Source organism: Sporosarcina sp. FSL K6-6792, assembly GCF_038004885.1.
Taxonomy (GTDB): domain Bacteria; phylum Bacillota; class Bacilli; order Bacillales_A; family Planococcaceae; genus Sporosarcina; species Sporosarcina psychrophila.
Genome location: NZ_JBBOSA010000001.1, coordinates 1,672,470 through 1,730,140, shown reverse-complemented (window position 1 = coordinate 1,730,140; position 57,671 = coordinate 1,672,470). Strand labels below are relative to the sequence as shown.

Below are 57,671 nucleotides of genomic sequence, written 5' to 3'. Positions count from 1 at the left end.
TACCCCGCCAAGAATCATTGCTGATAGTTCTGACCGTGTTGCCTTCATACTAATTGCCGTAATCCATACAACAATTAGCAGGATAGTTGTCAGGAGTAAACTAAATAACACAATATAGAAATAGTCCATCGTCAATTCATTTGTGTAAAACGTTCGGAATGCTAAAAAGGGAGACATTAAATAAAGGGCCGCTGTTGAAATTGATTTAATATCAAAGCCTATAAATTTTTGTCCTATGTAGCCAATTGAGAAGATGATAAATACTGGTAAAATAATTAATAGTAAATTCATTAGGGTTCAGCTCCAACGTTTTGACCTGCTACTAGCATAGCAGAATCTGGACTAGTCAACTATAATGATAGACAAACAAAGTAATGTAGCGAAGTCCAGTGAATTTACATTACCTACACGGTGCTTTTTGCCGTGAAAAAAGGGAGGTTTTTAGTGTGAATGAAATTGTTTCATTCAAGGAAGTATCATTCAGTAAGGGGGACAAGGTAATCTTGCAGGCCATTAATTGGTCCGTCCACCAAAATGAGCATTGGGGAATACTTGGTTTGAATGGTTCAGGGAAAACTTCCCTACTAACTATCATGTCGGGATTCCATTTCCCTTCAACTGGGGAAGTTAGCGTACTGGGCAATCTGTTTGGGAAGACCAATTTGCCGGAACTCCGTAAAAAAATAGGTTTTGTCAGTAGTTCATTGGAGCGCTTTGCCGAGTATTTCAATAACGAAAAGATTGAAAGAGTCGTAGTAAGCGGACAGTTTGCTAGTTTCGGTATTTATGAGCAAGTGAAAAAAGAAGAATGGGAGAAAGCGGATTCTTTACTCGAGAGTCTGCAGTTGACGTATTTGAAAGGAAAGCCCTATCGGCTACTCTCAGAAGGGGAAAAAAGAAAAGTCATCATCGCCCGTGCGTTAATGAGTGAGCCTAAAATACTTGTGTTGGACGAACCATGCTCCGGATTGGATATTCTTTCGCGTGAGCGGTTCCTCCAATCACTGGATGGAATTATGAAGGATGAATGTCATATCGTTTATGTAACCCACCATATCGAAGAGCTTGTCCAAGGGATATCACATGTTCTCCTTCTGAAGGATGGAAAAGTCATCGCCGCAGGACCCAAAGAACAAGTAGTTAGCGATGAGTTGCTAAGTGACACATTTGGAATTCCCGTCCATGTGCATTGGAAGGAAAGTAGGCCATGGTTGGAAATAAGGAGCTAGTATTCGTTCACAAAAAAGTACTCTTTGATAAGGCATTGATTTACTTCTTGCTATACAATTATAGGATAGCGTTTCATCTAATTAGTAATGGAGTGAATGATTTTTATGATGAAGAATGAAAAATCTACAAAAACGTTTAAAAAACGTAATTATAAACCATGGATTATTGCACTTTCTGTTATACTCATCGGTGCAATTGGCGTCTTGTCTGGAATGCGAGGAGTTAAAGATTTTGATGCATTCGATCTAACAATCCTGCCTTTGATGAATGCAATTTTCAACAGTTTTACATTTGTATTCCTAGTGTGTGCTCTTATCGCTATTCTTAAAAGGAATATCACTGTTCATCGCCGTTTTATCTATGCGGCCTTTGTTACAACATTTCTCTTCTTAATTACGTATGTCTCTTACCATTATCTAGCACCATCCACGCCCTACGGCGGAGAAGGCTTTATGGCCGGATTCTATTACTTCATTCTAATCACACATATTATTCTTGCAGCAGCTATCGTCCCGCTTGCACTGACGAGTGTAGCACGCGCATGGAATATGGAGAATGAGCGTCATAAGAAAATTGCGCGATGGACAATGCCGATTTGGTTATACGTTAGCTTTACAGGTGTTTTGGTGTATATACTTATTTCACCTTATTATTAAGTGAGTTGCTGGAATTAGTAAAAATGTATGGACAAACACACTTAAATTAACATCATAGTAGCACATGAATTAGCACTGCCTTTTGGTGGTGTTTTTTTATGTGGAAATTTAGTCAGTGGAATTGAAATACAGGAGAGTGTATTTTAAAGGTCTTTTATTTTGAATTAATGGAACCTTCTGTATAATTAAACGTACTGATAGTAGAGCGTTCTTTTTATGATGAAGGATGCCTTTGATAAAAAGGAGGGTTTTGAGTAATGCCTTAAGAAATGCCTTGAAACTAAGGGAAGTAATTAAATCCAATTATTCACAAATGGCTTTTCAGTGTAAATACAAATGAAAGAGGTCATACATATGAAAAAATGGAGATACATCGGTATTTTTCTTATCGTTATTGCTATTCTCGCAGCATGTTCAAAGAAGGAGACGCCCGAAGATAGGCTTTCGGCTTATATCAAATTATGGAACGATGCTGAGTTTACAAAAATGTATGATGAATATATAAGTGAAGCTTCAAAAGATGCTTTTGGTTCAAGTGAATATATTGACCGAACGACGAAACTTTATAAAGATTTAACTATCACTGATGTAAAAGTTGTTTTTACTAAGACGGATGAAGATAAGAACTATAAACCTGAGGATCAACCGGAGTTTCCTGTACATATAACAATGGAAACCGTTGCAGGACCAGTGGAGTTCGAGAAAAAAGTAATTATGACATATAGTAAATCAAGTGAAGATGAAAATTGGTTTGTCGAATGGGATCCATCTTTCATTCTCCCAGATTTAACGAAGGCAGATAAAGTAGGCATTTCTACTATTTCTTCAAAGCGCGGTGAAATCTTTGATCGGAATGCACTGCCTTTGGCTATAAACGGAAAAGGCTACGAAGCAGGAATCGTACCAGAAAAGTTCAATGAAGAAAGAGATGCAGAAAAACTCGCAACAATACTTAGCGTAACGCCGGAATTTATTAACAAACAACTCACTCAAAGTTGGGTCAAGCCAGATCAATTTGTTCCTATTAAAAAAGTGGCATCAACCCAAGATATGATTATAGAAAAAATGATCGAAGTGCCAGGGGTTACCTATACACAAGTAGAAATGCGAGAATATCCATATGGCGAGTCACTCTCACATCTTACGGGCTATATCAGTCGTATTAATGCTGACGAGTTAGAGAAAGTCAAAGCTCAGGGGTATGGAGAAAACGATTCTATCGGTAAACGTGGACTGGAACAGCTACTTGAAGAACAGCTCCGTGGTCAGGACGGGATTCGAATATATATTGAGAAAACGAAACAAGAAGCAGAGAGAATTACGATAGCTGAGAAAACTGCGGCAGATGGTAATTCAGTCACATTAACAATTGATGCGGAACTTCAGCAGAGGACATTTAATGCGATGAATGGTGAGGTAGGAACGGCGGCAGCAGTGGATCCCAAAACGGGAGAAATGCTTGTGTTGACAAGTTCACCAGCTTTCGATCCAAATGAATTTATGATTGGCGTGGGTTCATCACGCTACCAAGAACTGACTGATGATCCTTTACAACCACTATTAAATCGATTCGCAGCGACATATGCTCCGGGGTCGGCAATAAAACCGATTACAGCGGCAATTGGATTAGAGGCAGGAACGATTGATCCTAGTAAAGGGTATACAATTGAAGGGAAGAGGTGGAAAAAAGATGAATCATGGGGCAATTTTGGTGTCACAAGAGTTTATACTCCACCGAATCCAATCGACTTAAAAAAAGCACTTGCTTACTCGGATAATATCTATTTTGCAAAGGAAGCACTCGAAATGGGGAAAGATACCTTAACTGAAGGTCTAAAAAGATTCGGTTTTGGAGCAGATATTCCCTTTAGTTATCCACTCCGAACTTCTCAAATATCGAATGACGGAACAATCGGGACAGAAGCACAACTTGTGGATACCTCTTATGGACAAGGTCAAATGTTAATGAACATCGCGCACTTAGCTTCGAGTTATGCTCCAATCTTAAATGACGGAAAGATGTTCAAGATGGTTTTATTCGAAGATGAACCAAAAGGTGAAGTATGGGTAGAGGGGCTAATTTCAGCTGACAACGCTGCAATCCTTCGGGCAGACTTACGTGAAGTTGTGGTAAATGGTTCTGCTAAAGATGCAAATATCCCTGCTGTTAAACTTTCTGGGAAGACAGGCACTACAGAATTAAAGTCATCACAGGAAAAAGGCGGCAAGGAAAATGGATTCTTCGTCGGGTATCAAACAGATGAAACATCTTATATTTTGGCTATGATGATTGAAAGTATAGAAGATAAAGGTGGAAGCAGCTATGTAGTAAAAAAGGTTGCACAAGTCATGGGGAACTAATAGCTTGTGCAAGCATGGTTTGGGTGTCTAGTTCACTGAAAAAACGCAAGTACAGCGAATGATGCTTTTCATAGTATATATGTTGAACGAATGATTCTATATAATCTCCAGCGAAGGCATCTACTGGGGTAGCCGAAGCAATAAGGCTGACAGTGATTTATTGTGGGAGGCATCCCCTAGCGCTAAGCGTTGTTGGTAGGATTCTTTAATTTAACCTATATAGTTGGAAAATTCCTTATTTTATCGATTAAAATGATGACTTGCTCGATTTCTAGATTGTCAGGTGATGTAGCTTGATTTTAACCAATCATGTTTTAACTATTATATTAGGAGCGCGATTTGGTACATTTCTATGAACAATTTTTTGAAAGTGTAGAAAAAAGTTAGTTCAATATTTGTTTGTTGTTTCATGAAAATGGTAAAATAAAAGTATCACGTGATAGTTTGGAGGCGAGTCTATTGGGAAGGATAAACTAAGAATTGGGGAATTAGCCGACATTGCAGGAGTATCTAAACGGACAATCGATTATTATACAAACTTGAATCTTTTAAAACCATCACGTTCCGATACTGGCTATCGTCTTTTTGACCTTTCTGATGTTGTGCAGTTAGATAAGATTTCACATTTAAAGGAAAAAGGTTTCTCACTTGAAGAAATTAATGAGAAGCTGGCTTTTCCGGATACTAGTGAGCTGGTGCTGGAGAAAGCACTTTTAGTAAAAAGTAATCTTCAGGAACTTTTGGTTTTATTAAAAAGAGCTGAACGGGAAAACTCTTCAATTAAGGAGAGCATCACCCATGATACTCTGCCAGTAATACAAGCTTTATTACAATTACTTGTCTAATTTTACACGCGAAAGTAGTAAACAATCATTTCAGGAGGTGGAGGCTTTGCTTAATGTAAGGTTGACATAGTGGAAATATTAAATTTAGTATTAGTCGCAGTACTAATTGCTTTAACAGCTTTCTTTGTAGCAACAGAATTTGCATTAGTGAAAGTTAGAAGTACAAAAATTGATCAGCTAGTTGCGGAAGGACGAAAAGGTGCGATATCTGCAAAGCACGTCACCACTCATTTGGACGAGTACCTCTCTGCCTGCCAATTAGGAATTACAATTACTGCTTTAGGGCTTGGTTGGCTCGGTGAACCAACAGTCGAGACAATGCTACATCCACTGTTCGAAAAATTCGATGTAGATCCATCTGTTTCCCAGATACTTTCCTTTGTAATCGCCTTTGTCTTCATCACTTTCCTACACGTTGTAGTGGGGGAACTTGCTCCGAAGACAATAGCAATCCAAAAAGCAGAAGCATTGACATTGCTTTTTTCTAAACCAATAATGTGGTTCTATAAATTAATGTTTCCCTTTATCTTTGTGTTGAATGGATCAGCTCGTTTGCTTATAGGTCTATTCGGCTTTAAATCAGCATCGGAACACGAAGTTGCTCATACTGAAGAAGAGTTACGGCTCATTTTGTCAGACAGTTTTAAAAGCGGAGAAATTAATCAGTCCGAACTGAACTATGTTAACAAAATGTTCGAATTTGACAACCGAATTGCAAAAGAGATTATGGTGCCACGGACTGAAATGGTAACGTTCTCCTCGGATGTTTCTTTCGATGAAGTAGCATATACAATCCAAGAGGAAAGATATACACGTTATCCCATTTACGAGGGGGATATAGATAATATCATAGGCTTTATCAACAGTAAGGATTTGCTATACTTTACTCTCGGAGATCGCTCGGCCTTAGAGTCATTCTCCATTAAAGACTTGTTGCATCCGATACCGGTGGTAATCGAAACATTGCCCATTGATGAAGTTCTAAAAAGAATGCAAAACGAACGGTCCCAATTATCGCTTGTAATCGATGAATATGGCGGTACGGCTGGAATGGTAACAATCGAAGACATCCTTGAAGAAATTGTCGGGGATATACACGATGAATTTGATGCAGATGAGATCGCGGAAATCACAAGAATTGCAGAAGACCATTATATCGTCAGCGGTAAAGTATTGATAGAAGAAATCAATGATTTACTTGGAACATCATTGGAAAATGAAACTGTGGATATGATTGGCGGATGGTGCTTGTCGCAGAATTACGAACTTGAAGAAGACGAAGTGATTGAGAAAGACGGCTTCCTTTTTATAATCAAAGAACTAGACGGGCATCAAATACGCTATATAGAAATCCGGAAAAACGAATAGACTATTCATTCAAAACAAAAGGACCTAAAAAGGTCCTTTTGTTTTGAAAAAATTTAGTTGAAGTTCTCTTAAGGGTTAGTTGACCATAAACCAGCAGATTTAACTAGGATCCGCGGGTGCAGTTTCAATTGTGCAACCATTACTTCAGCAAGATCTTCAGGCTGCATCACTTTATCCGGGTTGCCGTCTGTCAAGTTTTCACTGAAAGCCAAATCTGTAGCGACTGTGCTCGGTGTCAATGCGCTGACACGGATATTATGTTTTCTCACTTCAAGCATAAGCGATTCCGTAAGTCCGAGAACACCGAATTTTGATGCACTGTATGCGCTTGTAACTGGTGCTCCTTTTTGACCGGCAGTTGAGGAAATATTAATGATGTCGCCTGATTCTCTTTCAATCATTTCTGGTAGAACAGCTCGTGTGACGTAATAGACGCCCATCAAGTTAACATCGATTATATTTTTGAATTCTTCTGGTGAAAGTTCAAGGAACTTGCCGAATTTACCGATGCCTGCATTGTTAATGAGGATATCGATGGGACCAAGCTCTGATTTGATATGTTCGACTGCAGCAATGACTGATTCATTATCCGACACATCGGCAGTTGCCATCGTCACTTCGACACCGTATTCGCTAAGTTCTTTTGCTACTTTCTCAAGGTTTTCGGCTGTTTTTCCGATAAGTCCTACATTGATGCCTTCTTGAGCAAAAGCAATGGCTGTCGCGCGGCCGATACCTCTGCCTGCACCAGTAATTATAGCGTTTTTACCTTTTATGATTTGCATACATAACACTCCCTCTATGAAAGTTTCTACATAGAGCAGTATAACAAATGCAGCGCGAATTAGTGTCCGCGGCGATTATAAGAAACGTTTTGGAGGAACTGAGGTGTGAAAAAAAGTGGCATCATTAGCAGATGCCAACCGCAAATAGTTACCTACAAACGGTTTTTATCCAAGTTTATACTGCTTTCACAACAAAAATGATTGATATATATGTTGAACAAATGAATACGGCGTATGCGCTTTACAAGGGCTTTTGGGCGGCCACTGAAAAAGTCCCGATACTTAGCACAATTAGAATTCCTGCCAATACCGCTTCGACGCTTTGTGGATGCCTCCCGCGATAAGCCAGAAAGAAGACCAGGGAGGGATTGAACTGCATCCCTCCTTCAGTCTTATCGCTCCGGCTACCACGAAGTCGCGCCTTCGCTGGATGGTCTATTTGAGATAGCGCATTTCATAAGCTGTGATAAAATCCGTAACCTAGATTGTGGATTTCTTGACTATAATTATATATGTTGAATCCGGTATATATACTGAGCGAAGGCGCCTTAACGGGGGAGCCAACCGAACAACGAAGAGTTCGGTTTGTATAATTTCTGCGTTCTTTGCAGAAATTATACAGTTAATGCCAAGAGGTTATTCCAGATAGGTTAAAGAATACCTCATCTGGCTTAGGGCGAGAGGCATCCCCAAAGCGCCAAGCGATCTACAACCCACAACCCGAATAACAGCTCTTGCATTATTGAGCGCCAAAGTAAATTCAGTGGGATTCTTTAATTCAGTATAAATAGCTCTTTTATACTTCCAATGGGAAATTTGAACTCATCATTATGGGCTCATTAGATAGATCCATGGCTCTTCATTTCAATAAATCATCTTTTTGATTTGATACTTGACTACCATTCCTATTCCAAAGTTCAGATATCGTGACAAATTCATATCCCTGCTTCTTAAGTGCAGGTAGAATTTCTTCGAGTGCTTGCACGGTTTGGGAGCGATCACCGCCCGCATCGTGAAATAAAACGACATCACCTGGTTTAGCCCCTGATAATACGGTTGTTACAATTTTATTTACCCCTGGTCTTTGCCAATCCTTTGTATCTTGATGCCATGACCACATAACCACCTTAAACCCATTCTCTACAGCAATATTAATAACACGATCATTATAACTTCCACCTACGGGCCGATATAACGTTGGATAAGTACCGGTAATGTCATAAATGACCTCATTCGTTTTTATTAATTCATTTTCTAGTACTTCTGCAGTTTTTGAATAGGGGTGGGTATACGTATGATTAGCTATTTCATGGCCTTCATCTTCTTCTCTAAGGATAATAGCTGGAAATTTTTTAGCGTGCTCTCCAATAACGAAAAAAGTTGCCTTCGCATCGTATTTAGCAAGTACATTTAAGATTTGTGGTGTATAAGTAGGGTGTGGACCATCGTCAAATGTAAGAGCAATGACTTTCTCTGTTGTTTTGATATCCCACAGCACATACCCTTTATCCTCGTAATAAGGCCTATCTTTCTCTGTTGCAAAAGAAACATAAGCAATTGAAAAAAACATAACACTAATAATACCTATTTTTAATCCCCAATGCTTCACGCATTATCCCTCCTTGCCTTGCTATTTTGGCAGAGGATTTTTTCTGTTTATGTCCTCGCAAATAGTATTTGTCAAAGACGAAGGATTATACGGTTATTGTTTTGTACTTTATCACGTTTGTTGATTAACCACTGTTTCACATAAGGTGCCAATAAGAAAAGCATCCAAGTCTACATTTGCACTTGATCATTTTCGACTCGCTTTGGCTGAAATGTTCATAAAACCTTTACCGCGTACTACAATGGCGACCAAAAGACATTACTAAATATGTTGAATTAAAGAATCCCTTCGAATCTGCTGTGATGCTCAATAATGAGAGAGTTGTAATTCGGGGTGTGGATTGTAGAACGCTTGGCGCTTTGTGTATGACTTTGCCGCGCCTGCGCTAGGTTATTCATAAACGAGAGAAATGTGATTTTGAGATGTATATGGTGAGATTGTAAGATGATTACTAGTTAATACTACTTATAGTCAAGAAAGACTTACTCCAACTTGCAGATTTCATCACAGATAACGAAATGCGCTTTCTCAAATAGACCATCCAGCGAAGGCGCGACTTCGTGGTAGCCGGAGCGATAAGACTGAAAGGGGTCTCCTTTCTGGCTTATCGCGGGAGGCATCCACAAAGCGTCGAAGTGGTATTAGTGGGAATCCTAAACCATTCCAAGTACTAATGCTTTTTCAGTGGCCTCCCAAAAGCCCTTGTAAAGCGTATACGCCGTATTCATTTGTTCAACATATATAAACATAATAATGTTCTTCCAATAATACTAACGGCTCTGATTATCAATAATCGAAAGATGATGTCGAACTTAATTGTCCTCACAAAATGAAGGGATTCTCATATAGGTTTAAAATAGAAAATGAAAACATCTTATTGCCTATTATATTTAATAGGCGGAACGAGCTATTTTTTAATGGAGGTAGCTTTAAAATAGTTATGTTTATTTGAAACCGCTTACAAAAAATGCTGAAATACAGTTGACTTTGCTTCAAACAGCCCTTAATATATCTATTAACGACTATTAAGCGACAGTTAATAATTTTGAAAATACTTCAATCTGGGGGAATATAGATGGATCAACAAAATGAGAGAAAAATCGGTTTTTGGATGGCGTTACTTCCTTTAGTCGTAATGATTGTTGTCATGATATTTACGGTTGTTAAATTAGAACAAGGTCCCCATATTCCATTGATAATTGGAACATCGACTGCAGCTATTGTAGCTTGGCGAGCTGGATTTACTTGGAAGGAAATTGAGGAAATGATGTATAAAGGTATTCGATTGGCTCTTCCGGCTGTCGTTATCATTATTTTGGTAGGGCTGACAATTGGAGCGTGGATGGGCGGCGGAATTGTTGCAACGATGATTTACTATGGTTTGCAAATCATTACACCAGCTTGGTTTCTCGTGACAATTTGTCTTATTTGTTCAATTGTATCTTTGGCAATTGGTAGCTCATGGTCGACAATGGGAACAATCGGCGTAGCGGGAATGGGAATCGGTTTAAGTATGGGGATTCCAGCAGGTATGATTGCAGGAGCAATAATATCAGGAGCCTACTTTGGGGATAAAATGTCACCGCTTTCAGATACTACGAATTTAGCAGCAGGGTTAACAGGGACGGATTTGTTTGATCATATCAAGCATATGTTTTACACGACGATTCCTGGCTTAGCGATTGCTCTTGGCGTCTATGCCTTTTTAGGAAATCGTTTTGCAGCAAACAATATTGAAGTAGAAGAAATTGCGCAAACAGCACAAGTGTTAAAAGAAAGCTTTGTCATTTCACCGTGGTTGATGCTTGTACCATTGGCCGTTGTTGTACTTGTTGCTGTAAAAGTACCTGCTATACCTGCTCTTGTAATAGGAATTGTGCTTGGATTCCTATCACAAATTTTTGTACAGGGCGGTACGCTTATTGCAGGCATTGAGGCTTTGCAAAGCGGATTCACAATTGCCACAGGGAATGTAATGGTAGATGCTTTGTTTAACGGTGGCGGATTGGATTCGATGATGTTTACGGTATCTATGACTATTGTCGCCATGACATTTGGCGGGATTCTAGAGTTTTCGGGCATGCTTATGTCATTAATGAATCAACTGCTTAAAGTTGTTAAATCTTCCGCGTCGTTAATTATCTCGACAATCGGAGCTTGTTTCTTAACAAACGCATCTTGTTCAGAGCAATATATCTCTATCGTCGTTCCATCACGGATGTTCAGTAAAGCGTATCAGAATATGGGCTTGCATTCGAAAAACTTATCACGTGCACTTGAAGACGGTGGAACGCTGACTTCGGTTTTCATCCCATGGAATACATGCGGTGTATTCATTTTTGGAACATTGGGAGTAAGTGTTGTACAATACGGTCCATATGCCATATTGAATTTAGTTGTTCCTTTGATATCCATTATTTATGCATTAACAGGCTTTTCGATTGTGAAGTTGACTGAACAAGAAAAGGAAAAACTTGCAGTAGATGAATTAAAAAAAGAAAAAGTAAACGAAGAGGTAAATTTGGCTTAAAAACAAAAGCGCAAGCGCTGGAGTCTAGACGAGAAAGAATGGAAAGTTCACATCTATCAAGTGAACTTTCCATTCTTTTTAAAAATAAGGGTGAAAGTTAAATTCATATAAAGCGCGAGGTCTTCCTTGTCGGTAGGTCATTTCTTCACCAATGATCGTCGCATACTTATAGTCGACGAGTTTTTTTAATGTACGTTCTGCGGTTCTTCGTGAGACATCTAAATATAATGCCAAATCATTTGCAGTAAATTGTTTCGTTTGACGCATCAGACTATATTGCATCAATTTAGAGATATTTGCTGGACTGAGCTTGGTTTTTTCGGCCATCTCCACAAGGGCAGGTTCAGTGATTTTCATCTCAACGGTTACTTCCGATTGTGGAAACGGACCATGCAATCTTTTGTTTGTATCTAACATATAAAAACAATGACCATCACTTAGTTGTATAAGATTGAGTGCGAAATTCGCGTTTTCAGTTGCATCAATGATTGATTCGCCACAGCCGAATGCCATTTTCGCTTTGGTAGCAAGTGATTGGAACGTAGAAAGAAATTCCTTGTTTTTTATAGCGGATTCGATGTTTCCCATTGAAGTGTACAGGGTGAAATCACCGTCATGTACACTCCAACGAGCCTGCATAATGGATGCTATTTTCGCAATGGATGTCTCTACGTTTGGTAGCGAAGAAATTGATTTTACAATTCCGACTGCAATCTGTGCGGAGTTACTTTTTTGTAACAATGCTTGCTGTTTTGCCTGTTCAATACTCCGGAGAATCGTACTTTCAGGGTCAATCATCTTACATGCAGGAATGTTTTGCTGCTGTAGCTGTTCAAAAACAGCATGGACACTTGTAATCGCCATATCTGTTTTACCTTGTAAAGAAAGAGTTTGATGATAGGACGTTATGGTAGTGATTTTTTCATCATCTTTTAGCAAGTGAACAAAAGGCAACTCCACACCTCGACCTAAATCATTGAGTACGTGTTCAATATAGGATTGCTCACGCACGTCGATGGATACGCGACTCAATTCCTGCTGGTTCTGTGTAGATAAATGAAGCAATGTAATGGCCAATGCTGTTTCATCTTGTTGCAGGTAAACGGCTGGGATCGGTAGGTTTTCAAGTAGCTTTTTGGAATAAAAGTAAGGCAGGGAACCTGAAAACAAAAGGGCATCACACGGTTTAAGTGTCTGCAGTAAACTCGGTGCCTCACTGGGTTCAGCGTAGCGATACCAGTTAAGTTCAATATCTTTTCGATTGTTGACAAGTTGTTCTGTACGTTGGCAAAAATCAGTTGACCCGATAACTGCGATTTTAATCTTCACGATGAACCCCCAATGATTAGCGACTATTTAACGACAATGATACAATAAAAAATAGAGTTTGCCAAGAGAGAGGATTTTGACTTATGAAAATAGCTGAAATTGAAATTTATGCGATTCACTTACCACTTTATGAACCCTTTATTATTAGTTACGCCACTTATGATTATATGCCATCCATCATTGTCAAAATCACAACGGATACCGGTTTAGTCGGCTATGGAGAAGGTGTTGCCGATGAACATGTAACGGGTGAGAGTTGGAAAGGGACTTTTGAAATCTTGAAAAATACCCTGGCACCGAAGTTAATAGGTGAAAATCCTATGAATATGGAGCGAATTCATGAACTGATGGATGCTGAAATTTACGGAGTACCAACAGCAAAAGCTGCAATTGACATAGCATGCTATGATGTTGCAGGAAAAGCACTTGGTGTCCCTGTCTATAATCTTCTTGGAGGAAGATACCACGAAGAGTTTCCGATTACGCATGTATTAAGCATCGCCGCTCCGGAAGCAATGGCGAATGAAGCAGAAGAACGTGTAGCCGCTGGATACCGTTCGATGAAAATGAAAGTCGGCACCAATGTAACGGACGATGTATTACGCATTCAAGCGGTACGTGAGCGTGTAGGCGAGGATATTGCGATTCGTGTCGATGTTAACCAAGGTTGGGTAAATAGCGCCAATACATTACAAGGTCTTCAAAAGCTACAGGACTGTTCGCTCGATTGGTTGGAGCAGCCTGTGCGAGCTGATGATATAGATGGTATGGTCGAGGTGAAATCTAAGTCTTCTACTCCAATAATGATTGACGAAGGTTTACGTGGCGTGCGTGACATGAGAGAAATCATTGCGAAGCGTGCTGCTGATAAAGTGAACATTAAATTGATGAAATGTGGCGGGATATATCCAGCGACAAAGCTTGCCCATATGGCCGAAATGGCGGGGATTGAGTGTCAGATTGGTTCGATGGTGGAGTCATCTATCGGATCAGCAGCAGGATTCCACGTCGCATTCTCGAAAAAAATAATTACAAGTGTGGAATTAACAGGACCGCTTAAGTTCAGCAAAGACGTTGGAAATTTACATTATGACGTTCCATTTATCCGTTTGAGTGGCAAGCCGGGATTAGGAATCGACATTGATGAGCAAGTGTTGCAGGAACTGACTGTGTTCTCAGAGAAGGTAAGCGGATGAGGGAAAAGCATTTGTTGAAAAACGGGCGTGAAATTACTATAAAACCCTTAGAAGCAGATCAGCTCGACGAAATTCTTATCCTTCAGCGGAAAGTGATTGAATCATTATCTACAGGTTCTTTTTTACAGCCGTTGACAGAAGAAGAGTTTAGCTATATTTTAAACGGCAAAGGACTCATGATTGGTGCCTATTATCATGAACAACTGATTGCATTTCGGGCAATGCTTGAACCAGAACTGGATGAAGAGCATCTAGGGAAAGATGCGGGACTACCAAGAAGTGAATGGCCGCTTGTGCTCTATTCCGAAATCTCGAATGTCGATCCGGACTTCCAAGGCAATGGCTTACAAGTGTTGTTGGGGAAAGTTCTAATGAAGGAAGTAGATTCACAGCAATTTCGCTATATTTGTACAACTGTTGCACCGTTTAATATTGCTAGTCTAAAAGATAAATTTGCACATGGTATGCAAATTGTAGCATTAAAACTGAAATATGGTGATTTACTCAGATATATTTTGATGAAAGATTTAACAGGCCCTTTAATAGAACAGGATACCTTGGACTGTTGCTTTGTTTTGATGGCGGATACAAAACAACAACAAAAGTACCTGTATGATGGTTGGAAGGGGACAGGCATTGAACAAGTGGATAACCAATGGGTTGTTCGTTTTGAAAAGTGATCTTGATAGAAAAAAACCTTACTTTACAAGATACATGTAAAGTAAGGTTTTTTTAGATGGGATTAAATTGTAATTAGATGTTAATACCTATGTCATTATATTTTATTATTACAACTATACTACTAGTTTCATATAAGCTATACTAATGAATGGATTTAATATGCGGGAGGTAAAACTTAAATGAAATTTTCAGTTGGTAAAAAATTATGGAGCGGGTTCTTATCTGTTCTTGTCTTTATGATAATAGTGGGGGCAATGGGTTTTTGGTCGCTAACTAAAGTGAATAGCGAGTACCGATCTATCCTAGACGAACAGGTAACAAAAGTGGTGTTGTTTGAAAAACTATTATCTGCACAGTATGCAACTTCGACCGATTTTCGGGGCTACTTATTGTTTGGAAATGAATTGTTTTTAAAGAATAAAGAAAAGTCAATCGAAACATTTGATTTGTACTGGGGAATCCTAGACAAATTGCCACAGACAGACGCCGAACGTGTGTTATTTAACGAACTAAAAGACTCACGTGTAAATTATGTAGAAACTTTAGAGTCGGCCATTAGTGAACTTAATAATTCCAGTGAAGAAAAGGCGCTCAGTATTGCATCTGATGCATCTGTCTTTGAGGATATAATTGTAACGGAAATCAATGACCAAATTAATGATCAAAATGCAAAGACGGACGAAATAAATCTAGAAATTGAAAAACTTATTAAGCAAACACGTATTTTGACAGTGGGGCTAATTGCCCTAGCGATTCTGTTGAGTATTGCTATTGCTGTTGTGATCAGCCGTAGTATTGCACGTCCAGTCGGGAAAATGACAGCAGCGTTAACAGAAATTGCGGATGGTAACTTAGCAATAGAACCGGTTATAATTCGCAATAAAGATGAGATAGGTGAGATGGCGACGGCATTTAACAGTATGAGCAAAGACCTTCGCGCTATCATTACGAATGCAAATGAATCTGCAGTTCAGCTTGCCGTCCAGGCGGAAGAATTATCTGCGAGTTCGGAAGAGAGTTTAGCAGCATCTGAAATGGTTGCCGAAATTTCGGAGAAAAACTTATTCGGAAGCGAATCGCAAGTTGCGATTGTAAATGAGACGGTTTTAGCTATGGGAGAAGTGGTAACGAGCATCAACCGAATTACGGAAGATAATGAAGCAATGCTTCTGTCATCTGAAGACGTTGCCCAATTGGTTGAAGAGGGAGCAGCCCTTATGGAAGATGTTAACGGCCAAATGACGGTCATTAGTTCAGCAATTGGACAGTCGGCTGAGATAATGAATGGCATGGCTAATTATTCGGAAGAAATCCGGAGAGTAACGTCACTCATTACTGATATTGCTGAGCAGACCAATTTGCTGGCGCTCAATGCGGCGATTGAAGCAGCCCGTGCTGGCGAGCATGGAAAAGGCTTCGCGGTTGTTGCAGAAGAAGTGCGAAAACTTGCTGAACAGTCGAAACGATCCGCTGGAGAAATCGGTAATATGATTGATAGAATGATTGGCAACGTCGCACAGGCTGTTTCCAGCACGGAAGATGGAAGTCGCCGCGTTGAAGAGGGGCTTGTTGTGACGGAACGTACACGCAGTGTATTTAACCGGATCGAACAGGCAGCTAGTGACGTCGGTGAAAAAGTGACAGCTGTTTCCGCCGCAATCGAACAGATTCGTACAATGACGGATGAAGTATCTAATGGTTCTTCAAAAGTGCAGGAATTAGCCATGGAATCGTCTGCGGCAGCTCAGTCGACAAGTGCAGCGACAGAACAACAGCTTGCTGCAAATGAAGAGATTTCTTCAAGTGCGCAAGTGCTTGCGGAGCTTTCGGAAAAACTGCAAAATGATATGGGACAATTTAAAGTCTAATAGGTAGGAAAAAACAAGCTAATTGCCACGTGCAATTAGCTTGTTTTTTCGCCACACTTCTTAGCTGGAGACAAGAAGCCTGTTCATTTTATTTGTTACACTGGATTCGATTTTCCCTAATTGTTGTGACTCAATTTTGTTTAGTGGGTGTGGATTGAACCAGTTAATTACGCCCTCGTGATAAATGCCTTGAAAATCATTACCTTGATAGTTTAATGAAAATGAAAACCGTTCATTAATGTGGTTCTGGAATAACGCTTTTTTAATTTGAAATTGATTGACCATACTTGTAGCCTCCATTTTTTTAAGATTGATATTTTAATAGTCATAATAAAAAATTGCTGAGAAAGTATAATTCTAGGACTAGTACATGAAGTTATGCATGTTAGCATTTGCTTTGATTTTAGCTTGTTGTAATTGCTGAATTTCATGTTTACTTAATGGATTAGGGCTAAACCAGTTTGTGACTGCATTCTGGGAGAGCCATGAATATTCATTCCCTTGGTAGTTTACTGCTATCCATTCATGAATTCGATTTTGAAGTTTAGTCAACATAGTTGGGGCCTCCATTTTTTATGATTGATAGAATAATTTTTAAGAATTGATTAATGTACATGAAATACGTTTGCCAATTTTGTGGACATGCTTTCAACCTGTCCTACTTATCTAGAGTAACGCACCTAAATTAGAGAGACATGAGACGCAGATGAGAGTTTGATGAGAAAGCGCTATTTACTTTTACGAATATCTAAACCAGTGGAAGTGAATTTTACTTATCTGTATCTATCCGCGCTGAATCACTGCTTTAATCAGAATATTTTTTCCATTGTACTAAATGGTGTTGATTCCGCCTTTAGCAAGTGGTAAACTTCAATTCTGTTTAATAATCCCCAACATCTCCCATACAACCGCACGTGACGCAAAATACAACAAATGGAGGGTCTGTATGTCTCAGCAACATCCTGACTTAGAGTTTGAATTACAGCGCCTTGACTACACCAAACAGTACATGCAGCAATTGTTGGAGGAATCGCGACGTGATGTAAAATCCTCCCAAGAACAGATCCGCCAGTCGATGGCTGATTTGGATTATTTGGATTCAAGTTTAAGCTATATCAACATTTTGACAAACGCTCGATTTTTTGAAATGGCCCGTTCACAAAAAGAGGGGCTGGAGGCAATTCAGCAGAAGCCCTATTTTGCCCGCATTCATTTTCGAAAAGAAGATGAGGCGGATGAGTTACTCTATATTGGAAAGACTTCTTTATTCCACCGGGAAACGCAGGAACCGATTATCGTCGACTGGCGCTCACCGGTTGCAAATGTCTATTACGACGGGAGACTAGGGGCTCTATCCTATAAAGTGCGAGATGAAGAGTTCGAGGGACATCTCTATTCCAAACGGCAGTATCGAATTGAAGAAGGTGAACTTCTTGATATCCGTGATGTCGATCTTACAACGAATGATGAACTTCTTCAGGAAGCCCTTGCTGGCAAGGCGGATACACGGCTGACTGAAATTGTGTCGACGATTCAAGCTGAACAAAATGCAATTATCCGTGCGAATTTGAAACAACCAATTATTGTACAGGGAGCCGCAGGAAGCGGGAAAACTACGATTGCTCTTCACCGTATTTCTTATTTCCTCTATACAATGGGTGAAAACTTTCCTGCTGATAAATTGATGATTTTGGCGCCAAGTAAATTATTTATGGATTATATTGCGGATGTGCTTCCCGAACTCGGTGTAGGGCGCATCTGTCAGACGACATATAGCGAATATGTTTTAAGTGCTACAGGATTGAAACTGAAGTTGAAGGATCCAGACGCTAAGTTGGAACAGCTTACTGAATCTGACACGCTAGATGCAAGTTTGCTTTTTGTAACACGTGTGAAGGGAAGCCTACAATACCGAGAAATCATGCAACGCTATGTGCATAAGTTGGAACTGGATATGGCTGAGTTATTTGAAGATGTCTTTATCGAAAAATATCGGATTATGAAAGCTTCTCGGTTGAAACAGCTATTTCTAAAAGAGTTTTCGTATATGCCAGTCGAGAAAAGACTGGATAGAATTAAAATTATCGTTCAAAGTGACGTTAAGCGAAAACGAAAACAACTTATGGATATGCTAACGACAAAGTACGACGCAGCACTTGATAAGGCGTTATACGGAATAAGGGATGATGAAAGAAGGAAACTGAAGTTAACAAGAATATTGGAAGAAAGAGATGAAAGACTTCCTGTTATTGAAAAGGAAGGCAAAACGGTTGCGTCAGCCTATATGCGCAGATTCAAAAAGTTCAATATCAAGAAATTATATCGGGACTGGCTAACAAGTAGCGAACTACAAAAGGAATTTGCAGACGAGTGGTCCGAGCGCGACAGATATGCTTTTTTGGAGGCACATAAAAAAGAGTTTTGGGAAGTCGAGGATTTAGCAGCTCTTTATTATTTGCACGCAAAACTTAGAGGCATTGCAGATGAATGGAAAATGAGGGTTGTTTTCATCGATGAAGTACAGGATTACAGCGAATTCCAGCTTGCTTCAATGCAAGACGGTCTAGAGACGGATATGTTTACAATGGTTGGGGATCTGGCCCAGGGAATTCATAGTTACAGATCATTAACATCATGGGAACCGATAAAGGCACTGTTTCCAAGAGCAACGTATACGACACTTCAAAAAAGCTACCGAACGACGATTGAAATAATGAATCTGGCGAATCAAGTTCTTGCACAGATGGATGAAGATCTACCACTTGTAGAACCGGTTGTCCGTCATGGAAGGGAACCGGAGTATTATGAGATGCATGAGCTAGAGGGTATCGGGATTCAACGTATTTATGAAGGAATTATCGAACGTGGCCATCAATCCATTGCCCTTATCTGCAAAACGCGGAAAGAAGCCCAGGGGATTTTTACCTCTCTGCAGGAGTTTGGAATACCAGTTCACCTAGTAGGAGATCAATCTGGAATCAACGACAATTGTCTGCTCATTGTTCCAAGCCACTTAGCAAAAGGATTGGAATTCGATGCGGTCATTATCGCCGCTTTCGACGAGCCATTCCGAAATCACCCAATCGACCGAAAGTTACTATACGTAGCAATGACAAGGCCAATGCATGAACTGCATATTATTGGTGAGGAGGGTTCGTTATGCTGAACTTTAAACAGTTTTTGGAAATTCCTGAACATGAAATAATTGATGGGATTTTGGAATTACATGAAAGTGTTTTCAAAGATTCCAAAACGTTAGTGGAGAAAATAAAATTAAAGCAGAAAATCTTAATAAATGTAGCTTTTGATCAATCAACGGTGGTCGGTTATAAAATTGGTTACGAGCTTGACCCACATAAGTATTATAGTTGGTACGGGGCAGTTCATGAGGACTACAGAGGAAAAGGAATCGCAACAAGGCTGCTGGAACAGCAACATCGCTTTTTAGTTGAGTCGGGTTATAAAATTGTTCAAACAAAGACGAGAAATAGCTGGCGGAATATGCTTATCCTTAATATTAAAAATGGATTTGATGTTGTGGAAACATTCGCGGATGACGAGGGAATTCATAGAATCATATTGGAGAAAAAACTGTTCGCAAACTAAATGACTGTCACCGAAATTTTAAACGACCGAAAGCCAATAAAAAGTACCAGGCGCCGCTTAGCGGTACCTGGTACTTTTTTGCTGCTTAGGAAACTATAAAATCTCGTACTATGGATAATCTGCGAAATAGGCTATTTCACGTCTAGGCTCCAGCGCCTAGGGGCTTGCACTTTTGTTTGCTTTAAAATTAGTTTTTTGCCCATTCAGTATGGAAATGGCCTTCTTTATCCAGGCGTTCATAGGTATGTGCGCCAAAATAATCGCGTTGAGCTTGGATCAGGTTGGCCGGTAATGTCTCCGTACGGTAACTATCATAGTAAGCCAATGCACTTGAGAGAGCAGGAATTGGAATTCCATGTTGAATGGCTACGGCTACTACTTCGCGAAGCGAATTCTGATAGTCTCCTACTATTTCTTGGAAATAGGGATCAACTAATAGGTTTGGCAAGTCACTGTTAGTATCAAATGCCTCTTTGATATTCTGTAAGAACTGGGCACGAATGATACATCCTCCACGGAAAATCATGGCTACTTCTCCGTAAGGGATTTTCCAATCATACTCCTCAGATGCTGCACGCATTTGCGCAAAACCTTGGGCATATGAACAAATTTTACTCATATACAAAGCTTTACGAATCGCTTCAATCAACTCTTTTGGATCACCTACATACTTTTTCAGTTCAGGGCCTTTTAGTAGTTTACTTGCTGCAACGCGCTCTCCCTTAACAGAAGAAATAAATCGTGCAAATACGGACTCTGTGACGATTGGAAGGGACACGCCTAAGTCTAACGCATTTTGGCTAGTCCATTTTCCTGTGCCTTTTTGTCCGGCTACATCTAGAATTTGATCAATGAGCGGTTTCCCAGTTTCTTCATCCATCTTTGTGAAAATATCTGCTGTGATTTCAATGAGATAGCTGTCGAGTTCACCCTTGTTCCATTCTGAAAATATTTCATGCAACTCCTGCGCTTCAAGACCAAGTGCATGTTTCATGATGAAATAGGCTTCGGAAATCAGTTGCATATCGCCATATTCAATGCCATTATGAACCATTTTCACATAATGTCCTGCTCCATCAAGACCCATATATGCACTGCAGGGAATGCCGTCAACTTTTGCCGAAATAGCATCAAGAATGGGCTTCACTTGTTCGTAAGCTTCTTTTGAGCCTCCAGGCATAATCGATGGGCCGTTACGAGCTCCTTCTTCTCCGCCAGAAACACCTGCACCAATGAAATGTATGCCTGATTCTTTTAAGGTTGCTGTACGTCTATTCGTATCTTTAAAGAATGTATTTCCTCCATCGATAAGAATATCCCCTTGTTGAAGATGAGGGACAAGGGACTGGATCACTGTATCTGTCGTTTCCCCAGCTTTAACCATTAATAAGATCTTACGTGGGACTTCTAGCGAAGCGACTAGATCTTCAATGCTGTAGCTACCATGAATATCTTTATCTTTCGCTTCTTTGTTAGAAAATTCATCTGTTCGATCTGTCCAATAATCATAGACAGCTACCGAATAGCCTTTACTTTCGATGTTTAGCGCAAGGTTCATCCCCATTACGCCCAAACCAATAACGCCCATTTGTTTCTTAGTCATAATCCTACCCCATTCTTTTTATGTAATTTATCACGTTTTGCTTCGGAAATAATAAAACTTCGTACTGTAGGTAATCTGCAATATGAAGATTTTACGTCTAGACTCCATCACCTAGAGACTTGGAGGCCTCCAGGATATGGGTCACGCAGCGGGGAGGGATTGAACTTCATCCCTCCTAATTGTCGCAGGACGCGGCGTACTTTGGCTGTGCTCCTGAACAGGCGGCTCTTTACCACCAATTAAATTGATCGGCCTGCAATAGTTGATTAGCTGCTTCTGGCCCATTTGAACCGGCAGGGTATGAATGTAAAGGTAGTGTATTCTCTTGAAACGCTTCTAATAGTGGTTGAATCCACTGCCATGATAATTCAACTTCTTTCCAATTAGCGAAGAATGTTGCATTACCGCGTATCGCATCAAATAGAAGTAGTTCATATGCTTCTGGCTGATCCTCTGAATTGGTGGAGAAGTTAATGCAAGCAGGCTCAAATTGGTTACTTGAAGGGTTTTTCATATTTATCACTAAAGAAATACCTTCATTCGGACTAATTTCGAATATCAATAAGTTTGGAGTGATCCCATCGGCTGGAAGGGCATCTGTTTGTTTTACATTGTTCGTAAACTCAATGACAATCTTGGTAGATTTTGTACCTATCCGTTTCCCTGTTCGTATATAAAAGGGGATTCCGCTCCAAGATGGATTGTCAATATAGAGGCGAGCTGCGAAATAAGTATCATTCATTGAAGAAGCATTAACCCCAGGCTCTTCTTTATAGCCAACAACCGGGGTGTCAAAAATCTCACCGGCTTCGTACTGACCACGAACAACATCTTGTTCCATCTTATCTTTATAGATAGGTCGAAGGGATTCCATGATCGTTACTTTTTGCTTTCGAATTTCTTCAGCAGTCATTTTTTCGGGTAGATGAAGGGCCGTCATCATTACTAACTGAAGAAGATGATTCTGAACCATATCCCGAATTGCGCCTGCTTGATCGTAATAATCGGCTCGTGTTTCTACCCCGACCGTTTCACATGCTGTGATTTGAATATTAGCAATTCGTTTATGATCTAATAATGAACCAAATATCGGATTGGCAAATTCAAAGGATTCGAGATTTTGGACCATAGGTTTTCCAAGATAGTGGTCGATTCTGTAAATTTCTTCATCATTGAAAGCGTTGTTCAAACTCTCGTTTAATTGTCGTGCCGTCTTTAAATCGCTTCCGAAGGGTTTCTCGACAATGAGCCGCTTCCAGCCTGTCGTTTGACTGATACCGCTTTGATTAAGACCAGATGTAATGATATCAACCAGTTGAGGAGCAACCGACAAATAGAAAAGTCGATTTCCGGGAATGTTTAATTCTATTTCTCTGTCGTGAATAAGTTCATGTAGGTTTTGATACGAATTATTGTCTGTTGCATCAAATTTACAGTATCGAAACTTGGCTAAAAATTCATTCAATCCGGTAGTTTGGACAGCTCTTCTAGAATATTCACGAAGTGCACTTTCGACTTTTGATTGGAAAATGTCATCGGGAAAATAGTTTCTGCCTAAACCAATTATGGAGATTGAATCTGGCAATTTGCCGTCGAGAAATAAATTATATAAAGCTGGAAATAATTTGCGTTTTGCTAAGTCTCCCGTTGCTCCAAATAAAACAAAGGTCATGTCTTGGGTTGTCCATTCTTCTTGGAAATCAAATAATTGATTTTTTTCATCAGGTCCAACTGAGGCTGTTACGTTATCCATTTTCGCTTTCCTCCAATTGTAGTGTAGACACGAATTATACTTGAAACTGCTTCAAGTATATCATTAAACGATGCGTGGTTCTAAGACTATAAATAAAATCATATATAGAGGACATGCATGAACTTAGTGTCAATTTTGGTATACTGATGAGGTAACGAAAGTAGTTTTGCTAGACGGCATGCTAAATTTCATGCGAGGATAGCTATATAGTCAGACACTAAAAAAAAGGAAGTGTTGCTAAAATGAAAATGCATGATGTAACAGGCACTATTTATGAAGGTATGACTGTTTACAAAGATAAACCTGAAAAACAACCAAAACTTAATCGGGTAACAAATGGCTATGTAACCGAAACTCGGTTGGAGATTGATGTGCATACAGGAACACACATCGATGCGCCGCTACACATGGTTGTAGATGGAGATACATTCGAATCAATTCCAATGGAAAGTCTTGTGGGACAGTGTAAAGTACTCGATCTAACAAATGTAGAAGATGGGATTTCTAAAGCGGATTTAGAAAAATTTGAGATCCAAAAGAGTGATTTCGTTCTATTTAAAACGAAGAATTCTTTTGAGGATACATTTAATTTTGATTTTATTTATCTTGCACAAGATGGAGCAGAATATCTTTCCGAGATTGGTATTCGAGGAGTTGGAATAGATACGCTAGGAATTGAAAGAAGCCAAGAAGGACATCCAACTCATAAAACATTATTTGCAAACGAGATTATTATTATTGAAGGACTTCGTTTAAAAGAAGTTGAACAAGGGGACTATTTCATGGTTGCTGCACCTTTAAAATTGACGGGTACAGATGCATCACCTGCAAGAGTGTTATTATTTGAGGGACTACAATAATTTTATTAATTAAGCGTAAAATCCCACCGGATAACTAGTACCGGTGGGATTTTGTTGTTCCTATAGGAAACTATAAAATTATTGGTCTGTGGATTACACCCTAGTCGGTTGTGCTTAGGTAACGTCTATTTTTCTATTGTATAGGACTGATGACTCGTATATAATAAAGTCACTATCCAGAACTTTCGGATAACTATAGTGATACATGTTGCAGGAACTCAAAAACATAAGGGGGAATGACGATGAAAAAAGGATTGCGCTTTATATCATTGGGGTTACTGTTAGCGAGTGTAAGCATTCTATTGTTTGCTTGTGGAACAGGCACGAAGGATTCTGGTTCATCGAAAGATGGAGACAGCGGAAAAAGAGTATTAAAAGTTGGGACGGATGCAACGTATGCACCAATGGAGTTAATGGATGAGAAAGGCAATATTGTTGGGATAGATATTGATATTGTGAAAGCGATTGCAGAAGCTGCAGGATTTGAAGTTGAATTCAAAAACTACGGTTGGGAGCCTTTATTCCCGGCAGTAGATGGTGGAGAAGTGGATTTTGCTGTGTCATCGATTACGATCACAGATGAACGCAAAGAATCATTCGATTTTTCAGATCCATATTTTGCTGCAAACCAATTGATTCTTGTACCGGAAGATTCAACTGTTGCCAAGTTTGAAGATTTGAAAGATAAAAGGGTTTCTGTTCAAATCAATACAACGGGTCATATCGTAACTAGGGAACTTCTAGGGAATACAAGTTCCAAAATTGTAGCAACAGAATCTATGCCACTAGCAATTAGTGAAATGATTAATGGCAATGCAGATGCAGCTGTAGGGGATAATGCAGTTATCATTGATTACAAAGCGAACAACCCGAAGGTGAAACTTAAAACAGTAGAAGATGATAGTTTTGAAAAAGAGTTTTATGGATTAATGGTCAAAAAAGGCAATACAGAAATTATTGACATGCTGAATGAAGGGATTAAAATTATCAAGGACAACGGGAAATTGAAGGAAATCACAGGGTTTGATGTTGACTAATCGTTTGTAGTTTAAAGACGATATGCATACACCAAGTCATTTAATGGGAGTGATTGAATTGGTTTTCCTAGATTTTCTGGATTTAATGGATATTAGATGGGAAATGATATGGAATTATCGCGAATTATTCATTCGTGGAATTGGAATTACTTTAGCACTCACCGTAGTTGGCTATTTGGGAGGCTTTGTATTAGGCTTATTCGTGGGTATGGGGAAATTATCCAAGAAAAAGTGGATCTATTATCCATCCAAATACTATGTCGACTTTTTCCGTGGGACGCCATTATTAGTACAAATTTTATTAATACATCTAGCACTTATTCCAGGGATTTTCGGTCACTCATTGGGTTATTTTGTATCAGGTGCACTTGCGCTTGTTTTAAATAGCGCTGCATACAATGCGGAAATTATACGTGCGGGTATTCAGTCGATTGAAAAAGGGCAAATGGAAGCGGCAAGGTCTCTTGGAATGACGCAAAATGTAGCGATGAAAAATATTATTCTACCGCAGGCTTTTAGACGGATGGTTCCACCACTTGGGAATGAATTGATTGCCCTTCTAAAAGATTCATCATTAGTTACGATTATCGCAGCTAATGATTTATTGTACGCGGGGAAAGTAGTGGCCGGAGCTTATTCAAGGTTTTGGGAGCCCTATCTTACGGTTGCAATACTTTATTTGTGTCTAACTTTCGTTTTCGGTAAAATTATTTCGTATGTAGAAAAACGCTTCAGTAATAGCTATGTTCCAATGCAAAGAAAGAAAATGTTCTCAACTCGGCGTTAAGGTAGGAAGGTGATCAAATGATTAAAGTGGAAGGCCTCTATAAGTCTTTTGGGAAATTGGAAGTGTTAAAAGGAATCGATTATGAAGTGAAAGAAAAAGAAGTCATTTGTGTTATCGGTCCAAGTGGTTCTGGGAAAAGTACATTTTTACGCTGTATAAATTTGTTGGAAGATATTACGGCCGGCAACATTTTTATAGACGGAGTTAAAGTAAATGACCCGAAAACGGATATCAATGGAATCCGGAAAGATGTGGGTATGGTGTTTCAACAGTTTAACCTGTTCCCGCATATGCGTGTAATCGATAATATCACTATTTCTCCGCGGAAAATCCGGAAAATGAATTCTGCGGAAGCGGAAAAACTAGCTCATGAATTGTTGAAGAAGGTCGGACTAGCTGATAAAGCGAATTCTTATCCCGAACAGTTATCGGGTGGTCAAATGCAACGTGTTGCAATTGCAAGGGCATTAGCGATGCAACCTAAAATCATGCTATTCGATGAACCGACTTCTGCACTCGACCCAGAAATGGTGAAAGAAGTGCTGGATGTTATGAAACAGCTTGCAATTGAAGGGATGACAATGGTCGTCGTCACGCATGAAATGGGCTTCGCGAGAGAGATGGGCGATCGCGTGATGTTTATGGATCAAGGAATAATCGTAGAAGAAGGTATACCTGATCAAGTATTTAATAAACCCAAAAACGAACGAACAAAAGCATTTTTAAGTAAAGTGCTTTAGTTTGGACTAATCTTGCAAGCTGGAATCAAGGAAAGCAGATAGGCGATGTATGTTCGCTTATACTGTTTTCCTTTTTTATGAAGGAATTAGTGAATCTTCTTGTGTGGTAAAGTGAAATATATAATACAGGTAAGCAAATTTTTGTGAGGTGATTTTTATGATGAAACAGTGGACGAAGGAAATAGAGATTGATGCGCCAATTGAGCAAGTATGGAATTTTTTTAATGGTTCTTTAGAAAATATGCAAAAAATCATGCCACAAGTAGTTGAAAATAAACCTATTACAATAACAGATGGAATGGTTGGAAGTGTGTATTTACAAAAATATAAAGAAGGAAAGCGCGTTATGGAGTACCAAATAGAAACGTTAGAGTATGACGATTCCCCAAATGCGAAAAAGTTAAAGGTAGGTTTTACACTTGCTAATATGTTTGATATTACGGCGCGCTACGAGCTGGTCAATCTCACTGATCACAGAACCTCTTTAACCTATACTGCGACGAATCGTCCGTTAAAATGGTTCATGAAATTATTTTTACTGTTTTCCACAGACAAGATTGTAGTGGAATTTTTACAGCGGGTAAAAGAGGTAGCTGAATCGGAAAACTAAACTATCGATCCTCTCACAGAAACTAACTGGATGATGGAGTCTATACAATAGAAAAGACCGTCCCACGGGGAATGGCCTTTTTATCATGATGAGTACCAATATGATTTGAGGGCAACACAACATACACCGAATTCAATGGGATTCTTTATCCCAACAAATAGAGTAAATTACTTAGGGGATATTTGGTGGGGCCAATTACAAAATATAGTTCAAGTAAACCAACATGATTCCAAGATCAGCTAGGATATGACTAATAATTGATGCGCTGATTGAATTCAATTTGTATCTAAAGTAGCCCCACATAAGACCTGCTATAAATACTGGAATAACAGCAATGAAATTAAAAGGAAATGCGAAAATTGAAAAGAGAGGAACTAGATGATATAGACTATAAAAAAATGATGTAATCATAATCGTTTGAGCCGCACCTACTCTATCTATAAGGCGCTTATACATAACATCTCTCCAATAGAGCTCCTCCAAAACAGGATTGATGAAGATGAGGAAAATAATTAACCAGAAAAGGATACTTCCTGTGAAATTCCACTCCACCAAAATTTGTTTTAGTTCGCCAAGATCGAAAACTAAATTATGTAGTAGTGCAACTGCCCCGTAAATTGCTACCAAAGAAATAACACCACTAATCAGACCAACTGTGAAAGATTTGAGATTGAGGTGTTTTTTACGATTCCATCGAATACTTTTATTTCTAAAGTATAGTAGAATCGGAACAAATAAAAGCCAACCATAGAATAGGATGAAGGTAATAGGGACACTTTTGAATATGATTAAACCTAAAAAGATCATAATCGTAGGGCCAATTAATAAAACTGAGAGTTTCATCATAAATCCTCCATCTGTTTTAAGTCGTAATAAAGATCCCTATCTTTCGGGTAGCAATGACTATCATTTTAAACCGTATCCATTATATCGTATCATTTACCGATTAATTAATCAGTATAATCTACTAATTGGATTTTGAAGGATATATCGATTACACTAAACAATTTCAAGTTAGATTTTCATGGTTAACGCATAAAATATGTTCCAATAAAAAAGAAGTAACCACCAGTAATGGTGATTACTCCATATAGGAATCTTGATGTATAGAGCCAGCCATTATCTCTGCACGCAGCTCTTTTATCTACTTGTATTCAATGGTTTGATATTCGCTTCAATTGCCGCACGTTTACCTTCCAAAAACGGTGGTAGCGCAAGTGACTCACCCAATGTTTCAAGCGGCTCATCTGTTGCGAATCCAGGTCCATCTGTTGCAAGTTCGAATAGGATACCATTTGGCTCGCGGAAGTATAGTGAACGGAAATAGAATCGCTCTACAAATCCGGAGTTCGGCAAGCGTGTACTGTTAATTTTATCAATCCATGCATGTAGTTCTTCTTCGTCCTTAACACGGAAAGCTACGTGGTGAACGCCGCCTATCCCTTGCACCTCGGCAGGTAAGTCATTGCGTGGCTCAACGAACACTTCAGCGCCTGAACCACCATCTCCTACTTCCATAACAATGATGTCGTCTTGTCCTTCAACAAGAGCTGGAACACGGTTCTTCTCTGTAAACCCGAGTATTTGAAGGGCTGCGATAGTCGGTTCAGGAGTGCGGACAGTTAGCCTAACTGGACCAAGCCCGGTTATCCCATACTCAACCGGAACAGGGCTCTTATCCCATGGAGTTCCAGTCGCAGCGACTGAGTTTGTCTCATCGGAAACGAGCGTCAATTGTTGACCTTCCGCATCTTCGAAGAAAATAACATTGCGACCAGCAAATTCTGAAATGGGTGCATGTTTTACGTTAAATTCAGTAAAGCGTTCAATCCAATAATTTAGTGCAGCGTCACTTGCTACACGAAGTGATGAGTTGGAAATACTACTGACACCTGCTCGTTTTGGTCCAGCATTTGGGAAATCAAAAAATGTCAGTTCAGTTCCTGGATTCCCTTGCTCATCTCCGTAAAATAAATGATAAGCAGTTGTGTCGTCCTGATTTACTGTTTTTTTCACTAGTCGCATACCAAGTACCTCAGTGTAAAACTTAAAGTTATGCGCCGCGCTACCAGTCATTGCTGTTAGATGGTGAATGCCTTTTACGTTCATCTTTATCAATCCTCTCTTGGATAATATCTTTGTAAAGTTATCTTGAATTCAAGCTAATATTACAGCGAGAGGACGAAATTGTCAAGAGATGTGTCCCTTCGAGGGTTCAATATCCATACATATCATCTGTTTTTATCTTCATAGGTATTCAGAATGATTATTCTTTATTCTGGAAAGGGACTATAAAAAATGTGATATATTTTTATGATTAGATAGCTTATTTACGAAGAAGTTGATATAATCTATATTATTAGAAAGTTATTTACGTACATGGATAAATGAAGGAATATCGTTTAAGCGTGAGGTAACGCTTATCTTGGTATTCCTTTTTAATCACATAATATACGGAAATAGCCAAATCAGCTGGCCTGAAAATTAGACATAGGGAGATGCACACATCATGACGAACCATGTAATCACTGTCACATTGAGTGAATCAAAAAAACAACAACCACAATCAGATCAGTTGGAATTCGGAAGAGTATTTACAGACCATATGTTTGTGGCTGACTATTGTGAAGGCCAAGGCTGGACGGATCATAGAATCATTCCATATGCACCACTTGAACTGGATCCGGCGGCAACCGTTTTTCACTATGGACAAACAATTTTTGAAGGATTAAAAGCCTATGTAGGCAAAGAGGGGCAAGTATTGTTATTCCGCCCAGAAGAAAACATGCGTCGCATGAACAAATCGAGTGAACGCTTATGCATGCCAGCTTTCAATGAAGAAATTGCAATCGAAGCTTTAGAAAAATTAATTTCTATCGATAAAGACTGGATTCCAGTAACAGAAGGAACTTCCCTGTACATAAGACCATTCATGGTTGCGACTGAACCCTATCTTGGCGTTTCACCATCGAAGAAATATAAATTCATCATTATCCTTTCTCCTGTTGGATCGTATTATAAAGAAGGAATTCATCCCGTTAAAATTCTCGTGGAAAATGAGTATGTGCGTGCAGTAGCAGGCGGAACTGGAACGGCAAAAACGGCGGGTAACTACGCGTCCGGGTTAAGAGCACAAGAAATAGCAAGCAAAAAAGGTTATTCACAAGTTCTTTGGCTTGATGGTGTAGAAAGAAAGTATATAGAAGAAGTGGGAAGTATGAACGTCTTCTTCAAAATTAACGGTGAAGTTATTACACCAATATTAAATGGCAGTATTTTAGAAGGAATTACGAGGAAGTCAATCCTTCAATTACTGAGGCATTGGGATATTCCGGTTGTTGAACGTAAAATATCCATGGAAGAACTTCGTTCAGCACACCAAGCAGGTACCTTAGAGGAAGCATTCGGAACGGGAACGGCGGCAGTTGTTTCACCAATTGGAGAACTCAATTGGGGCGATGACATAATGGTAGTTAATAATAATGAAACCGGTGAATTATCTAAAAAACTGTATGAGACACTAACGGGTATTCAAACCGGTAAAGTGGAAGATTCATTCGGGTGGGTAGTTGAAGTCACTGACACGGTAAAAGTATAATTGTTTCTTCTATATAATAGGTGAAGAAAAGGGTAGCCCTTCCAAGGTGCTATCCTTTTCTTTGTATCCAGTTGGGGAAGTCCTGCATATAGTAGGGAAGCGCCTAGAATTACTAAATGGATAGCGGAAGGGGATTGTGTGGATAAATTATCACCAAACCACAAACAAGTCATAAATGAAAACAGTAAAGATAAACAGTTGGAACAATTCCGTGTGAATAATGAAGGAACAAAAATGACAACAAATCAAGCACTGAAAGTTTCGAATGACGAGGAATCATTGAAAGCGGGTATCCGTGGACCAACTTTAATGGAGGACTTTCATTTTCGTGAAAAATTAACTCACTTTGACAATGAAAGGATTCCAGAGCGGGTTGTACACGCCAGGGGATATGCAGCGCACGGGTTTTTCGAATTGTATGAATCAATGAAGGAATTTACAAAAGCAGGATTTCTGCAGGAACCCGGAACGAAAACCCCAGTTTTTACGAGATTCTCGAATGTTGTAGGGAGCAAAGGTTCTGCGGATACAGTAAGGGATGTTCGAGGATTTGCTGTTAAGTTTTATACGGAGGAAGGGAACTATGATCTTGTGGGTAACAATATTCCCATCTTTTTCATCCAAGATGGCATTAAGTTCCCGGATCTTGTCCATGCGATACAGCCTGAACCACATAATGAGATGCCGCAAGCTGCCTCTGCACATGATACGTTTTGGGACTTTGTTGCTAACAACCAAGAATCAGCGCATATGGTCATGTGGCTAATGTCAGATCGGGCGATTCCCAGGAGTTGGCGAATGATGGAGGGATTTGGTGTTCATACATTCCGATTCGTCAATGAACAAGGCAAAGGCCGGTTTGTAAAGTTCCATTGGAAACCAACACTTGGCGTACATTCGCTTGTATGGGATGAGGCACAGAAGATTTCTGGGAAAGATCCAGACTTTCAACGGCGGGATTTATGGGAATCAATTGAACATGGTAATTTTGCGGAGTATGAACTAGGTGTACAAATGATTGATGAAAAAGATGAATTCATGTTCGATTTCGATGTACTAGATGCTACAAAACTTTGGCCGGAAGAAATCGTACCTGTTAAAATATTTGGCAAGATGACGCTTAATCGTAATGTTGACAACGTCTTTGCGGAAACAGAGCAAGTTGCATTCCACCCGGGTAATGTTGTACCTGGAATTGATTTCACAAATGATCCACTTCTACAAGGTAGATTGTTTTCTTATTTAGATACACAACTCATTCGCCTCGGGGGACCGAATTTCACTGAGATTCCTATCAATCGTGCCGTCTGTCCATTCCATAATAATCAGCGAAATGGCTATAGCCGTCAGAGAATTGATGTTGGGCAGGTCAGTTACCATAAAAACTCGCTTGCGGATAATACACCGTCCACTTCTACTGCGAAAGAAGGCGGATTCGTCCATTATGCAGAAAAAGTGGAAGGGCGTATCATTCAAGCAAGAAGCGATTCATTCAAAGATTTCTTTTCTCAGGCTAGGCTATTTTGGAACAGTATGTCGCCACCAGAGAAGCAGCATATCACTGATGCATTCATCTTTGAAGTTGGAAAAGTGACTAGTAAAAGTGTGAGACAGCAAGTTGTTGACATGTTTGCCAATGTGGATGAAGAATTGGCAGTCCATATCGCAGATGGTGTCGGGGTAAACCCTCCTACTGGCAAGCAAGTGAACGTCAAGGCCTCATCACCGGCACTCAGTCAGCAAAATACGACGAGAGTCCCTTACACGTTGAAAGTCGGCGTGCTGATTGGCAATGATTTTAATGGTGCAGAAGTGAAAAGAGCTGTCAAAACGTTAAGGAAATATGGCGTCACTGTGGATATTGTTGGTGAAAAACTTGGCACAGTGAGGGGTGCGGATGGCCTTAATGTAATCGTTAATGAAACATTCCTTACAATGGATCCGGTTTTATTTGATAGCTTATATGTTGTTGGTGGTACGGCTGAAAATCAAGCAAAATTCAATTCCAATATCCAATACTTTATTAACGAATCGTTCAAGCATTATAAACCGATTGGATTTGCATCGACAGGTCTTCCTTTCTTTGAATTATCAAATGCGAAGGCGGGGCCAGGAATTGTCTTCGCGACGGATAATCCCGATTTTGATGATGATTTTGTAAAAGCAATCGCACAGCAACGCTTCTGGGACAGAGAAATTTATTGAAGAATGGCCGCTCCGATTAGAAATAGGGAGCGGTTTTTTCTTTGACTAGGAAATTATAAAATCGCGTACTGTGGATAAACACCAAGAGAAGCTATTTCACGTCTAGACTCTAGCGCTTTTGTTCTTACTCGTTAAACTAGTCTGAAATCATGTATACTAGTTTATAAAGCAGATAGGGGATGATTTCTTATGATAAAAGCGATTATTTTTGATTTGGATGATACATTATTATGGGATAAAAAAAGTGTAGAAACCGCATTCGAAAAAACATGTGAACATGCAGCCCAAGTACATGATCTTAATCCTGCTAAACTTGAAGAAGCTGTCAGATTGGAAGCGAGAAAGCTTTACGAATCGTATGATACCTATGAATTTACACAGATGATTGGCATTAACCCATTCGAAGGTCTCTGGGGGACATTCAATGATGAAGGGGACTATTTTCAAAAAATGAAAGCAATTGTTCCAGGCTATCGTAAGGAAGCGTGGACAAATGGACTTCAGCGAATCGGCATTAATGATGAAGACCTTGGCAGCACGTTAGCAGAATTATTCCCACAGGAACGGAAAAAGCATCCTTATCTATATGAAGAAACATTCGAAGTGCTGGACAGTCTGAAAGATACATACAAACTTGTATTATTAACAAACGGTTCACCAAGTTTACAACACACGAAACTTGAAATTACAACCGAACTTGTCCCTTATTTTGACCAAATCATCATCTCAGGCGCATTCGGAGTAGGAAAGCCAGACGCATCTATTTTTCAACATGTGCTTACTGAAAGCGGCGTAACTGCTGAGGAAGCAATAATGATAGGCGATAATCTAATGACGGATATTTTAGGAGCATCACGTGTCGGAATGCGTTCTGTCTGGATTAATCGGGAGAATAAACTGTCAAGTGAAGAAGTTGTACCGACTTATGTAATTAATCATTTAGAAAAATTATATCCTATTCTTGAAGAGTTGAATAAGAAACAGGTTGTCCAATGAGTATCAAATCTATCCTGAAGGATTGAGGATGGAGTGGACCAACTGCTTACATTACAAAACGAAAAAGCGCTCCAGTTGGTCAGCGCTTTTTTGTGTGGGATTTAAATTATGGAAATGAAAATAGTTTTGGATTGATCATCTAGAAGTAACGGAACCTTCGTATTGTGAAGAACGTATTTAGTAGAGATATTTAAGTTGTGAGTAAAGGGAAATCAGAGTTTATCGATAATTTGAGGTGGAGAAAATGTCTTTTAGGGTCATCATCCAATTGGTTTTGGCATCAATTCTTTTACTATTTTCTACTGGGGTAGCATGGTATGAAGGTAGCGCACTATTAGAGCATTCTTGGGAATGGAAACATACCGCGCTTTTTTCTGGAATAGTGAATGGACAAGTGGAAAACGCAAGCGATATTCTGTCAATTGATTATTTTATGTATGCAGCTAAATTTGCACCTGTATTTCCTTTGCTAATGTTGTTAAGTGGGACATATCTCATAATCCTCCTGGGGTATATCTTATTCAAACGTAACCATAAGGTGTTCACATATTACCTTGCTTCTATTGGTGTTTTATTCCTGGTATTAGGCGGTTTCCTGTCTAATTCTCCAACTAGCGGTTTGAAAATCATTTTCGCTAGTCTTTTGTTTATCGGTATTTTATTTTTAGTTATTGCGTCGGTTAGACTAGTTAATAATAAGGCTAAAGAAATAAGTTAGCTTTATTTCACACCTGTTAATTAAACAAAATTAACCAGTGAATGACGTGATCACCTACTGGGCGCTACGTGTATAGTTGCATTTGGGCTGCTTTGGATTGAATGACGTCTATATCATTATCGAGAGGTCTGTATGTATAGGGATGCGACTTTGTCGCATCCCTATACACTCTTTTCGGTAATCGTATGGTGGCCCTTCATCCGGCGCGCTCCAAATGCATAAGTACACGAAGTGCAGATACTTTTTGGGACGAAAGAATAGCTGGCTTCTTACCTGGAGAAAAGCCGCCAAAGATGCAATTTTGGCGGCTGAAACTTTCTATAGGGTTTTCCCTTTTGTATTAGTGAAGGAGTGTCACTTTCTATAAGATATCACAAGATTAGGTGCATACACTTTGTTAGAAGTAAGCAAGAAACACATTGTACAACGTGCCAGAGTGACCGAAATTGCATCTTCGGGCACTTACAATCTCTTTAGAAAATCATCTATTCGTTTCTTTCAAACATACCTGCATTTTTCACTTGAACATTGTAGGTATGCGACAGGCAACTATTCGCAACAGGATTACTGAAAAGAGTGTGGCTAGAAGTGACGGAGTCACTTCTAGCCACACTTGCCTCACGGTAAATATGTCGTGATTAATTCGCCGAAAGCGAACCAGAAGTGGTCTAGTGAAAATGGATTTTATAACAATGAACTATAAAAAAATGGATAGAGAATCAGGTGTCATCTAAAGACTCTATCCACTTATTTATTTATTTATTTGATTCAAGTCAAACAAAATCGGAATCGTACTTACAAATCAATCGCGATAACATCAAAGATATCTTCAAGCTCTTTCAAACGTTCTACGTTAGCCTTCTCAACATGATTATCGACAGATAGCATCATGATTGCATTACCGCCAACAGTGGATCGGCCAACTTGCATCGTTGCGATGTTGATGTTTTCGATTGCTAGTAATGTTCCGACCCGGCCAATTGCACCCGGTTGGTCTTTATGTTTAATGAACAGTAAATGGCCATCAGGTTTTACATCGACAAGGTTATCATCGACTTTGACAATACGTGCACCTAAACCATTTAGTAAAGTTCCGGCAACACGTCTTACTCCATTCGTTGTCGATACTTCAACCGTAACTAAATTTGAAAAACCTTTCGATGTAGACGTTTTATGTTCATTAACCTTGATGCCGATACGGTCTGCCAAAAACTTGGCGTTGACATCATTGACATGGTTTCCAAGATTGCGTTTCAACAGGCCTTTTAGCGTGTTGCGTGTCAAAGGACGGACATCAGATTCAGCAAGCTGCCCTGAGTAATAAATATTTACTTCCTCGATAACACCCTCTGCTAAATCAGATAAGAATACGCCCAACTTTTCAACTAAGTCAAAGAATGGTTCAACTTTAGCCAGCGCTTCTTTTGAAACAGAAGGAAGATTAACAGGGTTTTGCACCGCACCACCGTTTAAGAAAGTGACAACATCACGGCTAACATCAATTGCAACGCTTTCTTGCGCTTCAATCGTACTTGCACCTAAGTGTGGAGTCGCGATGACTTCAGGAAGTGTCAGCAGTTTATGGCCAACAAATGGTTCCGTTTCAAAGACGTCGAGTGCAGCTCCTGCAACTTTCTTCGATACGATTGCATCATACAACGCATCTTCATCGATAATACCGCCGCGTGCGCAGTTAATGATTTGAACGCCGTCTTTCATCAAATTAAAGGCTTCTTTATTGATCATATGTCGCGTTTCTTTCAAAAGTGGAGTATGAACAGTAATAAAGTCTGCTGCTCTTAGTACTTCTTCGACAGTTCCCGCAGTAATACCCATCTTCTTCGCTTTCTCTTCTGTTAAGAAAGGATCATAGGCAATGACATTCATTCGCTGACCTTTTGCTCTTGCCGCAACTTCCGCACCGATACGACCAAGACCTACTACACCGAGTGTCTTATTTTTTAATTCAACACCAATGAATGACTTGCGGTCCCATTGCTGATTTTTTAATGAGTTGAAGGCTTGTGGAATTTTGCGCGCAAGGGACATCAGCATTGCAATTGTATGTTCAGCAGCGGAGTTCGTGTTGCCATCCGGAGCATTGACAACGATAATACCATGTTCAGTCGCTGCGTCTAAATCGATATTGTCGACGCCGACACCAGCACGCCCAATGATTTTTAACCTCGTTGCTTGTTCAATAATTTCGCGTGTCACTTGTGTTTGACTACGAACAAGCAAGGCATCATAGTTATGAATTTTAGACGCTAATTCAGCGGGTGTGCAAGTTGTGTCAACGACGATGTTTAAGCCTTCAGCCTGCCTTAATGGAAAAATACCATCTTCGCTTAACGGATCGCTAATAAGTATATTAAAAGTCATTTAGACCAACACTCCTTCGTTTAAGTAGACTTGCTGTGCAGCGGCAGTGCCTTTTCCTAATTCAATTTCTTTGCCGACTTTGAGTAAGCCGATTTCCATCGCGCTGATTGTTTGAAGGACATCTGCGGGAGAACAGTATCCCATATGGCCAATGCGGAATATTTTGCCGCTTAAATGCTGTTGGCCGCCTGCTACGATTAAGCCGAACTCTTGTTTAATCACTTTTCTAAACGCTTCTGCGTCGAAATCTTCCGGTTTAACCGCTGTGACCGTAGGAGAGGCATCTTTATCACTTGTTAATAAAGGAATACCTAATGCCCGGAAAGCGGCGCGCGTCATGTTCATCATCAAAATATGTCGTGCATTTACTTGTTCGACTCCTTCTTGATCGACAAGCTGAAGAACTTGTTCCAAGCCGAATAACAAAGATAGTGCAGGTGTGAAAGGGGTAGTATCTTTTAACAGATTGTCACGATATCTTACTAAATCCATATAGTAGCGTGGTTGTGGGTTATTCTCGATGATAGTCCAGGCACGTTCACTTGCCGCGATAAAAGCCAGTCCTGCTGGTAGCATGAATGCTTTTTGAGAACCTGTCACCAGGACATCGATTCCCCAATCATCCATTCTCGTCTCAACACCGCCAACACAGGAAACACCATCGACGACGATTAATGCATCTGACACTTCACGTACTGCCTGTGCGAGTTCCTTGATAGGATTTAATACGCCAGTAGAAGTCTCGCAATATGTAGAAAATACAGCTTTGATTTCAGGATGGTCTTGTAGATAGCGTTTAATTTCTAGGGGATTCAGCGCTTCGCCCCATTCGACATTTAAGCTTTGAACCGTGATATTGTAAGCTTCACAAATTTTTGAGAAACGCTCGCCGAATGCGCCTGTTACAATGACTAATACTTCATCGCCAGGTTTCACAATGTTTACAACAGCAGCTTCCAAACCAGCTGTTCCGCTACCTGTTAAAATAACAACGTCTTGTGTCGTACCGAAAATCCGTTGCAGACCTGGTGCGATATTTTTAAGCATATTCGATGTCTCTTGTCCTCGGTGGCCAATCATTGGTTGACTCATCGCTCGTTGTACACTTGGCGGGATGGGACTTGGTCCTGGAATCCTAAGTAGCATTTGATCTTGTAACATCTTCATTCTCCTCTCGATTTTGGGAATAAAAAAAAGCCCTCCTCCCCTTACAAATAAATGTAAGGGGCGAAAAGCTGAAATACTCACGCGGTACCACCCTTTTTACTGTCTGAAAAAAATAGACAGTCTTGGTTAGCATGCTTAACGCGCATGTGACGGATAAACCTACTAGACGTTTCAGTTTATCTATTCCAGAGTGCTACTTTACTGCGAAATCACTGATTTGCACCATCCATCAGCTCTCTTGAGATTTCAGTAGATAAAGTGTGTCTCCATCAAAATAGTTAGATTAGTTATGGAATTAGAACTAATCATAACAAATGAAAATTGAATGTCAAGCTTCATTTTATTCGAAATCACGTTTTTCTGAGTCCAATTGGTAGAGGAATCTAGTCAGGAACGGTATTCTTTCTTATAAGAACAAAATAAGGAGTGAAGAGATTTGGTTGCTGATAAAATTAAAAAGTTCAATTCGATTCCACTTTCCGTTTTGGACCTTTCTCCAATAAATGAAGGTAGCAATGCAACACAGTCCTTCAAAAATAGTGCGGAATTGGCACAGCATGCTGAAAAATTAGGTTTCAATCGGTACTGGTTTGCAGAACATCACAATATGCCTGGCATTGGAAGTTCCGCAACATCGGTACTTATAGGTCATATTGCAGGCGTAACAAAACGAATTCGCGTAGGTTCGGGCGGTATTATGTTACCTAACCATGCACCACTTGTTATTGCCGAACAGTTTGGCACACTCGAATCTATCTATCCAGGAAGAATCGATTTGGGACTTGGGCGTGCGCCAGGTTCTGACCAAGCAACTGCTTATGCACTGCGTCGCACATTACAAAGTACTGGTGACGATTTCCCGGAACAATTAGCCGAACTTCAAGCTTATTTTGAACCCGACAGATCCGCTCGTGTTCGCGCCTTTCCAGGTGAAGGACTTGATATACCCATCTGGCTTCTCGGCTCGAGCGGCTTTAGTGCACAACTTGCAGCACAGAAAGGCTTACCTTTTTCTTTCGCGAGTCATTTTGCACCTGCGTATACGTTGCAAGCATTACAGTTGTACCATCAAAACTTTAAGCCATCTAAGTTTTTGAAAGAACCGTATGCCATGCTTGGTATCAATGTCATCGCAGCGGAGACGGACGAAAAAGCGCAATGGTTGGCGACTTCACAGCAACTTCAATTCCTTGGTATCACTACGGGAATGCCATCACAATTAAGACCACCAGTTGACAATATCAATGAGTATTGGTCACCACAGCAACAAGCATCTATTAAGCAAACGCTCGATCCTCGTACAACGATTGTTGGCAGTCCCGAAACGGTTAAACGCAAGCTCGAAAGTTTCATTCAAGAAACAAGAGCGAACGAATTAATTATCAATACGCAAGTATACAGTCATGAAGAGCGCATGCGTTCGTATAGCATAATTGCAGACATGATGGATTGAATAAATAAAAGTCGCAACCTTTAATTAGGTTAGCGACTTTTTATTTAGAATAGTTATTTAATTGAGGTAGTGATATGGTAAAATATAGATGATGACATTTATAGGGGGTAATGAGGTGGGCAATATGACAAAGACAGAAACGATTGTTGAAAACTACCATGGTACTGATGTTGCAGATCCTTTTCGCTGGTTCGAAAAGCCGGAAACTTTAGAGGTGAAGAATTGGATTGATGAACAAAATGAAGCAACCCAAGACTATTTAGCAACGTATCCGAAACGGGATAAAGTGAAAGAGAAATTAACGAAATCATGGAATTATCCGAAATACTCCGTTCCGCAAAAAGAAGGGGACTATTATTATATTCATAAAAATAATGGATTACAAAACCAAGCCATCTTTTATCGGACAAAGGATATATCATCAGATGAGCTTGAGGTCATTATAGATCCGAATACGTTGAATGAAGAAGGGACGGCAGCGATAACGAATCTTGCGTTTACGAAAGATGGGAATCGCTTAGCTTACGGTGTTTCATTGAACGGAAGTGACTGGCAGGAAATCCGAATCCGCAATTTACAGACGGGAAAAGACGAAGCTGACGTCATCAAATGGTGCAAGTTTAGCAGTATTGCATGGAATGAAGAGGGAAGCGGGTTTTATTATAATCGATTCCCTGAACCTGGGACGGTCGATTCAGAAGATGAGAGTAACTATAACCGCGTTTACTGGCACACGGTTGGTACAGTCCAAGAAGAGGACATTCTGGCATATGAAGACACTGAGGATAAAGAGTTATCTTTTAATCCAATACTCTCTGATGATTATCGTTATTTGATTTTATCAGTATGGAAAGGAACAGAAAATAAAAGTCGTATCTATTATCGTGATGAACAAGCCGATGCAGGATTTGTTCATTTACTAGCAGACGATGATGGGGAATATTCGTTTATTGGAAATGAAGGGAAACTCTTTTATTTCACGACAAGTTATGATGCCCCAAAAGAAAAAATCATTGCTGTTCATTTGGACAAACCAGGGAAAGAGCATTGGATTGATATCATTTCCGAACAGGAAGACGTCCTTACATTTGCAAAAATTATTAATGGGCAGTTTGTCGTATGCTATTTGCATAATGCCCATTACAAACTGCGTATTTATGATTTGGACGGACGGTTCCAAAAAGAAGTGTCTCTTCCTAACTACATTTCCTTATCAGGCGTGACGGGCAAAAAAACAGCGTCAACGATGTTCATAGGCTATACATCATATTTGGTGCCGACAACGATTGCACGCTATGATTTTGAAAAAGATGAATTGAATACTGTATTTAATACGTCAGAGTTATTTGTAGCGACAGGCTTCGAGACTACCCAAGTGTTTTATCCATCCAAAGATGGCACGCGTATTCCGATGTTCCTGACGCATCGAAAAGAGTTGAAATTGACGGGCGATAATCCTGTTTTGTTATATGGTTATGGCGGTTTTAATGTTAACCTGACTCCGGCTTTTTCCCCATCACAGCGTATGTGGATTGAGGCGGGCGGCGTATATGCGGTCGCGAATTTGCGTGGTGGTGGAGAATTCGGTGAGGAATGGTACAAAGCGGGAACATTGGGGCAAAAGCAAAATGTCTTTGACGACTTCATTGCCGCAGCAGAGTGGCTGATTGAACAAAACTATACGAACAGCAAGAAGCTTGCCATTATGGGCGGAAGTAATGGTGGATTGCTTGTCGCAACATGCATTACTCAGCGGCCTGATCTATATGGGGCGGCACTTTGTCTCGTTCCTGTCACTGATATGCTGCGCTATCATAAATTTACTGTGGGACGCTATTGGGTGACCGATTACGGAAATGCTGAAACAAATCCGGAACATTTCGAGTTCATGTACAAGTATTCTCCGCTTCATAATGTCACAGAAGGCGTCGAGTATCCACCGACACTTGTTACAACAGCTGATACGGATGATCGTGTGGTGCCGTGGCATGCGACGAAATTTGCAGCGACATTGCAAGCGGCACAACTAGGAAACAATCCAATTCTTCTGAGGGTGGAAAAGAATGCCGGCCACGGTCTAGGCAAACCGACTGTTAAAATAATAGAAGAACAGACGGATATGTATGCGTTCTTGTTTAAAACATTGGAGATTGAAATTTAAGTTAGAAAAGTACTGAAACAATCGTAACGGGTTCTTTTGATAGGCAACAAAATAACTAAATAGCTAGGGGAATTACAGACCTATTCGCAATAGCGGATAGGTCCCCCTTTTTTTGTATATAGCCATTCCTATGATTTTGCGATTAAAAAATGCAACAGTTTTAGCAAGAATTTTTCAATGAGATAAGTTAATAAGTTGGAATAAAGAATCCAATTGAATCTGCTCCGGCACTCGGGGAGCCGAAGCTCAGTTTGCACACCGTATTCAATACTTCAACATAGGTGTTGGTTTGATCTTTCGTCTTCAGATCATAGAGTGAATGTTTTTTACCTCAGGTCTGAAATTGAGTGATTTTCAGACAGTAATTTGAGGTGATTTTTTCGGAAAAGTGTATTCTAACCAAAAGGAAGTTATGTCGATGATTAAAGGTTTATATGAAGCACATTTACCTGTTAGGAATCTTGAAACTTCTATAGAGTTTTATAAAAAACTTAATTTAGAAATTGCATATCAAAAAGAGAAACTAGTATTTTTTTGGATTGAGAAAGGACGTAGTTGGTTAGGGCTATGGGAAACAGATAAAGTTGAAACACCATATCATCCTTCATTGAGACACATTGCTTTTCAAGTTGATATAGAGGATATAGAGGTTGCCAAAGAATGGCTCGAACAAAAAGGAATTCCAATAAAGACTGACTTTGGATTCCGACCAGAAAAGCAACCAATAGTTTTACCGAATAATCCCAATGCGCATGCAGCAATATATTTTCAAGACCCTGATGGTAATTCTCTTGAATTAATTACCCCTTTAAGGTTGGATTTTGAAAAAGACTTTGAAATGATGTCGTTAGAAGATTGGAATAGGAAAAATAACTAATTGTAACTATTATCCTTGTTAAACTTAAGGGGCATTTGATTGAAAAAGAAATAATAATATTTCGTAGAATTTAGATAGTCAGAAGTAAATTGGTACTAAATTAAATTTGTGAACAATCAAGGGGAGTGGTAATCATCGAAGCAAACAAGGAGATTTTGAAATTGAATAAGGAAAGTTGGGAGAAATCAGCAGAACGTTTTTTCGGAAGAACAGCTCTTCCGGAATATGGACCCTTTGCTTTGAATGAAGAACGACTTGGACTATTTGGTGATATTACAAATCAAAAGGTCTTGGATATTGGATGTGGTAGTGGGCATTCATTACAATATATGGGTAACCAAGGAGCAAAGGAACTATGGGGGGTAGATCTTTCAACAAAGCAAATAGAAACAGCTACTAAATTGTTGAGTAACCAACAAGTCAAAGTTTCTTTAGTAGAGTCTCCAATGGAGGAAAACCCAGGACTACCAAGCAATTACTTTGATATTGCATACTCAATTTATGCATTAGGGTGGACGGTTGATTTACGACGTACATTGTCAAATATCCATAACTATCTAAAGCCAGGTGGTATTTTCATCTTTAGTTGGGAACACCCTATCCACGACCGCTTGACCTACGAAGAGTCATCGTTTACTTTTAATAAATCTTATAATATCGAAGGTCCGGAATACAATGAAGCGTGGCATAATAGTGTCATTATTCATCATCGGAAATTAAGTACATATATAAATACACTAATCGAATCCGGTTTCACTATTGAAAAAGTATTAGATGGTGTTGAGTTACCTGATAACAAAGTTTCAGATAATCCTTCGAGATGGTATTCAACCCCAAAAGCCCAATTAGTGCCTGCAACATTTATAATAAAAGCTTTCAAAAAGTAATGATTGAAATATTATTATTAATGTCGCGATGTTTCTATGATAAATAGGAACGTTTTTGACTTACCGGCCAGGTATTACACCAAAGAAGAATAATTGAAGGCAAAGAAATATAAAATAGAGGTGTAGTGAAATGCAACATCAAATGGGGTTATATAAAGAGTATTTTAAAGCAATTAAAGAAGGGAGAAAGACAGTTGAGGTACGCTTAAATGATGAGAATAGAAGAAGAATTAAAGTAGGCGATACCATCGAATTTATAAGTGTGCCTGAACAAAATGAAACATTAAAAGTTCAAGTTTTAGAATTAAAAAAATATGATACTTTTGAAAATATGTATAAAGATATTCCGCTTCACAGTTTTGATTGTGAAGGTTGGACAATGGAAAAAATGCTGAAAGGAACCTATGAAATATATTCGCTGGAACAAGAAAGTGAATGGGGAACACTTGCTATTACAATAAAGTATTAAACCAAAATCGCTATAACTAATGGGGATATTTGCAGGCTGTCAGGAGATTGTTTTTACTGTTAATAAAGTAACGTAGCGAATTCACTTTAAGAAGGTGCCCCATCCACAACCCAGCCAAAATAGGAGGAATTACAATGGACACAACACAACAAAACAGTAACGCTTGGGATAAGAAAGTTGAAGAGGGGTCTAGATACACACAATCTGTAAGTAGCGAAATCATTGAAAAAAGTAAATCTGGTGAATGGGAAATTACTGTCAGTACTGAAAGATCAGTTCCACGAGATTGGTTTCCGAAATCTTTAGTAGGATTAAAAATACTTTGTTTAGCATCTGGTGGAGGGCAACAAGGACCTATTTTAGCTGCGGCTGGAGCAGATGTAATAGTGACTGATATATCTAAAAAGCAATTGCAACAAGATGAATATGTAGCTAAACGTGATGGATTAACTATAAAAACGCTACAAGGCGATATGTCAGACCTTAGTGACTTTAAAGATGAATATTTTGATATTGTTGTTAATCCTGTTTCTAACTTGTTTGTAAAAGATGTTAACCCTGTATGGAAGGAAGTTTCAAGAGTTTTAAAAAATAGAGGTATTTTAATTGCAGGATTTACAAATCCTTTATTATGGATTTTTGATGATAATCAAGAAAGAAAAGGTATTCTTGATGTTAAATATTCCATACCTTCATCGTCATTGGATTATTTGCAAGAGGATGAAGTTCAAGCTTACATAAAATCAAGTCAAACAATAGAATACGCACATACTTTGGAAGATCAAATTCAAGGGCAAATTCAAGGGCAAATTGAAGCAGGGTTTGTTATTACAGGTTTTTATGAGGATGACTTCGGTGGAACAAGGATTTTAGACAAGCATATTAAAACTTTTATTACTACAAGAGCTATAAAGCTAAAGATTGAATAATATTCTTTTCACTAACAGTACTTTAGTTGAATTATTAAACGTTAGTAAAAAGCACCTGTTTTTTACTAACTATTCATATCCCCCTTTGGATTCGGGAAGTCCTATATATTCTTCCTTACTTCTAATTAGACTAAATACGTAATTTCGTAACTCAATGAATTGTTTAGCATCGTTGGTAGGATCACAGTATGTCTCTGAAAAAGAATGAGCTATGATTTCGCCGTTGATGGTAATTTTCCATTCATCCTCTTCGTGTGGTTCTTGTGTGCAAATGGTTCCGTTTATAGGTTCGGGTATAAAAGTTTTCTTTTCAACTATATTAACTTCTTTCATTTTCTTATAAATCTCATCCATTTCCTTATCTGTTAAAGTTACAGTTGCCTTTGCAGTCCCATCCGTTATTAAATCTTTGGTCACTGTATCTTCGAATGTGTTGATTTCATTATTTTTTCCCACACCAAACTGAATAGAAAACCCAAAGTCATTTGGTATATCTTCTGGCAAAGTTTGAAGGGTGGTAGCAGTCACTTTTGAACGCGAAACGTCAACTTCATTTGTATTTTTAGTCAATTGATTACAAGCGCTCAAAATGAAGGTGGCTAAAATAAACAATAATAATTTCTTCAATAATTATCCCCCCTTTTAAATGAGACGAATTGTACCATTTTTTGGTTTCACTTTATTCAAGGATCCTGCTAGTTAGTTTAAGTGAATCTTTTACAATCTCTAAATATATTTAAACAAAAATTTCCTTTATATAATAAGTTGACTTTGTATTAAATGAATAATTCGCAACAGCTTCAGCATTTGTTTTAACAACAAAAAGGAAGACATCAATTCATAGTGAATTGTGTCCCCAATATAGGTTGTTATTTGATGTTTTCTTTCCGTCAACCGAATACGTTAGTATTATAACCGATGCTTTTCACTGACCTCACTTCTGTTTATCCTGCCGTTCCCAAATTCTAAGCGAAGGATAGGGATCGAAAGCCCATTCTGTTCGTCCGTTATATTTGTACATCCCATAGTGGAGATGAGGAGGGAAACGTCCTGATGTTCCTGCTTTTCCATAACCAGAGCTGCCCACGGAACCAATGATGGTCTTCGGTTCAACGATGTCTCCTTCTTTCAAATCTTTATTGAAATAAGCTAAATGGGCAAAATAGTGGTACGTATTATGGGTGTCGCGAATGCCGACCCGCCAACCTCCAAAGTCATTCCATCCCATTATTTCGATAACGCCATAGGACGTGGCTCGAACAGGGGTACCATATCCAGCGAACAAATCGGTTCCCTCGTGAATCCTTCTGCCACCCCATCCTCTGCTTGCTCCCCAGGTTCCACGGTAACTGTAATTGTAATTGGTTGGGACAGGAAAGGCGTGTTCATCCAAGTCTAATGTTTCAAAGTGTTTATACAGTTTTGCAATAGCTATAATTTGTTTAACCGTGTCTTCGCGCTTGTAATAGTCCAATAAAGCCAATTTGAAATCTTCTTCCGCTTGCCCATATTCGCTTAAATAAGTTGCCATTGTATAAAGGACGTCTTCTGCATCATTTATATTGGCTAGCCCGTCTTCATTGCCATCAAGTCCATTTCCGTCTGAATAAGCAATCGATTCAGGAGAAGTATCTTTTTTATCGGGGTTAAGTGGGCCTGTCCAATAATCATCTGAAAACTGAATGGCGACCGGCCCTTCATTCTTCGGAAGGTCAGTTCGAACTTGTTGGATGTTGCGTTCAAATTGATCAACTGCCGCTAAATAATACCACGGGACAGTTATGTTTTCGAAGCGCAAATAAAGACGCATTCGTTCATCTAGAATCATTTCTTGAGTAGGCTCTTCTTTTGCTGAAACAACCGTTAAGAATAGCAAAGACAATGCGAGTACATACATTGGTAAGACAAACCAGTGACGCACGAAAAAAACCTCCTTTTATTGCATGAATATTAGAATTCCCCAATTGGGTTTATTCATAAGTGCGTTTTTCAGGAAAACAATTCAAAATTGAATTAAAGCTGATTTTTCATCTGTGATCTATATGTGACTCACGGGTGAAAAATATGTATATAAATGTTTTTCTAGCACATAATACTGTTGAAATCCATTACACAAGTGGAGAGAAAAGGAGAGATAAATTGGGCATTTTAAATGGTAATCCAAAAGATGAACCGTTGCACTACGGGGAAGTTATAGGGTCTTGGGCATTTGTCGGTGCGAATAATGGGCTAATTAGTGCCTATGAAGCATTTGTCAATCATGCAGGTGACGATGATCTCATCGAACTTTTAGAAGAAGCAATTAAAACGATGAAATCAGAAAATAAACAACTTGAAAAGGTATTAAAAGAGAATGGAATTGCATTGCCGCCGTCATTGCCGGAACGCCCTAAAGCGAAAGCAGAAGATATACCGGTCGGTGCAAGGTTTATGGATCCTGAAATCAGTGGTGCCATATCGATTAACGTAGGACAAGCTCTTGTGTCTTGCAGCCAAGTGTTGGGACAATGCTTGAGAGAAGACCTTGCAATGATGTTCGGGAAATTCCATGCAGATAAAATGTTATTTGGTTTGAAGTTATTGAGAATGAACAAAGAAAAAGGGTGGATTATACCGCCACCGCTTCATACGGATTCTCCTAGTCGTTAACGAAATGAAAAGGATCTTGTCATTAAGTTGACAAGGTCCTTTTCATATTGCGCCTTGAAAGTCTTATATGGTAAGCTAATCCATAAAACTTGAAGAGGGATGATTCAGATGATTCGACAGCTTGTGGAAGAAGACAGGAAAGTTACGTTCGATTTCGTTTCACAAAAGCCAGCAGAAAATCTATTTATAATAGGAGATATTGAAGCTTATGGGTTTACTAATCCGATACAGAAATTATGGGGAGATTTTGTTGAGAATGGTGAATTGCGAGGTATTCTACTAAACTATGATGGTAATTTCATTGTATATGCACCAGAAGAATACGATGCAAAAGGGTTTGCAGAAATTATCAATCACGATGAAAAGTATGAGTTCATATCAGGGATTGAGCAGATTGTTGTGAAATTGGAACCGTATTTGACTAGTAAACCGTCAAATCCACGTGTACTCTATTACGCTAAATGTGAGCATGCTAAAGGTTTGCAAGAAGTACCTCCAGAGATTGAAGTGAAAAAAGCGACACCTGATGACGCGGAACGAATCATAGATCAAATGTATGGAATTCCCGAATTTGCTACAAGTACATTCAGTGTTGAACGTAAACGTGAGTCACTTAATAATAAATCTGCCCGTACGTACTTCATCGAAGAAGATGGTCGAATAATAAGTTCCGCATCGAGCACTGCAGAAAATAGTCAGTCTGCTATGATTGTTGGCGTAGGTACTTTGTCGGGATATGAGAAAAAAGGATTAGCTTCATATTGCATGTCTATTCTTTGCACAGAATTGCTCAATGAGGGCAAGATGCTTTGTCTTTTCTATGATAATCCCGCTGCGGGCTCGATCTATAAACGAATTGGTTTTGTTGATATTGGGAAATGGTGCATGTGGAGTTTCAAATAACAGAATACTAGGTGGAATATGATTATAATTCACTGAAAATATTAAATTGTGTCTGTGTTGATGCTATAATTAAATCGTATTAGCTAACTAAAAAATAGGAGTGATTTCAGATGGAAAAACTACAATCAATGGAACAATTCGACAAGCTGAAGAATGAGGAGAGAACAATGTTCATGTTTTCCGCAGATTGGTGCCCCGACTGCCGAGTAATTGAACCGTTGTTACCTGGGATCGAAGCAGATTACCCGGAATATAGTTTCATTCTTGTTGACCGTGATGAGTTTATAGATTTATGTGGAGACCTAGATATTTTTGGAATCCCGAGTTTTATCGCATTCCATAGTGGTGTTGAAGTGGGTCGCTTTGTTAGTAAAGACCGTAAATCGCAAGCGGAAATCGAAGAATTTATTAACAGTCTTTCGGCTTGATTTAAGGGGGGAGGCTACTCGATGAAATATGACTTCATTGTTGTTGGTGCTGGTTTGGCGGGATTAGTTGCGACGGCAGAGCTTACAAATGCCGGAAAGAAAGTTCTACTGCTCGATCAGGAACCGGAAGCCTCTCTTGGCGGACAAGCTTGGTGGTCATTTGGCGGCTTATTTCTCGTTGATTCGCCTGAGCAACGAAGAATGGGCATTAAGGATTCTCGGGAACTTGCTTGGCAGGACTGGTTGGGAACTGCTGGTTTTGACCGTCAGGAAGATGAAGATTATTGGGGAAAGAAGTGGGCCGAAGCGTATGTTAACTTCGCTGCAACTGAGAAAAGAGGGTGGTTGCATGCGCAAGGCATTCGTTTTTTTCCGGTTGTCGGTTGGGCGGAACGCGGTGGGCATCTAGCGGAAGGACCTGGTAATTCGGTCCCGCGCTTTCATATTGTATGGGGAACAGGACCTGGTATCGTTAAACCGTTTGAGGATAAAATGCGGATTGCGATGGATAAAGGGTTAGTTGAGTATCTGCCTCGTCACCGTGTCGATGAATTGATTACGAAAAATGGTGCTGTGACTGGAGTACGTGGTGCTGTACTTGTACCTAGTGCCGTCGCCCGTGGTGTAGCGAGTTCCCGTGAAGTGATTAGCGGCTTTGAATTTTATGCGGAAGCGGTGTTAGTGACAAGTGGGGGTATGGGAGCGAATCTTGAATTGATCCGGAAAAACTGGCCACTACGTCTTGGAGAAGCACCGAAAGATATGATTTCAGGGGTTCCTGAACATGTGGATGGGCGTATGCTGGCGATTACGGAGCAAGCTGGCGGCCGAATTGTCAACAGGGATCGGATGTGGCATTATACGGAAGGCATTAAAAACTGGAACCCGGTATGGGCAAATCATGGGATTCGTATTCTTCCTGGCCCATCCTCCCTTTGGCTAGATGCCAAGGGTCAGCGATTATCAGCTCCGAATTTCCCTGGATTCGATACATTAGGAACACTTGAAGCACTCCGGGCAACCGGTTACGATTACTCATGGTTCATATTGACCCAATCGATAATCGAGAAAGAATTTGCGTTATCCGGATCTGAGCAAAATCCGGATTTGACGGGAAAGAGTATCGGGCAAGTGCTACAGAGAATCCTGCCTGGCCCAACTGCGCCGGTAAAAGCATTCATGGATAAAGGCGAAGATTTTATCGTAGCCGATACACTCCCGGAACTTGTCTCGGGGATGAATAAAATGACTGGAGAAAACTTATTGAAGTTAGACGACATTAAACGGCAAGTCATTGCTAGGGATCGTGAGATGGATAATAAATTCACCAAGGATTTGCAAATTACAGCATTGCGTGGTGCACGTCACTATATCGGAGATAAGCTTGTCAGAGTAGCGGCTCCACATAAACTCCTTAATCCTAAAAAAGGGCCGTTGATTGCGGTGCGTTTACATATCGTCAGTCGAAAGACACTTGGTGGATTGCAAACCGATTTAGATGGCCGAGTTCTTGACCTGACTGGGAATCCAATACCGGGTTTATATGCCGCTGGCGAAGTAGCAGGATTTGGCGGTGGTGGTGTTCATGGCTATCGTTCATTGGAAGGGACGTTCCTCGGAGGCTGTATTTTTTCCGGAAGGCAAGCGGGAAGGGCATGTGCAAACTATACGCGAGCGTAAGAATATACTAGTTATAAGGGGGATATGTGGATGAAACCAGTTATTGGTATAACGACAGATGTTCAGCAAGATGGGGAAAATATATTGAAAAACACATATGTACAGGCAGTTATTCGAGCGGGTGGATTGCCGATGATCATTCCAGTGGGGTTGGAGCAAGACGTTGATCAACTGATCGAATTGTTTGATGGCCTTTTATTGTCTGGGGGAAATGATATCAATCCGATGTTGTTTAATGAAGAGCCGCATGAGTATCTTGGAGTAGTTTCACCAAGCAGGGATTCAAGCGAGCTTGAACTTGCGCGTCGAATGCTCAAAACAGGGAAACCGATACTTGGCATTTGTAGAGGGCTTCAAGTACTGAATGTCGCAGTTGGTGGAACATTGTATCAAGATCTTTATAAACAAAATGACAGTCCAATTCTTCAACATACACAAAAGGCCCCCAACACGCATTGTTCTCATTTTGTTCAACTGGATAAAGGAAGTTTGCTTGAATCGATTGCGGGGAGTGAACGCATTCAGGTGAATTCGTATCATCATCAATCGTTGAAGGAAGTACCGTCGGATTTCAAAGTTACTGGTGTAGCAAGCGATGGAATTGTAGAGGCAATTGAAAGCACGGATGAACAATTCGTATTAGGCGTTCAATGGCATCCCGAAGCATTATCGGCAGCAGGGGATGCTGTTTCCTTGCGGATATTTGAAAGATTCATTAGTGAGTGTGCAAACTAGGGAAATTAAATAATGGCTAGTGATAGTAATCAATCTTTAAACGAAAAAATGATTGAATAGAAAAAGCTGGGTTTGTTCAGCTTTTTCTATTCAAGTGAATCATCATTTTCTTTGGATAATCAGTAAATAGGGCGGTGACACCAATTTTCCTCAGTGCTTCTGCATACTTTACTTCATTAACAGTGAAGACACGAACAGCCACTCCGGTTTCTACCACTTTTCTCATAGATGGACGAGCAGCGGATGGTAATGAGATATGGAGTGCATCGGCAGGAATAGTACGCATATAATCGAGCGGATCGACTAGTACTTCCATGAACAAAGCTGCAGTTTCAATGTGCGGTGCAATTTTTTTTACTGCCCGAACAGCTTCGTGATCGAATGATGAAATAACGACACGCGCATCGAGTTTCATCTTCTGAACCATTGCAACAACTTTCCCCACCATTCCCTCGTAAGGAAATATATCCGATTTTAGTTCGATATTTAGATGGTGAGAAGTCTCGGAAAAAATTTCGAGTACTTCATACAGCGTCGGTATAAGTTCACCCCGGAATTCATCAGAAAACCAACTGCCAAAATCAAATGACCTTAACTCCGCAAGTGTCATGTCTTTCACGAAACCTTTGCCATCTGATGTTCTAGCTATTGTTTCATCATGAATGACAACCAGTTCACCGTCTTTTGTCAAATGAACATCGAATTCTACGCCGTAAATAGGAAGCCTGGCAGCTTCATGGAAGGCGGCAAGTGAATTTTCTGGATGTGTTCCGGACGAACCGCGATGTGCGTAAATATCCATTATTGTGACCACCATCCTTTTCATGCTATTGTAATATGTGTATAACAGCAACGCAATTATAAACTCGATTAGTAAATGAAATTGGAAAAGGGATGTCCTCGATTGAGGAACATCCCTTTGTTTTGTCAGGTAACACTATACTTTTGAATTTAATTTTTCATCCCGATTATTCGGGGAATAATTTCCATAGAAAGGATAAGCTTTCAGAGCCGCGGTCATTGTTCCACTGGGTGCTTTCTAACTTAAGCAACATAAACCCTGCCTACTTTTACGTCCTTGCGACCCTTTAGTCGCGCCAGTGTGAATAAGTATTCTCAAAAACAGTACGTAGAATGCCAGATATTCAAATCTTAAGCATTACCTTATTGTTAACGGAACTATCATACCATGTAGCACAAGAAGTGTCAAGGAATCTGAAACCTTATTGCCATTCATCCATTTGCTCTTCTTCTGCAATTACTTGCAAGTCGTCCGCACTGATTGTGAGGACTTGATAATCGGAACGTTCCGCATGTTTTTCCGCGGACCTTTTAACGAATTTTGGAGAGCCATCATTTTCCTCATCGTAAACAATGAGTATTCCATCAGAATTGCGCATGAAGAACTTATCTTTTTCGATAAATTGCCACGGAGCTTCATAGGGCCTCTTCGTAAGACTCGTATGGTAGTCTGCTTTAGCGATGAGGGTATGATACTTTTCCTTTTTCATATCGTTCCAATTTTTCTCCTGATCTGTAAAAGGAGTAATAACGGCATATTTCAAATCGGTATATTCTTTTCTTAGATCAATTACGACCTCGGCTGCCCATGCTTCAATTCCTAGTTGACCGCTTATAATTACCCATTCCAACCCGTCGTCCAGTAAGGCGACTAGTCGTTTTTCTAATGCTTTTTTTATAAAACGGACGCCTGGATGCTTGTCATCGAATATGCCGAGTTCATGGGGTTTATAACCCGTGACCACCAATCGTTTGAGAATGATGTCCGCCCCCTTCAAATGTATAATAAAAAAACCAGCTTCCAATGGAAACCAGTTTCATTTAAATTATTAAAATAACAGCCGCCTTTGCCGTAGGGTCTTAGAAAGTTTTAAACCACCACTTCTCAAAAGTGGGGTTTGCTTTGTATTTAATTATCAAAGACTAGTAAGAATCATGATACTAGCAGGCTTTCAGAACCTTCTTTGTGTTATTTTATAACTGTTTCTAATGGTTTTACAACAATTTTTACAACAGATTTACAACAATCATCATTCAGTTGGAAACCTTGGCCGAAAAATACTCTCCATCTTGTCGCCTGCTGATCTATTAGCTGACTTGAAGACGTGACCGTATGTGTTCATTGTAACAGAAATGTCGGCGTGCCCCAAGCGTTCAGAAATGACTTTGGCGTGTTCGCCTTGTGCTATTAATATACTTGCGGACGTGTGACGTAAATCATGTAGGCGGATGTATTTGAAATTATGTTTTTTCAAAAACTTACTCCACCGGTTCGTGGGACTGGAAGGATACATATGTGTTCCGTTCAGTTGACAGAACACCCAATCATATTCTTCTTCAATCCACGTTTCGCCAGCGCCTACTTTCTCAATTTCCCGTTGTTCATGATATAAGATTAATTCTGCCATCATGCTACTCGGAAGGGTCACGGTACGCCTAGATGATTTTGTTTTTGTTTTCTTAATAAGTGGACCGGATTTAGTAAGGACGATAGTCGTTCGGATTTCGATTTGATTGTTCGCGAAATCAACATTGGTCCATTCCAATCCAAGTAACTCACCGCGACGTAACCCAGCTGCCAATGCAAGTGTAAACATTACGCGCCAATGGGGAGGCTCACTCTGCAAAAGGTACATCAATTCTGCTATTTCTTGTTCATCATATACTCGTACGTCCTCGTAGTCTTCTTCCGAGTCTGTAGGTTTAGGCTTCTCAACACCATCCATTGGATTGTCTTTTAGTACTTTCCACTTTATAGCGTATTTAAAAATACTTTTGAGCGTGCGATATATGTCTTGTTTTGAATGAAAAGACAGATCGCCCTCTTTTCCATCTTTACGAGTTAGATTGTCCAGAAAATTAATGAGCATAAATTCGTTTATCTGTTTCATCTCCATATGACCTAGAATAGGGAGGACGTGCAATTCTAATTTTCGTTGGTGGTTGCCATAAGTTGTCCCAGCTAGTTTAGATGCGTGTTTTGCGTCCCATTCAATCGTGAATTCTGCAAGTGTCATTTCTTGTGGGCGAATATAGTTCCCTGAAAGCACTACATTTTTGAACTTCAAAAACTCATGATTTAGATGTTCATCAAGTTGTTTGGGAGTATATTTACCTTCCACGACGTATGTCATGGTTTTCCGAGGATATATCCCTTTTGCATTCTTCGGTAGACCCACTGTAAAAAGATATGAGTTTCCCCCACGTTGTTGGATGTTAGCCATTAGTATTCCCACCCTTATTAACATTAATGAGATTGTATGTTCGGTTTTGTGCTTAAAAGAAAAGCCCTGGGTAGGGCGGTTGTATAATGCGATAAGCAAATCAACTAGGGTGCCGGGCGCTCGTGGGCAGATTATTGCTTCCTTACTCACTACGTAAAAGGATTCGTCAACTTGGCTCAAAGTCGCCATATCGAAATCGACTTAGGTTTCCTTTGAATTCACCCAGTGCATCGTCTATAATTACTTATAGCGAGGGCATTGTGAATACCACCTGCGAGATTATCGAACTTAGTCATTTGATTTTCAAAGCTGGATAAAACGCTATCGTTTAATTGAGTGACAGGGGATACTAGGTTTTTAAATTCTGACATAGTACCACCTACTTCTGCGAGTTTGTTAAATCCAAGTAATTCATCAGCTACAACAGACTTAATACGGTTCTCGCCAATCATTTTGTTACCAAGACCGCATTTAAGCGGTCTTTTCTTTATGTCTCCATAAAGTTCAGCATATGTCATCACCCTAGTTGATTTGTTTATCGCATTATAAGGAAATCCCTAGATAGGGCAGTCTTTGATTAATTAACGAAAGTAATATTGCGCGCTTTCCAATCTTCCAACTTAATGAATAACCAGAATCCGTAAATCCCAAGAGTAATGATCGTTAACAACCACCACTTAATCCGGTTACCAAACAGCCCCACAGCGGACCCGTTAAACTTCATGCGCCGACCTTCAATAACTGTATGATTAATTTTCCAACCATAAATCATTGTAATGGACCACGGATAACAAATTCCTAATGTGAATACCGTGACAAGAGTTCCGAGGATAGTCCAGCCGATGAATTGAAGAAGTCCACCATCAAAGTATGAAATTTTTCCTTTGTTCACTTGCATCGTTTGTACTTGTCCAACTTGAATGTTTGTTGTCAATTAAATTCCTCCTATATTTAACTTCATTACCTATATCAAAATAACTATGTAGATAGTGAATATGTAATGCGAAACCGGTAAATATTTCTGAGTAATAGTTAAAAGAAAAGCCCTAGGTAGGGTTTTTTAAGTTTTATTTAACATTTTAAATTTCTTGTCCGCTAAAATGAAACCGACGCCAGATAGAATTGAACTAAGCGACCCGATGGCAGCCGCAACGCCGATATCTCCAAACATTAGAGAGGAGAGTAGTAGACCAATGGCCCCGATAATAATTAATATAACTCCGATAATCTTAATTGGACTTACCTCCCTTAATCAAACTCATATGTAACTTGTTTTTCAGCTGTTATTTCTCTGTAACTTTCAGGGTTTACACTAGAGCCGAATACGATTTTGACACTCTTAATATCTTCAGGATTTCCTTGGTAAGGAATGCCAAGGAGTCCGTCTTTTTTAACTTCTCCGTAAAACGTACTGTCAAAATCCATTCCTCCTAAGAAATTATTAGAGACTACATTGATCTGTTCTCCATTACTTAATATTAAATGCGTGATGCCGGTCCAATTAGCGTCTTCTGCGATTGTATTTTCAGCCGAATATATAATTTGAACATAGTTTACCGGATCCGATATCAGCTTTTCGGAGAATAACTGAATACGCTCCAATTGCTCTTCGCCGACATCAGTCTTCTGTAGCAACTTAATACTTTGAATAGCGACCTCGATTGGGGCCATATCAACTTTTTCATTGACGTTTATGATATTCATTAACTCTGCTTTAGTGCCGTCCTCTTCAATAGCCATCTGCCCAATCTCCGTAAGTGGTCCGTCAGTGTAACTATTACCTTTCTTTTTGTCGTCTTTTTCTTTTGTTACAGGTATTTCTTTAGGTTTTTCAGCGTCATTCGATGGTGAAGTATTCTCATCGTTGCCACAAGCAACCAAAATTCCGGCTAAAATCATCGTCAACATCAATAGCATTAATTTCTTCATTTGAATTCCCCCTGCATCTTTTATCACTCGGATAAAAATAGTTTTATGTACCTAAGACATCTATATAAATTAACACGGTCCAGTAAGACCGCGAAAGAGACTCATCGAACATTCCGTAAACTCTTTAGGTGCGCAACCTCTTCTGGTACGCCGTATATGTTGGCTATTTACTCAACTCACTCAAACGTACCTAACATGCCCCAATGCGACACAAACGCATCAACCTTGCGATTAAATATTAATTCCAACTGATACTGCGCAAATTCTTCTGAGACGAGGAAGTAATCAGCGATATCGGATATTAATACAGCTTCGTCATACGCTGCATCATAAACGGTCTTAATGAATCTGCTGGGCATCAATAGATAAGCAGACATTCTTTTTGCTTGGTTTTCAAGCTTAGCTAAACATCATCGAAGAAGGTCGTACCCAGTCAGTTAAAGACCGGATATCAGCTAAATTGAAAGAGTTGAATAACCCAGCACCACCAAAAGAGGAGGTAATACGAATGTTCAAACCAAGTTCCGCAACGCTTAAAGCGGCTTACGAGAAGCTTCTTACAGGTGCAATTAAAGATGGCGCAATTACTGCTAAATGGCTAACGGACTTTAAGGCAGACAAGCTGTCACTTGATGATGCGCTTGCCCTTAAAGTTATTGTTGATCAGCGTAAGAAATAAGTAAGACCAAAGTAAAAAAGCGACCCGTCCACAGATTATTTTGTGGGTAGGTCGATTTTTTATTTGCACTTGTAAACTTCTAAATATACCCATATGATGAAGGTTACTGACAATGGATATTTGAAGA

Annotated in this window: 52 protein-coding genes, 1 pseudogene and 1 other annotated feature (1 of these 54 only partly in view); of the genes and pseudogenes, 32 read left to right on the top strand and 21 right to left on the bottom strand. The window is 39.6% G+C overall.

Going from position 1 to position 57,671, the window contains the following annotated elements; genetic code table 11:
• Nucleotides 1–291, bottom strand: partial view of an AEC family transporter gene (locus MKZ26_RS08280; RefSeq protein WP_340765679.1) — the beginning only. Its footprint begins 615 nt before the window's first position; only the first 291 of its 906 coding nucleotides appear in the window; the start codon lies at nucleotides 289–291; its stop codon lies off the left edge, out of view.
• Nucleotides 292–446: 155 nt separating this feature from the next.
• Here MKZ26_RS08280 and MKZ26_RS08275 point away from each other — a divergent pair, with 155 nt between their 5' ends.
• The 5 genes from MKZ26_RS08275 (at nucleotide 447) to MKZ26_RS08255 (ending at nucleotide 6,460) form a co-directional block, all read left to right on the top strand.
• Nucleotides 447–1,229: an ABC transporter ATP-binding protein gene (locus MKZ26_RS08275; RefSeq protein WP_340765676.1), complete on the top strand. Its 783-nt coding sequence runs from the start codon at nucleotides 447–449 to the stop codon at nucleotides 1,227–1,229.
• Between the two features lie 105 nt (nucleotides 1,230–1,334).
• On the top strand, nucleotides 1,335–1,886 hold the full coding sequence (locus MKZ26_RS08270; RefSeq protein ID WP_340765675.1) for a DUF420 domain-containing protein: 552 nt from the start codon (nucleotides 1,335–1,337) through the stop codon (nucleotides 1,884–1,886).
• A 354-nt stretch (nucleotides 1,887–2,240) separates the two neighbouring features.
• Complete coding sequence (locus tag MKZ26_RS08265; RefSeq protein ID WP_340765673.1) at nucleotides 2,241–4,247, top strand: penicillin-binding transpeptidase domain-containing protein; 2,007 nt, start codon at nucleotides 2,241–2,243, stop codon at nucleotides 4,245–4,247.
• 458 nt (nucleotides 4,248–4,705) lie between these two features.
• The gene (locus tag MKZ26_RS08260; protein WP_340767628.1) at nucleotides 4,706–5,092 is read left to right on the top strand and encodes a MerR family transcriptional regulator; all 387 of its coding nucleotides are present in this window, start codon (nucleotides 4,706–4,708) and stop codon (nucleotides 5,090–5,092) included.
• Nucleotides 5,093–5,161: 69 nt separating this feature from the next.
• On the top strand, nucleotides 5,162–6,460 hold the full coding sequence (locus MKZ26_RS08255) for a hemolysin family protein (protein ID WP_340765671.1): 1,299 nt from the start codon (nucleotides 5,162–5,164) through the stop codon (nucleotides 6,458–6,460).
• Nucleotides 6,461–6,528: 68 nt separating this feature from the next.
• Here MKZ26_RS08255 and MKZ26_RS08250 read toward each other — a convergent pair whose 3' ends face one another.
• Nucleotides 6,529–7,245, bottom strand: a complete 717-nt coding sequence (locus MKZ26_RS08250; RefSeq protein ID WP_340765670.1) for a 3-ketoacyl-ACP reductase — start codon at nucleotides 7,243–7,245, stop codon at nucleotides 6,529–6,531.
• A gap of 859 nt (nucleotides 7,246–8,104) precedes the next feature.
• Nucleotides 8,105–8,815, bottom strand: coding sequence for a polysaccharide deacetylase family protein (locus MKZ26_RS08245; RefSeq protein ID WP_340767627.1), 711 nt, complete (start codon nucleotides 8,813–8,815; stop codon nucleotides 8,105–8,107).
• A 1,114-nt stretch (nucleotides 8,816–9,929) separates the two neighbouring features.
• Between MKZ26_RS08245 and nhaC the strand changes: the two genes are divergently transcribed.
• A complete protein-coding gene (gene nhaC, locus MKZ26_RS08240) occupies nucleotides 9,930–11,384 on the top strand; it encodes a Na+/H+ antiporter NhaC (RefSeq protein ID WP_067206876.1) in 1,455 nt (484 codons plus the stop codon).
• Nucleotides 11,385–11,462: 78 nt separating this feature from the next.
• Here the strand turns inward: nhaC and MKZ26_RS08235 are convergent, their stop codons facing one another.
• Complete coding sequence (locus MKZ26_RS08235) at nucleotides 11,463–12,713, bottom strand: HTH domain-containing protein (protein WP_340765668.1); 1,251 nt, start codon at nucleotides 12,711–12,713, stop codon at nucleotides 11,463–11,465.
• A gap of 83 nt (nucleotides 12,714–12,796) precedes the next feature.
• On the opposite strand from MKZ26_RS08235, the gene MKZ26_RS08230 reads away from it, so the two are divergent.
• The 3 genes from MKZ26_RS08230 to MKZ26_RS08220 all read left to right on the top strand — a co-directional run bounded on the left by MKZ26_RS08230 (nucleotide 12,797) and on the right by MKZ26_RS08220 (nucleotide 16,458).
• On the top strand, nucleotides 12,797–13,909 hold the full coding sequence (locus MKZ26_RS08230; RefSeq protein WP_340765666.1) for a mandelate racemase/muconate lactonizing enzyme family protein: 1,113 nt from the start codon (nucleotides 12,797–12,799) through the stop codon (nucleotides 13,907–13,909).
• On the top strand, nucleotides 13,906–14,589 hold the full coding sequence (locus MKZ26_RS08225) for a GNAT family N-acetyltransferase (protein WP_340765664.1): 684 nt from the start codon (nucleotides 13,906–13,908) through the stop codon (nucleotides 14,587–14,589). Before MKZ26_RS08230 ends, MKZ26_RS08225 begins: the two co-directional genes overlap by 4 nt.
• Before the next feature lie 180 nt (nucleotides 14,590–14,769).
• A complete protein-coding gene (locus MKZ26_RS08220; RefSeq protein ID WP_340765662.1) occupies nucleotides 14,770–16,458 on the top strand; it encodes a methyl-accepting chemotaxis protein in 1,689 nt (562 codons plus the stop codon).
• Nucleotides 16,459–16,518: 60 nt separating this feature from the next.
• On the opposite strand, the gene MKZ26_RS08215 is transcribed toward MKZ26_RS08220, so the two are convergent.
• Together MKZ26_RS08215 and MKZ26_RS08210 are read right to left on the bottom strand one after the other, a co-directional pair.
• Nucleotides 16,519–16,743 (bottom strand): DUF5342 family protein, encoded by a 225-nt coding sequence (locus MKZ26_RS08215; protein WP_067206887.1) that lies wholly within the window; start codon nucleotides 16,741–16,743, stop codon nucleotides 16,519–16,521.
• Between the two features lie 78 nt (nucleotides 16,744–16,821).
• The gene (locus MKZ26_RS08210; RefSeq protein ID WP_067206889.1) at nucleotides 16,822–17,013 is read right to left on the bottom strand and encodes a hypothetical protein; all 192 of its coding nucleotides are present in this window, start codon (nucleotides 17,011–17,013) and stop codon (nucleotides 16,822–16,824) included.
• A 391-nt stretch (nucleotides 17,014–17,404) separates the two neighbouring features.
• Here MKZ26_RS08210 and helD point away from each other — a divergent pair, with 391 nt between their 5' ends.
• Nucleotides 17,405–19,624: an RNA polymerase recycling motor HelD gene (gene helD, locus MKZ26_RS08205; protein WP_340765660.1), complete on the top strand. Its 2,220-nt coding sequence runs from the start codon at nucleotides 17,405–17,407 to the stop codon at nucleotides 19,622–19,624.
• Nucleotides 19,618–20,064 carry a GNAT family N-acetyltransferase gene (locus MKZ26_RS08200; protein WP_340765658.1) on the top strand — a complete coding sequence of 149 codons (447 nt, stop codon included), beginning with the start codon at nucleotides 19,618–19,620 and terminating at the stop codon, nucleotides 20,062–20,064. Before helD ends, MKZ26_RS08200 begins: the two co-directional genes overlap by 7 nt.
• Nucleotides 20,065–20,251: 187 nt before the next feature.
• On the opposite strand, the gene gndA is transcribed toward MKZ26_RS08200, so the two are convergent.
• Both gndA and zwf read right to left on the bottom strand, forming a co-directional pair.
• Complete coding sequence (gene gndA / locus MKZ26_RS08195) at nucleotides 20,252–21,667, bottom strand: NADP-dependent phosphogluconate dehydrogenase (RefSeq protein WP_340765655.1); 1,416 nt, start codon at nucleotides 21,665–21,667, stop codon at nucleotides 20,252–20,254.
• A gap of 229 nt (nucleotides 21,668–21,896) precedes the next feature.
• Nucleotides 21,897–23,339 (bottom strand): glucose-6-phosphate dehydrogenase, encoded by a 1,443-nt coding sequence (zwf, locus tag MKZ26_RS08190; protein WP_340767626.1) that lies wholly within the window; start codon nucleotides 23,337–23,339, stop codon nucleotides 21,897–21,899.
• Between the two features lie 323 nt (nucleotides 23,340–23,662).
• Here zwf and MKZ26_RS08185 point away from each other — a divergent pair, with 323 nt between their 5' ends.
• The 5 genes from MKZ26_RS08185 to MKZ26_RS08165 all read left to right on the top strand — a co-directional run bounded on the left by MKZ26_RS08185 (nucleotide 23,663) and on the right by MKZ26_RS08165 (nucleotide 27,454).
• Entirely contained in the window at nucleotides 23,663–24,280 is a 618-nt protein-coding gene (locus MKZ26_RS08185) for a cyclase family protein (RefSeq protein WP_067206899.1), read from the top strand.
• A gap of 242 nt (nucleotides 24,281–24,522) precedes the next feature.
• A complete protein-coding gene (locus MKZ26_RS08180) occupies nucleotides 24,523–25,317 on the top strand; it encodes a basic amino acid ABC transporter substrate-binding protein (RefSeq protein ID WP_067206901.1) in 795 nt (264 codons plus the stop codon).
• Between the two features lie 85 nt (nucleotides 25,318–25,402).
• Nucleotides 25,403–26,104, top strand: coding sequence for an amino acid ABC transporter permease (locus MKZ26_RS08175; protein ID WP_338653165.1), 702 nt, complete (start codon nucleotides 25,403–25,405; stop codon nucleotides 26,102–26,104).
• 17 nt (nucleotides 26,105–26,121) lie between these two features.
• On the top strand, nucleotides 26,122–26,844 hold the full coding sequence (locus MKZ26_RS08170; RefSeq protein WP_067206907.1) for an amino acid ABC transporter ATP-binding protein: 723 nt from the start codon (nucleotides 26,122–26,124) through the stop codon (nucleotides 26,842–26,844).
• Nucleotides 26,845–27,001: 157 nt separating this feature from the next.
• On the top strand, nucleotides 27,002–27,454 hold the full coding sequence (locus MKZ26_RS08165) for an SRPBCC family protein (protein WP_340765654.1): 453 nt from the start codon (nucleotides 27,002–27,004) through the stop codon (nucleotides 27,452–27,454).
• A 195-nt stretch (nucleotides 27,455–27,649) separates the two neighbouring features.
• Here MKZ26_RS08165 and MKZ26_RS08160 read toward each other — a convergent pair whose 3' ends face one another.
• Both MKZ26_RS08160 and MKZ26_RS08155 read right to left on the bottom strand, forming a co-directional pair.
• Entirely contained in the window at nucleotides 27,650–28,297 is a 648-nt protein-coding gene (locus MKZ26_RS08160; RefSeq protein ID WP_187047813.1) for a CPBP family intramembrane glutamic endopeptidase, read from the bottom strand.
• Nucleotides 28,298–28,594: 297 nt separating this feature from the next.
• Nucleotides 28,595–29,563: a ring-cleaving dioxygenase gene (locus tag MKZ26_RS08155; protein ID WP_067206916.1), complete on the bottom strand. Its 969-nt coding sequence runs from the start codon at nucleotides 29,561–29,563 to the stop codon at nucleotides 28,595–28,597.
• 400 nt (nucleotides 29,564–29,963) lie between these two features.
• Between MKZ26_RS08155 and MKZ26_RS08150 the strand changes: the two genes are divergently transcribed.
• From MKZ26_RS08150 to MKZ26_RS08135, 4 genes are all read left to right on the top strand, one after another.
• Nucleotides 29,964–31,052, top strand: a complete 1,089-nt coding sequence (locus MKZ26_RS08150) for a branched-chain amino acid aminotransferase (protein WP_340741681.1) — start codon at nucleotides 29,964–29,966, stop codon at nucleotides 31,050–31,052.
• A 138-nt stretch (nucleotides 31,053–31,190) separates the two neighbouring features.
• Nucleotides 31,191–33,257: a catalase gene (locus MKZ26_RS08145; RefSeq protein WP_340765650.1), complete on the top strand. Its 2,067-nt coding sequence runs from the start codon at nucleotides 31,191–31,193 to the stop codon at nucleotides 33,255–33,257.
• A gap of 189 nt (nucleotides 33,258–33,446) precedes the next feature.
• Entirely contained in the window at nucleotides 33,447–34,253 is an 807-nt protein-coding gene (locus MKZ26_RS08140; RefSeq protein ID WP_340765648.1) for an HAD family hydrolase, read from the top strand.
• Between the two features lie 244 nt (nucleotides 34,254–34,497).
• On the top strand, nucleotides 34,498–34,971 hold the full coding sequence (locus MKZ26_RS08135; protein WP_340765647.1) for a YjdJ family protein: 474 nt from the start codon (nucleotides 34,498–34,500) through the stop codon (nucleotides 34,969–34,971).
• Nucleotides 34,972–35,766: 795 nt separating this feature from the next.
• Here the strand turns inward: MKZ26_RS08135 and serA are convergent.
• Both serA and MKZ26_RS08125 read right to left on the bottom strand, forming a co-directional pair.
• A complete protein-coding gene (serA, locus tag MKZ26_RS08130; RefSeq protein WP_067206939.1) occupies nucleotides 35,767–37,353 on the bottom strand; it encodes a phosphoglycerate dehydrogenase in 1,587 nt (528 codons plus the stop codon).
• Complete coding sequence (locus MKZ26_RS08125; protein WP_340765644.1) at nucleotides 37,354–38,514, bottom strand: pyridoxal-phosphate-dependent aminotransferase family protein; 1,161 nt, start codon at nucleotides 38,512–38,514, stop codon at nucleotides 37,354–37,356.
• 59 nt (nucleotides 38,515–38,573) lie between these two features.
• Nucleotides 38,574–38,802 (bottom strand) — a binding site (T-box leader).
• 154 nt (nucleotides 38,803–38,956) lie between these two features.
• Here MKZ26_RS08125 and MKZ26_RS08120 point away from each other — a divergent pair.
• The 6 genes from MKZ26_RS08120 (at nucleotide 38,957) to MKZ26_RS08095 (ending at nucleotide 45,296) form a co-directional block, all read left to right on the top strand.
• Complete coding sequence (locus MKZ26_RS08120) at nucleotides 38,957–39,973, top strand: LLM class flavin-dependent oxidoreductase (protein ID WP_340765642.1); 1,017 nt, start codon at nucleotides 38,957–38,959, stop codon at nucleotides 39,971–39,973.
• Nucleotides 39,974–40,097: 124 nt separating this feature from the next.
• Nucleotides 40,098–42,134, top strand: coding sequence for a prolyl oligopeptidase family serine peptidase (locus MKZ26_RS08115; RefSeq protein ID WP_340765640.1), 2,037 nt, complete (start codon nucleotides 40,098–40,100; stop codon nucleotides 42,132–42,134).
• Between the two features lie 418 nt (nucleotides 42,135–42,552).
• Nucleotides 42,553–43,011, top strand: coding sequence for a VOC family protein (locus tag MKZ26_RS08110; protein ID WP_340765638.1), 459 nt, complete (start codon nucleotides 42,553–42,555; stop codon nucleotides 43,009–43,011).
• A 161-nt stretch (nucleotides 43,012–43,172) separates the two neighbouring features.
• Complete coding sequence (locus MKZ26_RS08105) at nucleotides 43,173–43,898, top strand: class I SAM-dependent methyltransferase (protein ID WP_340765636.1); 726 nt, start codon at nucleotides 43,173–43,175, stop codon at nucleotides 43,896–43,898.
• A gap of 130 nt (nucleotides 43,899–44,028) precedes the next feature.
• Complete coding sequence (locus tag MKZ26_RS08100) at nucleotides 44,029–44,367, top strand: ASCH domain-containing protein (protein WP_340741689.1); 339 nt, start codon at nucleotides 44,029–44,031, stop codon at nucleotides 44,365–44,367.
• Between the two features lie 134 nt (nucleotides 44,368–44,501).
• Nucleotides 44,502–45,296: a class I SAM-dependent methyltransferase gene (locus MKZ26_RS08095; protein WP_340765634.1), complete on the top strand. Its 795-nt coding sequence runs from the start codon at nucleotides 44,502–44,504 to the stop codon at nucleotides 45,294–45,296.
• A gap of 69 nt (nucleotides 45,297–45,365) precedes the next feature.
• Here the strand turns inward: MKZ26_RS08095 and MKZ26_RS08090 are convergent, their stop codons facing one another.
• On the bottom strand, nucleotides 45,366–45,923 hold the full coding sequence (locus MKZ26_RS08090) for a membrane lipoprotein lipid attachment site-containing protein (protein ID WP_340765632.1): 558 nt from the start codon (nucleotides 45,921–45,923) through the stop codon (nucleotides 45,366–45,368).
• 307 nt (nucleotides 45,924–46,230) lie between these two features.
• Nucleotides 46,231–47,217 (bottom strand): M23 family metallopeptidase, encoded by a 987-nt coding sequence (locus MKZ26_RS08085; RefSeq protein ID WP_445683410.1) that lies wholly within the window; start codon nucleotides 47,215–47,217, stop codon nucleotides 46,231–46,233.
• A 218-nt stretch (nucleotides 47,218–47,435) separates the two neighbouring features.
• Between MKZ26_RS08085 and MKZ26_RS08080 the strand changes: the two genes are divergently transcribed.
• The 5 genes from MKZ26_RS08080 to MKZ26_RS08060 all read left to right on the top strand — a co-directional run bounded on the left by MKZ26_RS08080 (nucleotide 47,436) and on the right by MKZ26_RS08060 (nucleotide 51,691).
• Complete coding sequence (locus tag MKZ26_RS08080) at nucleotides 47,436–47,945, top strand: DUF3231 family protein (RefSeq protein WP_340767624.1); 510 nt, start codon at nucleotides 47,436–47,438, stop codon at nucleotides 47,943–47,945.
• Nucleotides 47,946–48,053: 108 nt separating this feature from the next.
• Nucleotides 48,054–48,848, top strand: a complete 795-nt coding sequence (locus MKZ26_RS08075) for a GNAT family N-acetyltransferase (RefSeq protein WP_340765630.1) — start codon at nucleotides 48,054–48,056, stop codon at nucleotides 48,846–48,848.
• A gap of 110 nt (nucleotides 48,849–48,958) precedes the next feature.
• Nucleotides 48,959–49,276, top strand: coding sequence for a thioredoxin family protein (locus tag MKZ26_RS08070; RefSeq protein WP_340765629.1), 318 nt, complete (start codon nucleotides 48,959–48,961; stop codon nucleotides 49,274–49,276).
• 21 nt (nucleotides 49,277–49,297) lie between these two features.
• Nucleotides 49,298–50,956 (top strand): FAD-binding dehydrogenase, encoded by a 1,659-nt coding sequence (locus tag MKZ26_RS08065; RefSeq protein ID WP_340765626.1) that lies wholly within the window; start codon nucleotides 49,298–49,300, stop codon nucleotides 50,954–50,956.
• Between the two features lie 30 nt (nucleotides 50,957–50,986).
• Complete coding sequence (locus MKZ26_RS08060) at nucleotides 50,987–51,691, top strand: gamma-glutamyl-gamma-aminobutyrate hydrolase family protein (protein ID WP_340765625.1); 705 nt, start codon at nucleotides 50,987–50,989, stop codon at nucleotides 51,689–51,691.
• A 76-nt stretch (nucleotides 51,692–51,767) separates the two neighbouring features.
• Here the strand turns inward: MKZ26_RS08060 and MKZ26_RS08055 are convergent, their stop codons facing one another.
• From MKZ26_RS08055 to MKZ26_RS08025, 7 genes and pseudogenes are all read right to left on the bottom strand, one after another.
• Nucleotides 51,768–52,493, bottom strand: coding sequence for a glycerophosphodiester phosphodiesterase (locus MKZ26_RS08055; RefSeq protein WP_340741695.1), 726 nt, complete (start codon nucleotides 52,491–52,493; stop codon nucleotides 51,768–51,770).
• Between the two features lie 421 nt (nucleotides 52,494–52,914).
• Nucleotides 52,915–53,472, bottom strand: coding sequence for a DUF1273 domain-containing protein (locus MKZ26_RS08050; RefSeq protein WP_340767623.1), 558 nt, complete (start codon nucleotides 53,470–53,472; stop codon nucleotides 52,915–52,917).
• Nucleotides 53,473–53,742: 270 nt separating this feature from the next.
• The gene (locus MKZ26_RS08045) at nucleotides 53,743–54,936 is read right to left on the bottom strand and encodes a tyrosine-type recombinase/integrase (RefSeq protein WP_340765624.1); all 1,194 of its coding nucleotides are present in this window, start codon (nucleotides 54,934–54,936) and stop codon (nucleotides 53,743–53,745) included.
• 218 nt (nucleotides 54,937–55,154) lie between these two features.
• Nucleotides 55,155–55,454 (bottom strand): hypothetical protein, encoded by a 300-nt coding sequence (locus MKZ26_RS08040; RefSeq protein WP_340765623.1) that lies wholly within the window; start codon nucleotides 55,452–55,454, stop codon nucleotides 55,155–55,157.
• A 59-nt stretch (nucleotides 55,455–55,513) separates the two neighbouring features.
• Entirely contained in the window at nucleotides 55,514–55,834 is a 321-nt protein-coding gene (locus tag MKZ26_RS08035) for a hypothetical protein (protein WP_340767622.1), read from the bottom strand.
• A gap of 350 nt (nucleotides 55,835–56,184) precedes the next feature.
• The gene (locus MKZ26_RS08030; RefSeq protein ID WP_340765622.1) at nucleotides 56,185–56,865 is read right to left on the bottom strand and encodes a hypothetical protein; all 681 of its coding nucleotides are present in this window, start codon (nucleotides 56,863–56,865) and stop codon (nucleotides 56,185–56,187) included.
• 176 nt (nucleotides 56,866–57,041) lie between these two features.
• A pseudogene (locus MKZ26_RS08025) lies at nucleotides 57,042–57,254 on the bottom strand (hypothetical protein); the annotation flags it as partial.
• 119 nt (nucleotides 57,255–57,373) lie between these two features.
• On the opposite strand from MKZ26_RS08025, the gene MKZ26_RS08020 reads away from it, so the two are divergent.
• The gene (locus MKZ26_RS08020; RefSeq protein WP_340765621.1) at nucleotides 57,374–57,544 is read left to right on the top strand and encodes a hypothetical protein; all 171 of its coding nucleotides are present in this window, start codon (nucleotides 57,374–57,376) and stop codon (nucleotides 57,542–57,544) included.
• Nucleotides 57,545–57,671: the final 127 nt, after the last annotated feature.

What these genes read in the sequence shown, in the direction of transcription:
- MKZ26_RS08270 (WP_340765675.1), top strand. Translation starts at nt 1,335, where the DNA reads ATGATGAAGAATGAAAAATCTACAAAAACGTTTAAAAAACGTAATTAT.
- MKZ26_RS08265 (WP_340765673.1), top strand. Translation starts at nt 2,241, where the DNA reads ATGAAAAAATGGAGATACATCGGTATTTTTCTTATCGTTATTGCTATT.
- MKZ26_RS08250 (WP_340765670.1), bottom strand. Translation starts at nt 7,245, where the DNA reads ATGCAAATCATAAAAGGTAAAAACGCTATAATTACTGGTGCAGGCAGA.
- MKZ26_RS08245 (WP_340767627.1), bottom strand. Translation starts at nt 8,815, where the DNA reads ATGTTTTTTTCAATTGCTTATGTTTCTTTTGCAACAGAGAAAGATAGG.
- nhaC (WP_067206876.1), top strand. Translation starts at nt 9,930, where the DNA reads ATGGATCAACAAAATGAGAGAAAAATCGGTTTTTGGATGGCGTTACTT.
- MKZ26_RS08230 (WP_340765666.1), top strand. Translation starts at nt 12,797, where the DNA reads ATGAAAATAGCTGAAATTGAAATTTATGCGATTCACTTACCACTTTAT.
- MKZ26_RS08225 (WP_340765664.1), top strand. Translation starts at nt 13,906, where the DNA reads ATGAGGGAAAAGCATTTGTTGAAAAACGGGCGTGAAATTACTATAAAA.
- MKZ26_RS08220 (WP_340765662.1), top strand. Translation starts at nt 14,770, where the DNA reads ATGAAATTTTCAGTTGGTAAAAAATTATGGAGCGGGTTCTTATCTGTT.
- MKZ26_RS08215 (WP_067206887.1), bottom strand. Translation starts at nt 16,743, where the DNA reads ATGGTCAATCAATTTCAAATTAAAAAAGCGTTATTCCAGAACCACATT.
- MKZ26_RS08210 (WP_067206889.1), bottom strand. Translation starts at nt 17,013, where the DNA reads ATGTTGACTAAACTTCAAAATCGAATTCATGAATGGATAGCAGTAAAC.
- helD (WP_340765660.1), top strand. Translation starts at nt 17,405, where the DNA reads ATGTCTCAGCAACATCCTGACTTAGAGTTTGAATTACAGCGCCTTGAC.
- MKZ26_RS08200 (WP_340765658.1), top strand. Translation starts at nt 19,618, where the DNA reads ATGCTGAACTTTAAACAGTTTTTGGAAATTCCTGAACATGAAATAATT.
- gndA (WP_340765655.1), bottom strand. Translation starts at nt 21,667, where the DNA reads ATGACTAAGAAACAAATGGGCGTTATTGGTTTGGGCGTAATGGGGATG.
- zwf (WP_340767626.1), bottom strand. Translation starts at nt 23,339, where the DNA reads ATGACCTTTGTTTTATTTGGAGCAACGGGAGACTTAGCAAAACGCAAA.
- MKZ26_RS08185 (WP_067206899.1), top strand. Translation starts at nt 23,663, where the DNA reads ATGAAAATGCATGATGTAACAGGCACTATTTATGAAGGTATGACTGTT.
- MKZ26_RS08180 (WP_067206901.1), top strand. Translation starts at nt 24,523, where the DNA reads ATGAAAAAAGGATTGCGCTTTATATCATTGGGGTTACTGTTAGCGAGT.
- MKZ26_RS08175 (WP_338653165.1), top strand. Translation starts at nt 25,403, where the DNA reads ATGGATATTAGATGGGAAATGATATGGAATTATCGCGAATTATTCATT.
- MKZ26_RS08170 (WP_067206907.1), top strand. Translation starts at nt 26,122, where the DNA reads ATGATTAAAGTGGAAGGCCTCTATAAGTCTTTTGGGAAATTGGAAGTG.
- MKZ26_RS08165 (WP_340765654.1), top strand. Translation starts at nt 27,002, where the DNA reads ATGATGAAACAGTGGACGAAGGAAATAGAGATTGATGCGCCAATTGAG.
- MKZ26_RS08160 (WP_187047813.1), bottom strand. Translation starts at nt 28,297, where the DNA reads ATGAAACTCTCAGTTTTATTAATTGGCCCTACGATTATGATCTTTTTA.
- MKZ26_RS08155 (WP_067206916.1), bottom strand. Translation starts at nt 29,563, where the DNA reads ATGAACGTAAAAGGCATTCACCATCTAACAGCAATGACTGGTAGCGCG.
- MKZ26_RS08150 (WP_340741681.1), top strand. Translation starts at nt 29,964, where the DNA reads ATGACGAACCATGTAATCACTGTCACATTGAGTGAATCAAAAAAACAA.
- MKZ26_RS08140 (WP_340765648.1), top strand. Translation starts at nt 33,447, where the DNA reads ATGATAAAAGCGATTATTTTTGATTTGGATGATACATTATTATGGGAT.
- MKZ26_RS08135 (WP_340765647.1), top strand. Translation starts at nt 34,498, where the DNA reads ATGTCTTTTAGGGTCATCATCCAATTGGTTTTGGCATCAATTCTTTTA.
- serA (WP_067206939.1), bottom strand. Translation starts at nt 37,353, where the DNA reads ATGACTTTTAATATACTTATTAGCGATCCGTTAAGCGAAGATGGTATT.
- MKZ26_RS08125 (WP_340765644.1), bottom strand. Translation starts at nt 38,514, where the DNA reads ATGTTACAAGATCAAATGCTACTTAGGATTCCAGGACCAAGTCCCATC.
- MKZ26_RS08115 (WP_340765640.1), top strand. Translation starts at nt 40,098, where the DNA reads ATGACAAAGACAGAAACGATTGTTGAAAACTACCATGGTACTGATGTT.
- MKZ26_RS08110 (WP_340765638.1), top strand. Translation starts at nt 42,553, where the DNA reads ATGATTAAAGGTTTATATGAAGCACATTTACCTGTTAGGAATCTTGAA.
- MKZ26_RS08100 (WP_340741689.1), top strand. Translation starts at nt 44,029, where the DNA reads ATGCAACATCAAATGGGGTTATATAAAGAGTATTTTAAAGCAATTAAA.
- MKZ26_RS08095 (WP_340765634.1), top strand. Translation starts at nt 44,502, where the DNA reads ATGGACACAACACAACAAAACAGTAACGCTTGGGATAAGAAAGTTGAA.
- MKZ26_RS08075 (WP_340765630.1), top strand. Translation starts at nt 48,054, where the DNA reads ATGATTCGACAGCTTGTGGAAGAAGACAGGAAAGTTACGTTCGATTTC.
- MKZ26_RS08070 (WP_340765629.1), top strand. Translation starts at nt 48,959, where the DNA reads ATGGAAAAACTACAATCAATGGAACAATTCGACAAGCTGAAGAATGAG.
- MKZ26_RS08065 (WP_340765626.1), top strand. Translation starts at nt 49,298, where the DNA reads ATGAAATATGACTTCATTGTTGTTGGTGCTGGTTTGGCGGGATTAGTT.
- MKZ26_RS08060 (WP_340765625.1), top strand. Translation starts at nt 50,987, where the DNA reads ATGAAACCAGTTATTGGTATAACGACAGATGTTCAGCAAGATGGGGAA.
- MKZ26_RS08055 (WP_340741695.1), bottom strand. Translation starts at nt 52,493, where the DNA reads ATGGATATTTACGCACATCGCGGTTCGTCCGGAACACATCCAGAAAAT.
- MKZ26_RS08045 (WP_340765624.1), bottom strand. Translation starts at nt 54,936, where the DNA reads ATGGCTAACATCCAACAACGTGGGGGAAACTCATATCTTTTTACAGTG.
- MKZ26_RS08040 (WP_340765623.1), bottom strand. Translation starts at nt 55,454, where the DNA reads ATGACATATGCTGAACTTTATGGAGACATAAAGAAAAGACCGCTTAAA.
- MKZ26_RS08035 (WP_340767622.1), bottom strand. Translation starts at nt 55,834, where the DNA reads ATGCAAGTGAACAAAGGAAAAATTTCATACTTTGATGGTGGACTTCTT.
- MKZ26_RS08030 (WP_340765622.1), bottom strand. Translation starts at nt 56,865, where the DNA reads ATGAAGAAATTAATGCTATTGATGTTGACGATGATTTTAGCCGGAATT.
- MKZ26_RS08020 (WP_340765621.1), top strand. Translation starts at nt 57,374, where the DNA reads ATGTTCAAACCAAGTTCCGCAACGCTTAAAGCGGCTTACGAGAAGCTT.